The organism is Blautia luti (assembly GCF_013304735.1).
Classification (GTDB): domain Bacteria; phylum Bacillota; class Clostridia; order Lachnospirales; family Lachnospiraceae; genus Blautia_A.
In genome coordinates this window covers 1-57,671 of the sequence record NZ_JAAITI010000021.1, presented here as the reverse complement: position 1 = coordinate 57,671, position 57,671 = coordinate 1, and the positions used below count along the sequence as shown (strand labels likewise).

Annotated in this window: 50 protein-coding genes, 1 pseudogene and 1 riboswitch (1 of these 52 running past the window's edge); of the genes and pseudogenes, 5 read left to right on the top strand and 46 right to left on the bottom strand. The window is 45.6% G+C overall.

Annotated features, from left to right (window positions below; genetic code table 11):
* The 39 genes from G5B06_RS12035 to argC all read right to left on the bottom strand — a co-directional run.
* Nucleotides 1-692, bottom strand: partial view of a DUF5685 family protein gene (locus tag G5B06_RS12035; RefSeq protein ID WP_173772159.1) — the 5' portion only. 157 nt of this gene lie to the left of the window's left edge; the window shows 692 of its 849 coding nt (coding positions 1-692); its start codon is at nucleotides 690-692; the stop codon falls past the left edge of the window.
* A gap of 1 nt (nucleotide 693) precedes the next feature.
* The gene (locus G5B06_RS12030) at nucleotides 694-1,107 is read right to left on the bottom strand and encodes a hypothetical protein (RefSeq protein ID WP_173772158.1); all 414 of its coding nucleotides are present in this window, start codon (nucleotides 1,105-1,107) and stop codon (nucleotides 694-696) included.
* A 69-nt stretch (nucleotides 1,108-1,176) separates the two neighbouring features.
* Nucleotides 1,177-2,379, bottom strand: coding sequence for a class I SAM-dependent rRNA methyltransferase (locus tag G5B06_RS12025; RefSeq protein WP_173772157.1), 1,203 nt, complete (start codon nucleotides 2,377-2,379; stop codon nucleotides 1,177-1,179).
* Between the two features lie 237 nt (nucleotides 2,380-2,616).
* On the bottom strand, nucleotides 2,617-4,290 hold the full coding sequence (locus G5B06_RS12020; RefSeq protein ID WP_173772156.1) for a DUF1002 domain-containing protein: 1,674 nt from the start codon (nucleotides 4,288-4,290) through the stop codon (nucleotides 2,617-2,619).
* Between the two features lie 111 nt (nucleotides 4,291-4,401).
* On the bottom strand, nucleotides 4,402-5,502 hold the full coding sequence (locus G5B06_RS12015; protein WP_173762631.1) for an ATP-binding cassette domain-containing protein: 1,101 nt from the start codon (nucleotides 5,500-5,502) through the stop codon (nucleotides 4,402-4,404).
* Nucleotides 5,503-5,505: 3 nt separating this feature from the next.
* The gene (locus tag G5B06_RS12010; protein ID WP_173762632.1) at nucleotides 5,506-6,525 is read right to left on the bottom strand and encodes a FecCD family ABC transporter permease; all 1,020 of its coding nucleotides are present in this window, start codon (nucleotides 6,523-6,525) and stop codon (nucleotides 5,506-5,508) included.
* Between the two features lie 55 nt (nucleotides 6,526-6,580).
* Nucleotides 6,581-7,726 carry an ABC transporter substrate-binding protein gene (locus G5B06_RS12005; RefSeq protein ID WP_173762633.1) on the bottom strand — a complete coding sequence of 382 codons (1,146 nt, stop codon included), beginning with the start codon at nucleotides 7,724-7,726 and terminating at the stop codon, nucleotides 6,581-6,583.
* Nucleotides 7,723-8,736, bottom strand: coding sequence for a hypothetical protein (locus tag G5B06_RS12000; protein WP_148448443.1), 1,014 nt, complete (start codon nucleotides 8,734-8,736; stop codon nucleotides 7,723-7,725). Before G5B06_RS12000 ends, G5B06_RS12005 begins: the two co-directional genes overlap by 4 nt.
* Before the next feature lie 121 nt (nucleotides 8,737-8,857).
* Nucleotides 8,858-10,162, bottom strand: coding sequence for a sirohydrochlorin cobaltochelatase (locus G5B06_RS11995; protein WP_021977503.1), 1,305 nt, complete (start codon nucleotides 10,160-10,162; stop codon nucleotides 8,858-8,860).
* A 155-nt stretch (nucleotides 10,163-10,317) separates the two neighbouring features.
* A riboswitch (cobalamin riboswitch) is annotated at nucleotides 10,318-10,494 on the bottom strand.
* Nucleotides 10,495-10,746: 252 nt separating this feature from the next.
* Nucleotides 10,747-12,126, bottom strand: coding sequence for an NAD(P)/FAD-dependent oxidoreductase (locus tag G5B06_RS11990; protein WP_021977504.1), 1,380 nt, complete (start codon nucleotides 12,124-12,126; stop codon nucleotides 10,747-10,749).
* A gap of 122 nt (nucleotides 12,127-12,248) precedes the next feature.
* Nucleotides 12,249-14,534, bottom strand: a complete 2,286-nt coding sequence (locus tag G5B06_RS11985; RefSeq protein WP_244094561.1) for a DNA internalization-related competence protein ComEC/Rec2 — start codon at nucleotides 14,532-14,534, stop codon at nucleotides 12,249-12,251.
* Nucleotides 14,535-14,570: 36 nt separating this feature from the next.
* Nucleotides 14,571-15,527, bottom strand: coding sequence for a GerMN domain-containing protein (locus tag G5B06_RS11980; RefSeq protein WP_173772155.1), 957 nt, complete (start codon nucleotides 15,525-15,527; stop codon nucleotides 14,571-14,573).
* A 10-nt stretch (nucleotides 15,528-15,537) separates the two neighbouring features.
* Complete coding sequence (locus G5B06_RS11975; RefSeq protein WP_021977507.1) at nucleotides 15,538-16,968, bottom strand: sensor histidine kinase; 1,431 nt, start codon at nucleotides 16,966-16,968, stop codon at nucleotides 15,538-15,540.
* Nucleotides 16,969-16,971: 3 nt separating this feature from the next.
* Complete coding sequence (locus G5B06_RS11970) at nucleotides 16,972-17,661, bottom strand: response regulator transcription factor (protein ID WP_021977508.1); 690 nt, start codon at nucleotides 17,659-17,661, stop codon at nucleotides 16,972-16,974.
* Nucleotides 17,662-17,671: 10 nt separating this feature from the next.
* Nucleotides 17,672-18,448 carry a ComEA family DNA-binding protein gene (locus G5B06_RS11965; RefSeq protein WP_173772154.1) on the bottom strand — a complete coding sequence of 259 codons (777 nt, stop codon included), beginning with the start codon at nucleotides 18,446-18,448 and terminating at the stop codon, nucleotides 17,672-17,674.
* Nucleotides 18,449-18,558: 110 nt separating this feature from the next.
* Nucleotides 18,559-18,990 carry a DMT family transporter gene (locus G5B06_RS11960; RefSeq protein WP_021977510.1) on the bottom strand — a complete coding sequence of 144 codons (432 nt, stop codon included), beginning with the start codon at nucleotides 18,988-18,990 and terminating at the stop codon, nucleotides 18,559-18,561.
* 91 nt (nucleotides 18,991-19,081) lie between these two features.
* On the bottom strand, nucleotides 19,082-20,308 hold the full coding sequence (locus tag G5B06_RS11955) for a nitrogenase component 1 (RefSeq protein ID WP_148448453.1): 1,227 nt from the start codon (nucleotides 20,306-20,308) through the stop codon (nucleotides 19,082-19,084).
* Nucleotides 20,305-21,660: a nitrogenase component 1 gene (locus tag G5B06_RS11950; protein WP_173772153.1), complete on the bottom strand. Its 1,356-nt coding sequence runs from the start codon at nucleotides 21,658-21,660 to the stop codon at nucleotides 20,305-20,307. The genes G5B06_RS11955 and G5B06_RS11950 overlap by 4 nt, the downstream gene beginning before the upstream one ends.
* On the bottom strand, nucleotides 21,654-22,421 hold the full coding sequence (locus G5B06_RS11945; RefSeq protein WP_173772152.1) for a nitrogenase iron protein NifH: 768 nt from the start codon (nucleotides 22,419-22,421) through the stop codon (nucleotides 21,654-21,656). The genes G5B06_RS11950 and G5B06_RS11945 overlap by 7 nt, the downstream gene beginning before the upstream one ends.
* On the bottom strand, nucleotides 22,418-22,687 hold the full coding sequence (locus G5B06_RS11940) for a TM1266 family iron-only hydrogenase system putative regulator (RefSeq protein ID WP_021977514.1): 270 nt from the start codon (nucleotides 22,685-22,687) through the stop codon (nucleotides 22,418-22,420). Before G5B06_RS11940 ends, G5B06_RS11945 begins: the two co-directional genes overlap by 4 nt.
* 37 nt (nucleotides 22,688-22,724) lie before the next feature.
* Nucleotides 22,725-23,732: a hydrogenase expression/formation protein HypE gene (gene hypE, locus G5B06_RS11935; RefSeq protein WP_173772150.1), complete on the bottom strand. Its 1,008-nt coding sequence runs from the start codon at nucleotides 23,730-23,732 to the stop codon at nucleotides 22,725-22,727.
* A gap of 46 nt (nucleotides 23,733-23,778) precedes the next feature.
* The gene (gene hypD, locus G5B06_RS11930; RefSeq protein WP_021977516.1) at nucleotides 23,779-24,822 is read right to left on the bottom strand and encodes a hydrogenase formation protein HypD; all 1,044 of its coding nucleotides are present in this window, start codon (nucleotides 24,820-24,822) and stop codon (nucleotides 23,779-23,781) included.
* A complete protein-coding gene (locus G5B06_RS11925; protein WP_022426401.1) occupies nucleotides 24,822-25,031 on the bottom strand; it encodes a HypC/HybG/HupF family hydrogenase formation chaperone in 210 nt (69 codons plus the stop codon). The genes hypD and G5B06_RS11925 overlap by 1 nt, the downstream gene beginning before the upstream one ends.
* 3 nt (nucleotides 25,032-25,034) lie before the next feature.
* On the bottom strand, nucleotides 25,035-27,434 hold the full coding sequence (gene hypF / locus G5B06_RS11920; RefSeq protein WP_118062702.1) for a carbamoyltransferase HypF: 2,400 nt from the start codon (nucleotides 27,432-27,434) through the stop codon (nucleotides 25,035-25,037).
* Nucleotides 27,435-27,511: 77 nt separating this feature from the next.
* Nucleotides 27,512-28,549: a nitrogenase component 1 gene (locus tag G5B06_RS11915; RefSeq protein WP_173772148.1), complete on the bottom strand. Its 1,038-nt coding sequence runs from the start codon at nucleotides 28,547-28,549 to the stop codon at nucleotides 27,512-27,514.
* Nucleotides 28,546-29,859 carry a nitrogenase component 1 gene (locus tag G5B06_RS11910; protein WP_173772146.1) on the bottom strand — a complete coding sequence of 438 codons (1,314 nt, stop codon included), beginning with the start codon at nucleotides 29,857-29,859 and terminating at the stop codon, nucleotides 28,546-28,548. The genes G5B06_RS11915 and G5B06_RS11910 overlap by 4 nt, the downstream gene beginning before the upstream one ends.
* Nucleotides 29,856-30,629, bottom strand: coding sequence for an AAA family ATPase (locus G5B06_RS11905; RefSeq protein ID WP_173772144.1), 774 nt, complete (start codon nucleotides 30,627-30,629; stop codon nucleotides 29,856-29,858). Before G5B06_RS11905 ends, G5B06_RS11910 begins: the two co-directional genes overlap by 4 nt.
* A gap of 410 nt (nucleotides 30,630-31,039) precedes the next feature.
* Nucleotides 31,040-31,396, bottom strand: a complete 357-nt coding sequence (locus G5B06_RS11900; RefSeq protein WP_021651583.1) for a heavy-metal-associated domain-containing protein — start codon at nucleotides 31,394-31,396, stop codon at nucleotides 31,040-31,042.
* Nucleotides 31,397-31,413: 17 nt separating this feature from the next.
* Nucleotides 31,414-31,611, bottom strand: a complete 198-nt coding sequence (locus G5B06_RS11895) for a FeoB-associated Cys-rich membrane protein (RefSeq protein WP_021977522.1) — start codon at nucleotides 31,609-31,611, stop codon at nucleotides 31,414-31,416.
* A 222-nt stretch (nucleotides 31,612-31,833) separates the two neighbouring features.
* Nucleotides 31,834-34,017 (bottom strand): ferrous iron transport protein B, encoded by a 2,184-nt coding sequence (gene feoB, locus G5B06_RS11890; protein WP_173762643.1) that lies wholly within the window; start codon nucleotides 34,015-34,017, stop codon nucleotides 31,834-31,836.
* Between the two features lie 55 nt (nucleotides 34,018-34,072).
* On the bottom strand, nucleotides 34,073-34,297 hold the full coding sequence (locus G5B06_RS11885; protein ID WP_118062707.1) for a FeoA family protein: 225 nt from the start codon (nucleotides 34,295-34,297) through the stop codon (nucleotides 34,073-34,075).
* Entirely contained in the window at nucleotides 34,294-34,434 is a 141-nt protein-coding gene (locus G5B06_RS11880) for a hypothetical protein (RefSeq protein ID WP_173762644.1), read from the bottom strand. The genes G5B06_RS11885 and G5B06_RS11880 overlap by 4 nt, the downstream gene beginning before the upstream one ends.
* A gap of 115 nt (nucleotides 34,435-34,549) precedes the next feature.
* Nucleotides 34,550-34,762 carry a FeoA family protein gene (locus G5B06_RS11875; RefSeq protein ID WP_118169814.1) on the bottom strand — a complete coding sequence of 71 codons (213 nt, stop codon included), beginning with the start codon at nucleotides 34,760-34,762 and terminating at the stop codon, nucleotides 34,550-34,552.
* 239 nt (nucleotides 34,763-35,001) lie between these two features.
* Nucleotides 35,002-36,006, bottom strand: a complete 1,005-nt coding sequence (locus G5B06_RS11870) for an AAA family ATPase (RefSeq protein ID WP_148448466.1) — start codon at nucleotides 36,004-36,006, stop codon at nucleotides 35,002-35,004.
* Between the two features lie 15 nt (nucleotides 36,007-36,021).
* The gene (locus tag G5B06_RS11865; RefSeq protein WP_173762645.1) at nucleotides 36,022-37,461 is read right to left on the bottom strand and encodes a sodium:proton antiporter; all 1,440 of its coding nucleotides are present in this window, start codon (nucleotides 37,459-37,461) and stop codon (nucleotides 36,022-36,024) included.
* A 447-nt stretch (nucleotides 37,462-37,908) separates the two neighbouring features.
* Entirely contained in the window at nucleotides 37,909-39,099 is a 1,191-nt protein-coding gene (locus G5B06_RS11860) for an aspartate aminotransferase family protein (RefSeq protein WP_119247803.1), read from the bottom strand.
* Nucleotides 39,086-39,982 carry an acetylglutamate kinase gene (gene argB / locus G5B06_RS11855; protein ID WP_118062712.1) on the bottom strand — a complete coding sequence of 299 codons (897 nt, stop codon included), beginning with the start codon at nucleotides 39,980-39,982 and terminating at the stop codon, nucleotides 39,086-39,088. The genes G5B06_RS11860 and argB overlap by 14 nt, the downstream gene beginning before the upstream one ends.
* Before the next feature lie 550 nt (nucleotides 39,983-40,532).
* Nucleotides 40,533-41,756, bottom strand: coding sequence for a bifunctional glutamate N-acetyltransferase/amino-acid acetyltransferase ArgJ (gene argJ, locus G5B06_RS11850; RefSeq protein WP_173772142.1), 1,224 nt, complete (start codon nucleotides 41,754-41,756; stop codon nucleotides 40,533-40,535).
* Nucleotides 41,757-41,792: 36 nt separating this feature from the next.
* Nucleotides 41,793-42,833, bottom strand: a complete 1,041-nt coding sequence (gene argC / locus G5B06_RS11845) for an N-acetyl-gamma-glutamyl-phosphate reductase (RefSeq protein WP_021976394.1) — start codon at nucleotides 42,831-42,833, stop codon at nucleotides 41,793-41,795.
* A gap of 429 nt (nucleotides 42,834-43,262) precedes the next feature.
* Between argC and G5B06_RS11840 the strand changes: the two genes are divergently transcribed.
* On the top strand, nucleotides 43,263-44,495 hold the full coding sequence (locus G5B06_RS11840) for an argininosuccinate synthase (protein ID WP_021976393.1): 1,233 nt from the start codon (nucleotides 43,263-43,265) through the stop codon (nucleotides 44,493-44,495).
* A gap of 119 nt (nucleotides 44,496-44,614) precedes the next feature.
* A complete protein-coding gene (locus tag G5B06_RS11835) occupies nucleotides 44,615-45,544 on the top strand; it encodes a DMT family transporter (protein ID WP_173762647.1) in 930 nt (309 codons plus the stop codon).
* A 111-nt stretch (nucleotides 45,545-45,655) separates the two neighbouring features.
* Here the strand turns inward: G5B06_RS11835 and G5B06_RS11830 are convergent, their stop codons facing one another.
* Nucleotides 45,656-46,048, bottom strand: a complete 393-nt coding sequence (locus G5B06_RS11830) for a metal-dependent transcriptional regulator (protein ID WP_021976391.1) — start codon at nucleotides 46,046-46,048, stop codon at nucleotides 45,656-45,658.
* Between the two features lie 266 nt (nucleotides 46,049-46,314).
* On the opposite strand from G5B06_RS11830, the gene G5B06_RS11825 reads away from it, so the two are divergent.
* The 3 genes from G5B06_RS11825 to G5B06_RS11815 all read left to right on the top strand — a co-directional run bounded on the left by G5B06_RS11825 (nucleotide 46,315) and on the right by G5B06_RS11815 (nucleotide 51,158).
* Entirely contained in the window at nucleotides 46,315-48,066 is a 1,752-nt protein-coding gene (locus tag G5B06_RS11825) for an ABC transporter ATP-binding protein (protein WP_021976390.1), read from the top strand.
* Between the two features lie 11 nt (nucleotides 48,067-48,077).
* On the top strand, nucleotides 48,078-49,964 hold the full coding sequence (locus G5B06_RS11820; protein ID WP_173772161.1) for an ABC transporter ATP-binding protein: 1,887 nt from the start codon (nucleotides 48,078-48,080) through the stop codon (nucleotides 49,962-49,964).
* Nucleotides 49,965-50,111: 147 nt separating this feature from the next.
* Nucleotides 50,112-51,158 (top strand): transglutaminase domain-containing protein, encoded by a 1,047-nt coding sequence (locus G5B06_RS11815; RefSeq protein ID WP_173772140.1) that lies wholly within the window; start codon nucleotides 50,112-50,114, stop codon nucleotides 51,156-51,158.
* 77 nt (nucleotides 51,159-51,235) lie between these two features.
* Here G5B06_RS11815 and G5B06_RS11810 read toward each other — a convergent pair whose 3' ends face one another.
* From G5B06_RS11810 to G5B06_RS11790, 6 genes and pseudogenes are all read right to left on the bottom strand, one after another.
* Nucleotides 51,236-52,741, bottom strand: coding sequence for a recombinase family protein (locus G5B06_RS11810; protein WP_173772138.1), 1,506 nt, complete (start codon nucleotides 52,739-52,741; stop codon nucleotides 51,236-51,238).
* Nucleotides 52,742-52,756: 15 nt separating this feature from the next.
* Nucleotides 52,757-53,155, bottom strand: coding sequence for a hypothetical protein (locus tag G5B06_RS18785; protein ID WP_202030857.1), 399 nt, complete (start codon nucleotides 53,153-53,155; stop codon nucleotides 52,757-52,759).
* Between the two features lie 45 nt (nucleotides 53,156-53,200).
* Nucleotides 53,201-53,590 carry a hypothetical protein gene (locus G5B06_RS18780; RefSeq protein WP_202030856.1) on the bottom strand — a complete coding sequence of 130 codons (390 nt, stop codon included), beginning with the start codon at nucleotides 53,588-53,590 and terminating at the stop codon, nucleotides 53,201-53,203.
* Nucleotides 53,591-53,592: 2 nt separating this feature from the next.
* A complete protein-coding gene (locus tag G5B06_RS11800; protein ID WP_173772136.1) occupies nucleotides 53,593-53,949 on the bottom strand; it encodes a helix-turn-helix domain-containing protein in 357 nt (118 codons plus the stop codon).
* Between the two features lie 462 nt (nucleotides 53,950-54,411).
* The gene (locus G5B06_RS19410) at nucleotides 54,412-57,438 is read right to left on the bottom strand and encodes a metallophosphoesterase (protein ID WP_173772134.1); all 3,027 of its coding nucleotides are present in this window, start codon (nucleotides 57,436-57,438) and stop codon (nucleotides 54,412-54,414) included.
* Between the two features lie 7 nt (nucleotides 57,439-57,445).
* Nucleotides 57,446-57,616: pseudogene (locus G5B06_RS11790) on the bottom strand (XRE family transcriptional regulator); the annotation flags it as partial.
* Nucleotides 57,617-57,671: the final 55 nt, after the last annotated feature.

The following is a 57,671-nucleotide window of genomic DNA, read 5'->3' as shown; positions in this document are numbered from 1 at the left end:
ATAAGCATCCGGCGTATCTCTTCTTCGAACCCTTCCATCTTATATTTCTCAAGAAATGGATTGTAATTTCCGTTTTCCGCGTCTTTTTCCACGTCATCATAGGCATCCAGGATATAAATGAACTTCCCGAGATAAAATCCCATCCGCCGCAGCGAAGCTTCCCACACATCCTTACGGAACGCAAAAACCTCTTCCATAATCTGTCCGGAACATCCTGCCACCCGGTCCACATCTGTCTCGCCCTGTTTTTCGAGACGTGAAAGCTTAAGAAGGGCATCCTGAATTTTCCGGATTTTTTCCGGATAACCGGCCATGCGTTTCTTTCCGCCTGCATTCAGAAGTCTGGCATAGGCATACCGCAGAGGTTTTCTCTCATCCTGCCAGTCATCCATGCATTTATAATATGAAAGAATTACATTCATATCCGCGCAGTATGTGGTTATCTCATTGCGGCGTACCGGCTGAGGCTTCAGCGGATGAACCGCGCACCGGGAAGTTCCTTTCTGCGTAGGCGGCTCGTACAGCCCGCTGAGCAGAAGCACAACAAATGTCATATCGTACGTCAGCGAAATCTGCCCCGGTATTCCATATCTCTCACGGAGTTCTCTGCAAAGCCCACAGTAAAAAGAACGGTACATGTCAAAATCTTTGAATTTAATTTCCGGTTTGTTAACTGTCACATATCCGAACATGTCAGCTCCTCTTTACAAATTTGGTGTGGCACTTCGGACATTCAATCTCAATCTTTCCTTTTCCCCTGGGGATACGGATCTTCTGTCCACAGCCCGGGCAGCTGTAGATATGGTGAGTTTTTCTCTGTTTCATCAGATTTTTTTCTTTATTGAAACGAAGACGGAATTTCGATGTCACCTGAAGATATTTCTGATTTTCTGCATAACGCTGCTGAATATTTCTGGAAAAAATGCGGAAATACGCATATACAATCGCCGCAATTCCAAGGAAATCCAGAATACTGCCAACATTTCTGTTAAACATGGTAACAACCATGGTCAGTATAATCAGAGTCAGCGCAACTCCCATAATAAATCTGGAAAAATCATCCACTCCGTAGCGTCCCTGCATAAATTTATTGAATTTGTCTCTCATAAAATCTGTTTCTCCTTTTCACTGCCGCCATAACTGTCCAGGCTCTCCAAAGAGATTCACGGACATTTCCTAGCGGTCATTACATACCTGGAAAATGTAGAATTTCAGATAATAGGACTCATCTGCCGACCAGAGAATCGGATGATCCGGAGCCTGTGTGCGGTATTCCACCTGGCGCAGTCTCTTGTGAACATTCTTCGCAGCCTGACCAATTGTCTGTGTAAACAGTTCGTAGGTCATGAAATGAGAACAGGAACAGGTTGCAAGAAAACCTCCGTCTTTTACAAGGCGCATAGCCCGGAGATTGATTTCACGGTATCCTTTTATGGCATTTTTGACAGAACTTCTGGACTTGGTAAATGCCGGTGGATCAAGGATTACCACATCAAATTTCTCACCTTTTTCCTCAAGTTCCGGAAGAAGTTCAAACACATCCTCGCAGAGGAATTTCACTTTTCCTTCCAGCCCGTTAAGTTCTGCATTCCTTCTTGCCTGATTTACGGCAGTCTCAGATGCATCCACACCAAGAACACTTTCTGCCCCTGCAAATCCCGCATTCAGGGCAAAAGAGCCGGTATGTGTGAAGCAGTCCAGAACCTTTGCATCTTTACAGAGTCTCTGAATTGCCAGACGGTTGTATTTCTGATCCAGGAAAAATCCTGTTTTCTGTCCGTCTTTGATGTCTACTTCGTATTTCACGCCGTTTTCTTCAATCTGGACAAGGGTAGGAAACTCTTCTCCGATAAATCCCTTGGTAAGTTCCATTCCTTCCTGGCGGCGGACTTTGGCATCGCTTCGCTCATAGACACCACGAATCTGAATTCCGTCTTCTGCAAGAATCTCCTTCAGTGCATCAATGATGGTTCCCTTAAGGCGGTCAATTCCAAGTGCCAGAGACTGTACTACCAGCACATCGGAAAACTTATCCACAACAAGTCCCGGAAGAAAATCTGCTTCTCCGAAAATCACACGACAGCTTCCTGTATCCACAATCTTCTTGCGGTACTCCCATGCGTCACGGACACGCTGTCTCAAAAACTCTTCGTTGATCTCCTTATGTTCATCTCTGGTAAGCATACGTACCGTGATCTTGGAATTGGTGTTGATAAATCCTCTTCCCATCGGATATCCGTCAAAATCATGAACCAGAACGATATCTCCGTTTACAAAACTTCCCATAATGGTTGCGATTTCATTATCATATACCCAGAGGCCTCCTGATTTCAGGAATCTGCCTTCGCCTTTTTTTAATGTTACTACTGCCAGGCTCATAAATTCTACCTTTTCCCTTTCTCATTTCCCTGTGACGGTTTACAGTGTATGAATTCCATAAAACCGATTTATGGTCAATTCTATCACAGAAAAAATCATTTTTCCAGTGCTTACCCGAATCCTTAAGATAAATCACAGAATTTTCATGATCTTTTTATTTCCCGTTCACACAAAAAAGCCACCAGAGAAACCGGAGCTCTGTCATTTTCCGGTTTCTCTGATGGCAATGATATATTTTTATTCTGCTGCTGACTCCTCTGTGGCGTCTGTATTTTCTCCATAGAGACCTGCAAGGAATTTCATGGTATCCTTATACAGTGTCTGTTTGTCTTCTTCCGGTACATCCGCAAGAAGAACTGCAGTTTCGTCGGTAACGTCTATGTTTTCTTCCGTAGCATCAATGCCGAACAGTTTTTTCAGCTTCTGATCCATCATATTCAGCTCTGCACTGACATATGTTTCTGTTCCATCTGCCACATAAGATGCCGCACCGTCCTTCAGAACGTCGTAATAATCCTTCTCAACGGTATCTGCAAGGCTCTTTCCGGTCTGCTCATCCAGCACAACTGTGGCTGTGGATTCTGTATTCTCAGTTGCCGCAAGAAGAGAGTCTGCATCCCCTTCGTATTCTCCCTTCGCAAAGAGGGCAAATCTGTCATAGTTGTTCTTTGCCTCATCGCCAAGAACCGAAGTGTCAACTTCTGTGTTGTCTGTTTCTGCTGATGTGGTTTCTCCGGCTGCTTCTGTTTCCTCAGAACTGTCTGTATCCCCTGTTGCTTCCGGAATTCCTGTTTCATCCTGGTCAGTTTCTTCTGAAGTGCTTTCATCTGCATTGGACTCATCAGCTGTACTCTCATCTACAGTAACTGTATCATCGGTACTCTCATCCGTACTGTCTTCACCGACATAAGTTCCATCATCTGTTGCTTCCGGAATTCCGGTCTCATTACTGCTGTCTGCGGAATCTCCGGTCTCCTTTTCAAGATCCGGATCTTCTGTGGAACTCTGAATTACATCTCCGCCAAGAGCACTTTCATCTACGTTATTCATGATATCGTCATCATCATCTGTCGCTTCATTGGGATCTACTGTTTCGTCTGTATTCTCACCGTCCAGGGAATCGTCAGTAGTAGTCTTGCCTGTGGTGTTGGCATCTACCTGCTCCAGTGTATCCTTCACATCGTCGTAATCATACCCCTGCTCTGCAATTTTTTCCAGAAGAGATACGATCTTGTCAATCTCCTCCTGGCTTACAGAGACATTGTTCTCCTGTGCCACATTGACAACAATGTTCTGAATTTCCTGTGTATTCTGTACATTGTTCTGGATGACATCAATCTTGGACTGGTTTACAACAGTTGTTGCCTCATTTTTTCCGACCTTGTCTGCCAGCTCACCGGTTGTGACAATTTCTTCATTGGCAAGCTTGGTCTTAGTCTCATCCAGCTTCTGTCCGCTGGCTTTTTCATAGGCCATCTGAATACCTGTGAGGGCACCTGTTCCGGATACTTCCATCGGGCATGCCGCTACAACTTCACAGTTCTTTACTCCGGATGTGGAAAGTGAACTGGCAATCATATTTCCGGTTACCCAGTTCAGATTGGCTGTACGAACCTTGATTCCACCGGACTGTGTAGGTTTTACGTAAGCACAGCTTAAGGTTCTGGAACCGATCTGTGACTGCGGTGCGATATTATCCAGATGATTATGTTCATCCTGATTGGTGATGGTCATAATCTGCACCTGATCCGCACTTACATTAAAATATTTCATCATGGTCTGCTTCTGGGCATCTGTGAGGTCCGCACCCAGTGTTACTACTTTTGATGCATCCGCAAATACAGGATTTACACTCCCTGCCACAAGGCATGCACTGCAGAGAATTGCTGCAATCAGATTTCTTTTCTTCATGAAATTTCCCTCCATATATAAATTCCGGACTGCCGTTTTTTCTGTTTCATATTATAACACAGATATACGGGAATTTGTAATTTATGTTCTCTTATTTTCCTGCAGATATTTTCACAGTTTTTGTAATTTTCCCATCTGTTCTGCTTTTTTTATTAATTCCCGGTTTTTCTCATTTACAGGGCCAAAGTCCTTCAGAGGACAGTAAACTTCCCGGCATTTTTCCATAACCTCCAGTGCTTTTCTGTAATTTTCTTCAGAAATACACTGAAACGGCTTCTCTGTAATAGTCTCTGCAGCCAGCTCTTTTGCTACCTGATAATCAGCATCGTTGGTATGAAGAATTCCCGTTGCAAAGGGGATTCCCTGTCGCTGCAGTTTCCGGTACACTGGAATTCCGCTTCCGTTTCCTCCAATTACAAACACCTGAGGTTCCCCTGTCGGTGGTTCCATTTCCACACAGCCGAACTCTGCGTTGTAACTTCCACGGGTAATTCCATAAAGTCTGCGGATATAATCCGAGGTAAAAATTTCTTCCGGCGCTCCGTATTTTTCAATGTGGTCTCCATGCACACAGATCACCTGGTCAGAAATCTTCTGAGCAAGATCCAGCTCATGAAGGGACATGATCACAGTCATCTGTTTTTCCAGCACCATTTTTTTCAGAATGGCAAGCAGTTCCAGTTTATGACGGATATCCAGAAAAGATGTCGGTTCATCCAGGATGATAATCTCCGGTTCCTGGCAGATGGCGCGCGCCAGAAGAATCCGCTGGCGCTGTCCGTCACTGATCGCTGTGAAATCCCGGTCTTTCAGATCCCAGGCATGTACCATCTCCATGGCATTTTTAACTTTTTCCTTATCCTCCGCAGAAAGAATTCCGAGAGTTCCGGTATATGGATAACGTCCGGTAGACACCACATCCTCACAGGTCATAAGTTCCGGACGCATACGCTCGGTGAGCACTACGGCCAGTTTCCTGGAAACCTCTTTGTTCGTCATGCGGCTCATCTGTTCCTGTTCCAGATATACAGTTCCTCCAATCAGGGAAAGCTGCCTTGTGATACTCTTCAGAATGGTAGATTTGCCGGCACCGTTGGGACCGATCAGAGTCAGGATCTCTCCTTTGTTCAGCTGAATATTAATCTCTTTGATCAGCGGTTTTCCGTCATAGCCTACGGTCAGCTGATCCGTATAAAAAAAATATGATTTCATCGTTTATATCCTCTGCTGTCTGCGAATCATGATATAGATAACTACCGGTGCTCCGAAAACTGCCGTCACAGAACTGATGCTCAGCTCCGTCGGTGCAAATACGGTTCTTGCGATCAGGTCACAGAACAGGCAGAACACCGCACCACCCAGGAAGCAGGCCGGAATCACAAGCAGTGGCTTTGCAGTCTTTAAGAGACTTTTTGCAATGTGAGGTACGGCAATTCCCACGAAGGAGATCGGTCCGGCAAATGCAGTGACACAGGCAGAAAGAATACTGGAAAGCAGGATCAAAAGTATGCGGAATACTTTGATATTGACGCCCATATTCTGTGCGTAAGTCTCACCCAGCTGATAGGCACTGATGGGTTTTGACATAAAAAATACGATCACCATGGTAAGTAATACCACCACAGCCATAGTCCGCACATTCCCCCAGGTCATACCGGAGAAACTTCCCAGTGACCAGTTGTGAAGATTCACGATGTTGGAATCATCCGCAAACGTCACCACAAAGTCCGTGATGGCCGAGCAGATATAGCCGATCATAACACCACTGATGACCAGCATGGACATGTTGTGGACTTTTTTTGCCACAAGAAGCACAAAGCCCATGGAGATCATGGAACCGGCAAAAGCAGCTAGGATCATGGCTCCGGAACCGATGGATACCGATCTGCTCAAAAGAAAGATCATCAGAAAAGCCACAATCAGCTTGGCTCCGGAAGAAATTCCCAACACGAAAGGTCCCGCGATAGGGTTATTAAAAAAGGTCTGCAGCAGAAATCCGGAAACAGAAAGTGCTCCGCCGAGGATGATAACTGCCAGAATTCTTGGAAGACGGATCTCCCAGACAATATTATAAGAAGTTTCATCTCCCTGATGCCGGAATATGATATTCAGGATCTCCTGCACAGAGAGGTGGATACTTCCGGAATTTACATTCCATATAAATAAAAAGATCAAAAGTACCGCAAGGATCACAAAAGAGATCCCATATCGGACCGCTCGTTTTCTGTCATTCATTTTTTCTGGTACACTCCTCTTCTGTGGTGTAATTCGTGTAAAGCCGTATTTTCGTTTATTTCAGTTTGTGCATGTAAGTCAGGTTATCTAGGGAATCATCATCCGTGGTCAGCATGGTGTGGATATCCTCGATCATGGTTCCAAGTCCTGTGGTCTCCTGGAAAAGGTTTTTGCCTGTGCACCAGACATTTCCACTCTTCACTGCCTTGAAATCCGCAAGAAGTTCGCTTTTGGAAAGAAGTTCATCGATGGTCTGAAGCTCTCCGTCAATGGTACTGTTGTAGATGATATAATCCGCATCTTTTGCCTTGGCATAGAATTCTTCCATCTGCATGTTCATGGTGGAAAGGGCATTGTCACTCTCTCCCGTATCTTCCGGAACGTAATTTCCACCTGCAAGGGAGATCATCTCTGAAACATAGTCGCCGCTTTTTCTTACATTTACCGCGCCTACGGAGTTGATATAAAAGAACGCTACGGTCTTATCTGTTTTATCTGCTGTAAGCACGTTATCCAGTTTGTCTGTCTGCTCTTTGAAAACTTTTTCTGCCACATCTTCTTTTCCAAGAAGGACTGCGTAAAGTTTCATCCACTCAGTTCTTCCAAGGGGATGGCTTTCATAGCTGGAACGTTCCACCATTACAGGGATCCCGAACTGTTCCAGTTTCTCCTGGACTTCCGGATTGTGATGGATCATGGTGGATTCAATGGCAAGGTCACAGCCTTCGTTCAGAATCAGCTCATAATCCGGCGCACTGTACTTGCCGGCATAGATCATCTTTTTCTGCTCCATGGCGTCTTTGGCTTCCTGGATATACCATCCATCTTCCTTGGTTCCGGAAAGTTTGATACTGTCGATCCCGTCAATGGCCCGGAAAAGATCCATGGCTGAGGTTGCAACCAGATAAATGTTATTTAACGGCTGTTTTAAGACCACAATATCAGAGTCCAGCCCTTCCGGAGCTTCTTTTCCCTCGGGGACTACAAGAAACTGTCCCTCCTGATCGATGGTGATCAGCGCATAGCCATCGTTGTAATAATCCACATTGAATTCCTTCGCATAGGATAGTTCCATGCTGTGGTCGAAAGTAAGGCCCGGAATATCCGCAGGCTTATGTTCTGTCTCCGCTGCCTGCACGGCAAACGCGCAGCCCAGAACAAGCGTCAATGTCAGAAATATGTATGAAATTATTTTTTTCATTTTTCTGCCTTTTTCATGCTTGAAGAATCAAAATTTAATGTGTAGTCGATCTCATGAGGTGTACTCATGGCTACGGTATCTGCTGTCACTTCCATCTCTGTGTCAAAAACAGTCACCGGAATCTCAAATGTGGAATTTCCGTCTTTGTTCACCGGCTCATATTTTTCGCCATCCACGATCATGTAATCGTAATTCGGGCTGCTCCAGATGATGGTTGCTGTAGCTTCTTTGTCTTTGATCTCTACTTTGGCCGGAGATTCTACCGTTGCTCTTCCGGTTCCGCCTGTGAGGGTTACATCAAATTCGTAAGTTCCGTCTTCCAGTTTCAGATCTTCCAGCTTTTTTCCCTCAGATTTCTTGTCATCGGAAGTTTTCTCATCTTTGGAAACATCTGCTTTTTCTGCGTTCTCCTTGTCGGAGGAGTCTTCTTTTTTGTCTGTATCATCAGTTGTTTCTTCCACATCACCTGTCTTTACAGGATTTTTGACGCTGACTTTATGGTCATACCATTTACCTTTTTCTCCCAGAAGTGCCACATCAAATTCCTCATCAATGGCAGGTACCGGGATATCAAACCCGTAAACTTCCTCTGTATAACCGTCGCTGTATTTTACTGTATCTGTGGTAGGTTCAATGATCTCGGCGCCATCCTTCTGTGCATCTTCTGCAGTTCCTGCAAACAGATTTACGATCTTCTTGGAAACCAGGCTTACATGGATGGTCATCTTGCCATCTTTGACCGTAAGCTCTCCTTTTTCGTCATTGGCCTCATTTACATGGAACATACTGCTGTCTGTGTCAAACTCTGCTGTATAAACACCATCTTCTAGGGTATCTGTCTTGGCTGCGTCTGCCTCTTTCTCATTGGAAGCTTCTGCATCCTCTTTGGAATCGTTTTTGGCAGATTCGGTTTTTGCGGAATCTGTTGCAGCCATTGCAGGCACAGAGCCAAGGGCCATGGCTGATGCACTTACCATTGCAAGGATTAAGTTTACATAACGTTTTTTCATAATAATCTTCTCCCTTCCATAGATACAGCAATCTGCCCGGAAGACAGTCTTCCTGATCTTTCCGGGCAGTTACATGGATTTCTTATAGGTATCTGAGCTCACTCAGATCGTTTCATATTTATTATTCTGCGGAATCCTCAGCGGAATCAGCCTCTGTATCTGCTGCTGCGTCAGAATCTGCGGACTCATCTGTGCTTCCGATGGAGTCGATAGCTGCTTTTGTATGATCTACATAAAGCTGCTCAACAGCCTCGATACGTCCAAGACCTGCGATCTGTGTATCAACATTCTCGAAGTTTCCGGATGCTACAAACTGGCTCTTCCAGGAATCCTCATCATCACCGGCCATATCGTTGTTTGCATGGTCTCCGGCAACAACCATCAGCGGACGAAGAACAACGTTCTTGTATCCTGCCTCTTTTACCTTCTCGATAACCTTGTCGCAGGCTGTATCTTCCGGTTTACCCTCTACAGTACCGATGAATGCGTTCTTGAATCCAAGGTTTTCCATCTGTGTCTGCATCTGATCGTATGTAATGTTAGCTGTATGAGATGTTCCATGTCCCATGAATACGAATGCTGTGCCAGCCTCAGCTGCTGCATCCATGCTGTCAAATCCGGCTTCTTTGCAAGCCTCATCTGTGATTGCCTGAGCAACGGCTTTCTTGTCATCGTTGATCACGGTTGCATCGTCTCCAACCTCACCGAGCATTGGCTCTGCGATAGCTACAGACTCGAATTTATCTTTATAGCCATTGATCGCTTCTGTCATCTCATCGTACTCAGCACCATGCATCAGATGAGTAGGCTGTACAACCAGATTCTTAACACCATTCTCTACTGCACGGTCAAGAGCCTGCTGCATGTTATCAATCACTTCATCATCTCTTGCCTCTACATGGTTGATGATGATCTGTGCTGTAAATGCTCTTCTTACAGACCAGTCCGGATAAGCTTCTGCAAGAGCATCCTCGATTCCTTTGACATCCTCTGCACGGCTGTCATTGAAGGAAGTACCAAAGCTTACAACAAGAAGTTCATTCTCACCGATCTCATCCTGGTTACGCGGATCGTCCTTGGAAGCATCTCCTGTGTCACGTCCGAAGTAATCCGGATCAGCGTTCTCGCCCTCTACCAGTTCTTTCTGAGCGTCTGTCAGAGCATCCCATGCTTCTTTGGCTGCCTTGCAGTCCTCATCTGTTGTGTCAGTTCTCTCCTGAACATAGATCTTGTCGATCAGAGCTGCTACATTGTCAGCTGCTTTCTGGTCTTCATCAGAAGCCTCTGTGGTATCAGCTGCCTCAGTACTCTCATCTGCGCTCTCTTCTGTAGCGGAATCATCTGCTGCCATTGCTGTTGTAGCTGCACCCATAGAGCATGTCATGGAAACTGCGAGCATCAGAGCTAACATTGTTTTTCTTTTCATTTCTTATCGTCCTCTTTTCATGTATTTCCAGAATACTGATATGTACAAAAAAACGGCTGCTTTCTGCGGCCGCCTGCTCACACACGATTCTCTCGCAATACACATAAAAAGAAGTTCTGTATTGTTATTGAGAATACAGATTCGTAGACCGCGAATCCTGGATCTCACAATAAGGCAGTTCTCCTGACTTGGTTCCACACTGCTTTCCCTTCCCGGTTTCCCAGTGGTATTTAAAAACAGCTCCCCGTTCACAGTGACGGTATCGTTCCGGATTCTCACCGGATTCTCTTTTGCACATCCGACTGGACGCAACCTTATTGCCATAACATTTGTACATATTCGATTTTACCTGGTTACTTATTCTTTTACCACAAAATCACAAAATTGTCAAGATTGCTGTCGGACGAATTATGGTGCTTCCCCTGCATCTGTCAGTTATTTTCAACATACTCCTTTCAATATTCATGCACATTATGCATGGTTTTATATGATTTATGTTTTTTATTTATGGTACAGTGATTTCCTACAACATAAAAGCTGCCCCTTTCCGCCATCACTGTGACAGCAGAAAAGGGCCGCTCATATTATTTACTGAAGTACTCCTGCTCCAGGTATCTGGCTACATAGATACCGCTGGCGGATGCATGGGAAAGAGAATGTGTCACACCGCTGCAGTCTCCGATAACAAAGAGACCTTTGTGGCAGGTTTCCAGATTCTCATCGATCTCAACTTCCATGTTGTAGAATTTAACCTCAACACCATAAAGCAGAGTATCGTCATCTGCTGTTCCAGGTGCGATCTTATCCAGAGCATAGATCATCTCGATGATTCCATCCAAGATACGCTTCGGCATAACAAGGCTTAAGTCTCCCGGTGTTGCGGAAAGAGTCGGTGTTACGAAGCTTTCCTCAATACGTGCTTTTGTGCTTCGTCTTCCACGGATCAGATCTCCGAAACGCTGTACCATAACACCACCGCCAAGCATGTTGGAAAGTCTTGCGATGCTCTCACCATATCCGTTGCTGTCATGGAACGGCTCTGAGAAATGTTTGGATACCAGAAGCGCAAAGTTTGTATTGTTGGTGTGTTTTGCAGGATCTTCATAGCTGTGGCCGTTTACTGTGATGATTCCATTGGTGTTCTCATTAACCACAACACCTCTCGGGTTCATACAGAAAGTACGGACCATATCCTCAAACTTCTCGGTTCTGTAAACGATCTTGCTCTCGTAAAGCTCATCGGTCAGACGGCTGAACACCTCTGCCGGAAGCTCCACACGGACACCGATATCCACACGGTTGGAAAGTGTGGGGATCTTAAGATCTGTACATACAGTCTCCATCCATTTACTTCCGCTTCGTCCCGCGGAGATGATGCAGTAAGTTCCCTCGTAACGCTCATCACCTACAACAACTGCATAGCCGTCTTCTGTTTTCTCCACTTTGTCAACGGACGCGTCAAAATAGAAATCTACATGGGCTTTCATCTTGTCATAGAGATTCTGAAGTACTACATAGTTGATATCCGTTCCCAGGTGGCGGACAGATGCATCCAGAAGATGCAGGCCGTTCTGAAGACAGAGCTTACGGATCTCACTGTTTGTGGTGGAATAAAGCTTGGTTCCCTCTCCACCATGCATCAGATTCAGTTTATCTACATATTCCATCAGTTCTGTGGCTGTATCCTTGCCGATATGCTGATACAGCGTTCCGCCAAACTGATTGGTGATATTATATTTTCCATCGGAGAAAGCGCCTGCACCGCCAAATCCTTTCATGATCGCACATGTTTTACAGTGGATACAGGATTTTACTTTCTTTCCGTCAATAGGACATTTTCTTTTTTCCAGAGGATGGCCGGCTTCAAAAACCGCGATCTTTTTCTCCGGATCATTATTCATCAGCTCATAGGCTGCAAAGATTCCTCCAGGACCTGCTCCTACGATCAGTACGTCATATTTCATAAATAAAAACTCCTTATCTTGTGTTGCCTGTTTTCAATGTTTCGTTTTCGCACAAACCCTGACTATTCTACAACAAGTGTGTACAAAAGTCACCTGTTTTTTCCGGTTTTTGAAAAAATTTTTCAGTCCCTCCGAAACCTATATATCTTAAGCTTTTTTCCATCGGTTTCCACAGTAATGGCACCGTTTTTCATGGTATATTCCACCTGGCTTCCGGCCGCTTCCAGACGCTCTACGGTTTCCGGCGACGGATGCCCGTAAGTGTTGGTGGAAGAACAGGAAATGATCGCCAGTTCCGGCTTTATTTTTTCAAGAAACGCTTCCGTGGTAGAATAACGGGAACCATGATGTCCCACTTTCAGACAGTCCACATCCTTTAATATCCCGGACGCCAGAAGCTTTTTCTCCGTGTCTGCTCCGATATCCCCGGTAAAAAGCATCTGAAATTCTCCAAACGAGAGTTCCATCACCATTGCCTCCTCATTCACATCTTTTCCTGTGGCGTTTTTCTCCGGCCACAAGATGGAAAAAGATACCAGACCACAATGCAGCTCATCTCCCTTTTTTCCTGTCACAATTTTTATTCCGGCTTTTTGTGCCGCATCCGAGAGTTCCTCCCAGGCCTCCGGCCTTTCCGCCCATGAAGGAAGCACCAGATATCCTGCCCGGATGGTCGTGAGTCCATTTCCCATATATTCCAGAAGTTCCTTCGCCCCGCTGATATGATCCTTGTCTGTATGGGAAATAAAAAGCCCGTCCAAATAAGAAATCCCCTGACTTTTCAGAGCCGGCAGAAGGCAGTATCTTCCAAGGTCCGACTGGCTGCTGCTTCCTCCGTCAATAAGAAAATGGTGATTATCCGGAGTCTCTACAAGGATGCCATCTCCCTGCCCCACATCCAGGCAGGTCACTTTCAGGTCTCCTGCCGGATGAAACCCGAGGATCAGAATTCCTGTTATCATCAATGCGCCGGCTGCTGCCCGGACTGTCCGGAGTTTCCTTTGGATCTTTCCCGGGATTCTTTTATCCCGGCTGGATAACTCTGATTTCATACCCGCTTCCTGTTCCCGCCTCATCGGTTCTTTTATATACTGTCCCATAAACAGGATTGTAATCAAAAAAACATAATATACCAGAATCTGCCAGATTTCCGGTTCCCCTCCGATCCAGGTGCTCCACCTTAATTTTCCTGCAAGGCTACATAGATATTCATAAAAAAGCAGCAATCCTCTTGCCGGCAAAATTGCCAGTTTTGCAGCAGGAATACAGAAAATCCCAAGCAACAGTGCCGCCATTCCTCCTGTCAACACAAAGCCCACGCTGGGAAGCACCAGAAGATTCAGAAAAAATCCGGCAAGGGATACTTCTCCAAAAAATTTCAACATCACGGGCAGTGTCACCAGCTGAAGGGCTATGGAACTTACCAGTGCCTTCGTCCATTTTTTCTCCGCACCTGCAAGAGCACAGATTTTTTCCGCTGCAACACCGATTCCAAGAACACAGCCAAAGGACAGAAGAAAACCGCTGTCCAGAAGATACGCCGGGGATTCCAGAAGAATCATCATAGCTGTTACCGAAAGCGCAGTCATCATGTCATAAATCCGTCCAGTGATCCTGGCGCCCATGGCAATGAGAAACATGGTCACCGCCCGCATGGTGGAAATACTCCCTCCGGTCATGATCCCGTACTGCAGCATTACCCCCAGCGAAAAAATTCCCGCAGGCCAGATTCCAAGACCGATTTTTTTCAGAAGGTTATAAAGCCCCATTCCCAGAATGCTGATGTGAAGCCCGCTGATGGCAAGAATATGTACAATCCCGGCCAGCTGATATCGCATCCGCATTTCCGGATCCAGATCCTGTTTGTCCCCAAGCACCATCGCGCAGAAAAGTGGCGCGTCTTCTCCTGCCGATTCCGTAAGAATCTGCCTGCATTTTTCTTTTACCTTAAAAAGCTGCTGTCTGTATCCGGAATAGGATTCTGTTTTTTTCCGGACCACAGCTTTCTTCATAAAATAATAGATATGACGGCAGGCATAGTAATGCTGACTGTCAAAGCCACCGGGATTTGAGGGTTCCTCCACTCTTTTTAAGGTTCCTTTTACCAGAATTTTCATTCCCGGTTTCAGGTCTTCTTCTTTTTTCAGAAACACTCTTACATTTTCAATGGAAAATTTTTTTGACTGATAAATCAGATATGTTTTTTTCAGATAAACAGACTGGGAGAATTCTGTATTTTCATACTGCTCCACCTCCCCGCAGATCACAGAGCCAGGATGTGCTTCGATCCAGTCCTGTACCGTTACAGGAAGGGGATTCCCCCCAAGAAGAGGAATCCCCGTAAAATTCATAATACTTAAACCTAGCACCATAAGAAAACACAGAAAACATAATGGCCGTTTTGTCATACATGTTCTCCCGTTTATATAGATATTCTGTTAAGATCAGTTCTGTTCTTTTTTTGCTTTTGCGCTGGCCAGCAGGCTGTCATTCCATTCATAGAACTTATAAAGCTGCATATTCTGGCCAAATGTCACTTCTTTGTTTCCCTCAATGGAAATCTCCACTTTATCCACATCCGTTGCCGCAATCAGTGTATTTACAACAGAATAAATCGGGATCTGCTCGGAAACATTTAACGCATAATCCTGAAATACAGAATTGTAATCTACATAGCAGATTCCGTTGGCTTTTGTCAGAGAAAGCACTTCGGAATTTTCCGGAATGGTCGGATAATGATCTTTTTCCAGAGGTCCCCTTGCCAGCTGTTCCAGTACTACGGTTGCCTTTGGAAGATTCCGCCTGTAACGGACACTTCTCTGTTCTTCTACCAGCTTGTCACCGTTCTTATTTGTAAAATACAGGGTAAAAGTGTCATAGCTGTAGACGTCCCCGTCAGATCCGGAAAACTCCACAAAAGTGTCACTGTTCATAGCTCCGACTTCTTCTCCTTTGGAATTCGTAAGAGGTTTTTTTTCCACATAGATTTCCACAGAATCAATTCCCGGAATCTGGATAAAGATTTTCACCACGCCGGTACGGACCAGAAGTTCCCTGGTGCGGGACATCTTACTGTAGGCCTCGTTAAATTCCAGACGCAGAATTCCATCCTTTATAGAATAGGAAGAAATTTTTACGTCTTCCGGAAACAGTGAAATTCCATCTTCCCTTGTCTCGCGGTTGTTCAGGCTCTCCGAAAAATCCCGGAGCATCACCTCTGCAGTTTCTTTTTCCGGTGTATACTTCTCTTCTTTCAGTTTTGTTTCTTCACTGTTGATATAATAAAAGCTGTACTTCTGTTCTGTATTTTTCTCTTTTCTTCCCGCAAAACTGATGTAGGCAATCAGCCCAAGAAAGATACAGGCAGCAGTCACGCAGATAATCTTTATCGTTTTTTTCATGCTGTACCTCCTAGGACGGAATATAGGACAGAGGAATCTTCACGGTAAATGTGGTTCCCTCTCCTTCTTTGCTGGATACTTTTATGATACCGTGATGCATGGCTATGGAACTTCTGGTAATGGCAAGCCCAAGACCGGTTCCTCCGATTTCCCTGGAATGGGATTTGTCTACACGGTAAAAACGCTCAAAAATCCGTTCAATAGATTCTTCAGGAATTCCAAGTCCGGAATCTTCAACGGTTACAAAGAAATCTTTGTGATCCGCATCCAGTGTTACACGAACCCAGCCTTCATCTACGTTATATTTGATTCCGTTCTCCACCAGATTGCTGATGGCAAGCGTAAACTTCACTTCGTCCACATCTGCATTGACCGGGCGGAATGAATCCAGAATCAGGGAAATGCTTCTCTGATCTGCAATCGGCCGAAGCCGTTTCAGGATATTTTCCAGCAGTTCATTGATATTCATATTGGTAATATTCATATCTGCCGCTTTTTTGTCCATCTTTACAAGGGAAAGAAGATCTGTGATAATCTTGTTCTCTCTGTCGATCTCTTCTGTAATATCCGAAAGGAATTCCTGATACAGTTCCTCCGGAACTCCCTGCTGTCCTACAAGGGAATCTGCCAGAACTTTCATGGAAGTCATCGGTGTTTTCAGCTCATGAGACACGTTGGATACAAACTCCTGTCTGGATTCATCCAGGGTTTTCATTCTGGAAAGCATCTTATTAAATGCATCCGTAATCAGCGCTGTCTCTGTATAATCCGGTACGGAAATTTCTTCGTTCTGATATCCGTCTGTCAGATCTTCGATGGCTTTTGTTACCCTGGCAAAAGGTTTTACCAGTACTGTGGAAAGAATATATCCCAGGAATATGGCCAGAACCACAATAATTCCAATGATCAGAATTCCCTTCTGCTCCAGTTCCCGGATGGTTGACGTCACTTCACTGGAAGAAGCCATAATCATCATGGCACCCTGCACCTGATTTACTTCCGGGCTTTTTACCGGAACAGCCAGGATCAGCTTCTGGCTGTCGGAATCATATCGGTAGGCATCTTCCCCTTTAAAACAGTTTACTACTTTCTGGGATACCAGAGTTTTTCCCTCATCCACGCCATAGGTATCCTTAATAATCCTGAAATCCCTGTCTACAATGAGAATTCTTCCTCCATAGATATTAGACAACAACTCCAGCTTGCTGTTTACTGTCTGCGAGCTGGAGTCATTCAGATAATTCTCTTTGATAAGCAGGTCGCACATGATGTCACAGATATTTTCCATGCTCTGCACACGGTTGGCAATGGCACGGTCTTCATAGTTGGCAATGACCATTTCCGTTACAATGACACTTGGTACGATTCCCAGTATGATCAGGATGATCAGAATACGAAAGCGGAGACTTTTAAAAAACTTGCCGCTTTTTTTGATCTTCACAGCTTATGCCTGGAAATAGTAGCCCACACCCCATTTGGTGTGTACATATTTCGGCTCACTGGGATTGGCCTCAATTTTTTCTCTTAAACGACGGATATGTACGTCTACTGTACGGACATCTCCCGGATACTCATATCCCCATACGATATTCAGAAGATTTTCTCTGCTGTATACCTTGTTCGGGTTGAATACCAGAAGTTCCAGCACATCAAATTCCTTGGCTGTAAGGTTAATCTCTTTTCCGGAAATAAATACACGGCGTCCTTCGCAGTCCAGCTTCAGTTCTCCGACTTCCACGGTCTTGGCTTTCTCCTGTTTGTTCTGGTTGCTGCCTGCACGGCGGATGATCGCCTTGATACGGGCCTTGACTTCCAGAATATTAAACGGTTTGGTCACATAATCGTCTGCTCCGTATTCCAGGCCCAGAATCTTATCCATATCCTCACCTTTTGCTGTAAGCATGATAATCGGGACATTGGAAAATTCACGGATCTGCTGGCATACCTCAAGACCATCCATCTTTGGAAGCATCAGGTCCAGAAGAATTATATCGTACTCTCCTGCCTTGGCTTTTTCCAGAGCTTCCTCTCCGTCATAGGCACAGTCCACTTCCATTCCATCCTGCTCCAGACTGAAACGAAGTCCCTTGACAATCAGTTTCTCATCATCTACTACCAATACTTTCCTGCTCATTTAACGCTCCTTACTTTATTGCTATTTTATCCTTTATCTTCTCATAGGTTCCTTCCTTGATACCAGGCACGCTCATAATGTCTTCTGTGGAAGTAAAAGGGCCGTTTTCTTCCCTGTAAGCGATGATCGCCAGGGCTTTGGACTCCCCTACACCTGTGAGAGTGGTAAGCTGGGATACATCAGCGGTGTTCAGATTGATTTTCTGGTCTGTACTGGTATTTTCTCCGGCAGATTCCTCTCCGTTGTTATTTCCGGGGACGGTTTCTGATGTGGCTTCCTGTCCATTCTCAGTAACCTGGATCATCTGGCTGTCCACTTCTGCCTGGGTGGGCACATAGATCTGCTGTCCGTCGGAAAGTCCCTTCGCACGGTTGAGATAACTTGCCGCAGCTTCCGGAAGATATCCGCCGGCTTTCTCAATAGCTTGGAAAACACGGCTGCCGGATGGAAGTTCATAGACTCCGGGGCTGGTTACCGCTCCGCAGATGTCTACGTAGATTGTTTCTGGAATCTCTGAAGTCTCCGGCTGCTGTTTCGCAGCTGCCGTTTCCTGTCCTGTATCCACTTGCATCTGTGCAGACTTCTTCTCAGATACTCCATTTTCCGTGTCCGTAGGATCTTCTTGTTCCGCATCCCTCCCGGATGTCTCCACACTTTCTTCCTGCACCAGTTCTTTTTCCAGAAACTCTGCTCCATCATCCTTACAGCCTGTCAGTCCTGCAAAGATCAGGAATATAAATATGGAAAAAATAAGCTGAACACTTCTGATATGTGATTTTATTTTCATGGGTCAGGGGTTCACTCCTTTTTGCCGATGTGATGGCAGGTGCCCCGTTACTCATACAAAACCATACCTTATTTTAACGAAGTATTACAAATATTACAATACTTTTATTTCTATTTCCATTTGAAAATGACCACACCTGCAATGCAGATCAGCATTCCAAACAGCTTTCTCCACTGAAAATCCGCTCTTTCCACTCCAAAAAGTCCCATCAGTTCTATGAGATAAGCCACTGCAAGCTGGGAGATCACAATGAGCATAACTGACCGCGCTGGCCCCAAACTGCCCATACTCTGGATCACGGTAATGGTAATGAACGCACCGATCACGCCTCCAAGCAGCGTATATTTATTCTCCACCTGCCACAGTGCACCGATACTTTCCCTACCTGTAAAAAGCCATGCAGCCACACAGACCAGAAATGCGGAAAACTGCACCCATCCGGTGGAAACCCACAGACTTGTCTGTTTTGTTACATTTGTGTTAAATACTCCCTGAATGCTCATCAGTGCGCCCGAAATCAGCGCCGACAGAAATCCCCACATAAAAATCCCTCCATATAAGATCCGTTCACCAGTTTTACCGCCATAAAAAGGCGCTGCATATTTCTGCAACGCCTTTCCGGTTTCTTATAGTTTATGTGGTTTTTCTGAAATTATACAAATTTTTGAGATAGATTCTTCCGGAGAATGCAATATGCGGCATCTCATAAAAAGTGGCACTTTCCGGGCAGATTGGGCGGTAGAGGGGATCTGCCACGATGATTCTGGCAGTTTTCAGTTTTTCTTCCATGGCTTCTTCACCGCGGATGACTTCATCTTCCTGGCGGAGGAGTCCCTCTGTGATCTCCAGAGAGCAGAGAAGCTGAACTTTTTTTCTATATTTCTGCTCTATGACAGCTGCCAGAGAGCCCATGGTAACCGGTTCACCGATGAGGGTGATGTCCGGAGTGGGGATAAATCCTGACAATGGGCTGTCTTTTTTTCTCAGATAGATCACCTGATCCGGAGTTACTTTCCACAACTCTTCCTGTTCACCGGAAATCTGCGCTCCACTTTTTTCCGCGGAGTTTTCTTTTTTATCCTCAAACGCTTCGCAAGGGCTCTCCGCTGCCTTCTCAAGTGCGTCCGAAATCTCTCCCTCATAGCCTTCCACCGGAGTTCCCACAAGAAATGGTGTCCCGAATTTCTCTCTCAGAACATTGGCAGCCGGGATTCCCACGGAAGATACCACAAGGTTTACCTCCGCCTCACCGGCATGGGACAGATCTTCCAGCGTATCGCCCATAGCCCAGGTGGAAAGGATCTCCCACCCATATTTTTCCAGACGTCTTTTCATGGCATCTACCATCGGCTGGGGGCCAAAATCCAGGGGTGTTACTCCAAGAAGATTTAATTTCCGTTTTCTCTTCTCTGCAGCGCCGGTAAAATGTCTGGCAATCTCAGAGAGTGCCAGCCCTGCTCCATACACATAATCATGCATACCACTGGTTGAAACCGAAAACGCCGGAATCCCTGTCTCGGCCGTAAGTGCACGGGCAAGTCCAGGAAAATCTGTTCCGTTCATAAAGGGAATCGGGGAACTTGCAAGAGCAATAAATTTCGGTTTCAGTTCCTCCGCCACATCTTCGATATCCCGGAGAAATTTCTCATCATTTCCCATGATCGCATCGATATCCGTAAGGCCTGAGATAAAAATCAGGCTGTCCTGGTCATACCAACGGATCTCATCGTGGGTATTATAGGTAGAATTACAGCCAGAAGGATCATGCATCACCGTCATTCCTCCAAGCTCATACAAAGCGGAACAGACACCGGACACGTCTGCCGTATAAATCGGTATAATTCGATATGCCTGTCTCATATGCAGCTTTCGCACCCCCATCCTTTTCGAACGATCAGATCTTCCGGATCTTTTTCTTCATGAAATGCTTCCACCATCAGCTGCGCGGTATGTCTGATTCCGTCGAATCCCCAGAGCCCGCCGCCCTGTACCATATTGACAAAATTTCGGCTTCCGGTAAACCAGGCTGCTTTCTGGCCGATAGCAAGGATTTTTTCGGACTGCTGCCGTGTCCGCACCCTCATCTCCGGACGGATGGTAGAGATCAGTTTCAGCTCCGGATAATTTTCCTTCAGCCAGAAAAATACCTCTTTTTCTTCCGGACTGATACTGTCCAGAAAAACGGACTGTACCTGAAATTTATGAGTAAGAAGAAGCTTTGTAAGTCCCAGGGGCCTTGGATGAAAAAGATAATCCACTGCTATGGGAGTGTCACCGATGATCTGGTGTGCATAGGAAAGAGCCTCCTCACATTCCCGGATCTCTTTTTCGATATCCAGGCCCTTGATTTCCCCTGTTTTCCTGTTGTTTTGCTGTTCCAACATTCCCAGCAGCTTCTCTTCCTGTTCCTGTATCTCCTCATAATCAAAACTTCCCGGCAGATACAAAAACGGTCTTCCAAGTCTTTCGGCCTGTTTTTCTGCCCCGAATTTTCCGGCAGGGTAACAGTTCAGAATCAGACTTCCCTCTCCCAGGTTCTGATAATCCTCCCAGGTTTCACAGGTCGGTATCTCTCGGAGCAGGATTTCGTTTTTCTTCAGGATCCGGCAGATATCCGAACCTTCATCCAGCGCAAAATCACTGCCCAGAACCGTCACGCATTTTGGATCTGCCTTTCTCTCCTGCACGGCATCATACATGGCCAGGCGAAGCTTCTGATCCGGTGTGGGGCCTGTTTTCTGCATGATGGGATCCATGAAGCACCGCATAAAAAAGATCTCCGGAAATCTTTTTTCCAATTCTCCGTAGATCCGGTCCAGATCGCTTCCCAGAAAATGGTGAAGACATACCGTAAAAAGCAGCACTGCTTTTGGTTTCTTATCCAGGCGGTTCAGAACGTCCGTTACCCCTTCGATGGTCACATCCTCCAGGTTTCCTCCAAGAAGATCTTTTTCCTCCACGATCACAAAGGAAAAACGGTCTGCCGCATTCATTTCCGCCGCAGTCAGAACAACACCACGCATGCAATTGTCCGCACAGACATATATCTGATGTGCTTCCGGGACCAGCATTCCCGTATGTACGATATTCCAGTTTCCGTGGGCCGGGGAATTAAATTCCAGCCCCGGCTGAAAGGGCACCGGAAAAGAAGCTTCTTTTATAAATACTTCTGTTTTTCCCGGAAACTCCCGATCGCCAACTCTTTTTAACATGTGCCATCCTCCCTGCATGCATTCAGGATCTGTTCTGCCAGCGTCCGGTATTCTCCTGCCATCTCGCTTTCCGGATAAGTTTCCAGAAGCGTTTTTCCCTGCTCCTCTGCCGCAAGAACCAGGTCACTTCTGGAAAGAGTTCCTACTACCTGGGTGTGAAAATCCTCTGCCAGCTCCCGGACTTTTTCTTCTTCTCTTGGCACATTCCGCCGGTTCAGGATCAGACCTCCCAGAGATGCGTAGCCTCTGCTTCTGAAGTTTTCCACCGCCATGGCAATGTTCGCTCCTGCATGGATGGCCATGTTTTCCCCGGAAGTGATGATAAATACTTTATCTGCATACCCTTTTCGCATGGGCATGGAAAAACCGCCGCAGACAACATCTCCCAGTACATCGTAGAGAACAATGTCCGGTTTATAGGTCTCATAGGCTCCGGTTTCTTTCAGTTTTTCCAGTGCAGTGATGATACCTCTTCCCGCACATCCAAGTCCAGGTGTAGGGCCGCCGGCTTCTACACAGACTACACCGCCGTATCCGATCTGCACCATATCTGCAAGTTTCAGGTCCTGGCGCTTTTCGTTGTAAAGATCCAGCACTGTGGGGACTTTTTTTCCATGCCGGAGAAGAATGGTGGAATCCGCCTTGGGGTCACAGCCGATCTGCATCACTTTCATTCCTTTTTCCGCAAGGGCAGCTGCCACATTGGAAACTGTGGTGGATTTTCCGATGCCGCCCTTTCCGTATACCGCAACTCTTATCATTTTCTGTCCTCCACTTTTGTGATCACATTGGAATATGCCGTTTTTGCGGAAACTCCCTTGAGGCGGCCTATCTTTCCGGATAAGGAGCTGATCACATCCTGTGGCGCATCAATGGCAATACTGATAATGTTAATTCCTTTTTCCCGGTAGGGGATTCCCATTCTCCCGATAATATATTTTCCCGCTTCGTGAAGAAAACGGTTGATGTCATCGATCACGTCATTGTTTTCCACAATGATCGAGATCAGTGCCACTCTTGTATCCATAACGTCAGACTCTCCTTTCCGGTATGATTCATTGCTGTCAGCAGATTCTCGGCAAAAGTTCCCCGCCTGGCTGCGGAAGTAATGCCTGAGTTCCAATTTCCGTAGTCATGACAACTTTTCCTGGCTGGTCTTCGGTCACTTCGCCGATAATGGCAGCGTCTTTGGAGTACGGACATTTACGCAGTGCTTCCACGATCTTTTCCGCCTCTTCCTTCGGTGCCATGATGACCATACGGCCCTCACATGCCAGATAAAGCGGCTCCAGTCCAAGCATGCCGCAGACACCTTTTACTTCCGGCGCTACCGGAACAGATGGTGCATCCAGACGGATTCCCACGTTACTCTGGCCTGCAATCTCATAGAGAACCGTTCCAACGCCGCCTCTTGTTGCATCACGGATCACATGAATGTTATGAGTTGCATCCATCACTTCTTTTACAGTTCCCCACAGTGGCGCACAGTCGCTTGTCACATCTGCGTCAATGCCAAAATCCTCTCTTGCCAGAAGAATGGTGCATCCATGTCTTCCCACATCACCGGTCACAATGATGGCATCTCCCGGTTTTGCCAGCTCGCCGCCTACCTTCACGCCATCCTGAATCTCGCCCATTCCGGTTGTTGTGATGAACACGCCGTCAACCTGGCCTTTTCCTGCTACCTTGGTATCGCCGGAAACAATACGCACACCGACTTCTTTCGCTGTTTTTTCCATGGCTGCGGCGATTTCTTCCAGCTTCTCCATGGGAAAACCTTCTTCGATCACAAAAGCGCAGGTGAGATACATCGGTTTCGCTCCCATACAGGCAAGGTCATTGACCGTTCCACAGATAGAAAGCTTACCGATATTTCCTCCCGGGAAAAACGCCGGGGAAACGATAAATCCATCGGTGGATACCGCCATTTTTCCTGTCGGCGGAACCAGCACTGCCGCATCATCAGCTGTGAGATCCGGGTTTGCAAAATGTGCTTTAAATACTTCATCAATCAGTTCTGAGGTCTGGCGGCCTCCGGCACCGTGTGCCATGGTTACTGTTTTATTATCCATAATATTCATCTTCTTTCTGTTAATTACAGTCCATTAAACCGGACAGTTAATTTCCATACATAAAATATGCGGAACAGGCTCCTTCATTGGATACCATACAGGCTCCTACCGGATGCTGCGGGGTACAGACTTTTCCAAATACCCTGCAGTCCGACGGTTTGCATTTTCCCTGAAGCACATCGCCACAGCGACAGGCCGGATTTGGTTTGCCTTTGATCGGCGGCACCGCATATTTTTTTCTGGCATCAAAAGCTTCCCATTCTTTCCGGAGCACCAGGCCGGATCCCGGGATCACACCCAGTCCACGCCATTCGGAATCGCAGGGTTCCATCAGTTCCTCGATCAGTGTCTGTGCCTCCGGGCTTCCTTCGCTTTTTACCACGCGCGGATAACAGTTTACAAAGAACGGCTTTCCCTCCTGGAAACGTACCAGTGCAACTGCCAGTGCGGTAAGCAGCTCCTTCGCTGTAAATCCTGCCACCACACCACTGACACCTTCCTCTGCCAGATGTTCACAGAGCGCCGTTCCTGTGATGGCATTGACATGGCCAGGGTAAAGGAACACATCCGCGCTGCCTTTTAATGCCTGATAAGCCTGCGGCATGGTCTTGTTCGCCACGAGAAGGGAATAGTTTAAAAGGCCGTCCTCTCTGGCTTTTTTTACAGAAAGGCATCCTGCAGGTGTGGTGGTCTCAAAACCAACGGAAAGGAATACCACCTGTTCCTCCGGATGTTCTTTCGCATATTTTTCCGCATCTGCCGGTGAATAGACGATACGTATCCTGGCTCCTTCTGCCCTGGCATCTGCAAGGCTTTTCTTTGTCCCCGGTACACGGACAAGGTCACCGAAGGTACAGATAGTCGCCTGTTTTTCCAGAGCCAGATAAACCGCCTCGTCAATAAAGCCTACCGGTGTTACACAGACCGGGCAGCCCGGGCCTGAAATCAGCTCCACCTGCGGTGGCAGAAGCTTGCGGATCCCCAGACGGAAAATCTCGTGAGTATGGGTTCCGCAGACTTCCATGATCCGCACCGGCGGCCCCTGATATCCTTCTATGATCTCTCTTGCTGTTTTTTTCTTCTCTTCCATCACAGCAGTTCCTCCATCAGCTGGTCTGTCTCTTCCTCGTCATCGTCAGTGATCTTTGCAATGGCAACACCAGCATGTACCATCACATAATCTCCCGGCTCCAGATCTCCCAGAAGCTGGGCGGAAACTTCTCTCTTTGCGCCGCCTGCGTCTACCACTGCGGTTCCGTCACTGATCTTTACTACTTTTGCTGATAATCCTACACACATACTCTATTTCCTCCTGTTCACATAAGCCATTCCATAGGCCGCCTGTCCAAGTGCGATTCCTCCGTCATTTGGCGGGATCAGGCTGTGTTTCAGAACTTCAAAACCTCTTTCTGCAAGTCCGTCATCTACCAGTTCCAGAAGCAGCCGGTTCTGGAATACGCCACCGCTTAATGCCACTTTTTTAATTCCGGTCTCCTGCTCTGCTGCCTCACAGGCTGCAAGGATCTGTTCTGCCAGTGCCCGATGGAATTCATAAGCCAGCTTCCCGGAATCTTCCCCTGCCAGTTTTTCCTGAACCAGATGTGCAACGATGTCACCTGTATTTAAAACAAATTTCCGTTCCTCTGTGGATGATGCTGAGGTGCCTGGATTTTCCGGAATATCTTTTTTTTCTGTCATCCACATTTTCAGGCTTTTCACTCTTATATCCACATTTTTCTTCTGTATCTCCTGCGCTCTCCACGCTTCCGCCGCAAACTCCAGCGCTGTGGAAGCTTCCCCCTCAAACGTGGACGCTCTCCGGATCCCCAAGATCGCGCTGACTCCGTCAAAGAGCCTTCCTGCACTGGTGGAAGTCACTGCATTGAGCTTTCTCTGTGCCATCGTCACCAGTACTTTTGCTTCCTGCTCTGTGCAAAGTCCCAGTTTTTGGACAGTATCAAGAGTTTTCTCCATATTTCCTGTATTCTGCCAGATCAGGGAAACTGCGATCCGCCAGCCTTCTTTTGCGGAAACATCTCCTCCCACCTGCACAAAAGGTTCGATACTTCCAATCCTTGTAAATCCCTGATGATCTGCCATCAGGATCTCACCGCCCCAGATCGTCCCGTCTGTTCCATATCCTGTTCCGTCAAAGGAAACACCGATCACTTTTTCCTCGCAGTCGTTTTCTGCCATGCAGGATAAAATGTGGGCGTAATGATGCTGCACTTTCAAAACGGGAAGTCCCAGTTCCTCTGCAACCACTGTGGAATTATATTTGGGATGAAGGTCACAGACCACCACTTCCGGCTGCACTTCCAGAAGTGTTTCCAGCCGCCCTATAGTTTCTTTGAGGGCTTTTACCGTTCGAAGATCCTCCAGATCACCTACATAAGGGGACGGATAAAAACGGTTATCCACACCAATGCAGAATGTATTCTTAAGCTCTCCACCTGCCGCGATCACCTGTCCCTTCCAGGGTGTGGAAACCATAAAGGGCAGAGGTGCATATCCACGGGAACGCCGGATCATATATGGCTCTCCCTTATAAAAATCCATCACCGAATCATCGGCCCGGATCCGGATCTTCCTGTCATGGGAAAGGATGCAGTCACATAAATAAGAAAGTTCTTCCACAGCCTCATGATCGTCTCTGCAGATCGGCGCCCCGGATGTGTTTCCGCTGGTCATCACCAGAAGCTTCGGCATCTCAATTCCATCGTCATAATGAAAAAGAAGGAGCTGCACCGGTGCGTAGGGAAGCATCACACCGACTTTTGGATTACCGGGAGCGATGCTCTCACAGAGTTTTCCCTCAGTTTCCTGCTTATTTGGCTGATTTATCAGCTTATCCAGCAAAAGGATCGGCTTCTGATGCCCGGTAAGGATCTTCTCCTGCTCCTCACTGACCTGACAGACTTCTTTCACAGTTTCCAGATCCTGTGCCATCACCGCAAAAGGTTTCACCGGACGCCGTTTCAGTTTCCGGAGCCGCTGTACAGCCCCCTCACTGGTGGCATCACAGCAGAGGTGAAAACCACCGATTCCCTTGATGGCCACGATCCCGCCGGAAGCAATGGTCTTCCTCGTATAAGTGATGGCCTCCCGGCCCCGTTCTTCTCTTCCGATGAGATAAACCTCCGGCCCGCAGTCATTGCAGCACACCGGCTGAGCATCATAGCGCCTGGTGTCCGAATTATGGTACTCATCCGCGCAGGACGGACACATGGGAAATTCTTTCATGCTGGTCCGTTCCCGGTCGTAAGGAAGGGAATCCAGGATGGTAAGCCTTGGGCCACAGCAGGTACAGTTGATAAAGGGATGCAGATACCGCCTGTTTTTCGGATCAAACATCTCCTCCTTACATTCGTCGCAGATGGCAATATCCGGAGAAACAAAGATCTCGCCCTTTGTCTTCTCGCTTTCAATGATATCAAACTGCGTAAATTCCTCCGGCTCCTCCACCGGTTCCACCAGAAGCTTCAGGATGGCCGCACGCTTCGGCGGCCTGTTCTCAATATCTCCGATAAAACCGTCCACATCCTGCTGCCTGCCCTGGGCAAAAATCTCCACATAGGGTCCTTTATTGGACACACTGCCACGGATTCCCCTTGCCATGGCATGACGGCTGACCGTAGGGCGGAACCCCACCCCCTGTACGATTCCGTAAACACGGATCATTTTTGTAATTTCGCACTCCATATGTTCTCCATTCCCTGTAACCAGCTCCCCCTGATCCGGTTACAGTATGTATGTAACTTTATGCCCTGCTCTTAAGTCTACCTGCACTTTCCGGATACCGCAAAATGCACCGCATCCACAAACACGCCTGAAAAATCTTTCGTCATCCGCCTCATACAGGGATCTGCAAAGATCACATCATATCTGCCTTTTTCCACCAGCTCCATGTAATCTTCCTCATCTTTTAATGACACATCCCCCTCTTCCAGGAGATCTTTTTCCATGGAAAACCAGCTTGCCACTGTGATCTTTCCGTCACCGCCACGTTTCCGAAGTTCCGCTCTTATGGAACCTGCCATCACCTGCTGCTGCACAATGAGGATTTTTTTTCCCGCATACTCCATATCCGGCACCAGTTCCTCCACCAGCGGATATCCCACCTCATAAGGCGTTCCGAAAGTTTTCTCAAGATATCTGGCACATTCCAGTGCCGCCGGAGAAACCACGATATTTTTTTCCACAGAGGAGGCTTTTTTTACTTCATCAAGCCCATCTCCCATTCCGTAGCAGACTGCCTGGTGCCCCTGAGACTTAAATTTTTCCCGGAGCTTATCTGCCGCCTTCAGGTCACTGACATCCTGTGGCGTCATTCCAAGGATGCCCACCCTGCCCGTCTCCACCGGCAGTTTTTCCCGGGCAAAAACTTTAAAAAGTTCCAGATAAGCCTTCCGTTCTCCCCCGTCATAAAGCTCCATTCCATCGGTATTTACCGCAAGTACCGGAAGGTCTGTTTTTTTCTCGCACATCCGCTTCAGTGCCTGATAATCCGTTCCGATCACGGCGGGCACCGGCGTTCCGATCACTGCCGCAAAACCTGCCTCCACCTTTTCTGCTGCATCCACAAGTTTGGCAACCAGGCGGTCATCCCGTCCCAGGATGGCATCCATGTCCCGAAGTCCCGCACTGAACACGGCGCTTTTGCGCTCAAACCATCTTGGCTCATCAAAACCGCAGACATTTCCCGTGCATCCGCCGGCATCACAGATCACGATGATCCCGCCAAGCTCATACAAAACCGATACAGCGCCTGACTGATCCGGGGCAAAGGGTGTCAGATATTTCCGAAGTCCTCTCATGCTCTTTCCCCCTTTCGCTCATCCTGCTCCACAGTCTCAAGGAGCGCCTCAAACAATCTCCGGACCCCGGCATATCCATAAGGCTGACGGTCCTGATTCCAGACTACGTTGGGCTGATCCGGATGATAATATCCAGCATCCTTACCGATGGTAAAATTCACACCACTCTCTGCCGGATCATAATACAGCATGGTAGGTTCCATATTGGAAAAAATCTTTGTCTCCGGGCTCAACGCGGCCAGATGCCGTATGTATACAAAATTCTCAGAAGAGATGGTTCCATAGATCTCCGGCACCTGAAATCCATACCGCACCAGTGCAAGTGCCAGCTCAAATGGATCTCCGTTCATGCACTCCCCTACTGCAAAAGAGGCATCCGGACAGACTTCCCGGAAATGTTCCACAGCTGCCTCCGCCTCTTTCTTACAGGATTCCTGGTCAAAAGAAACGCCAAGAACCTGTCCAAGGGCACGGTACTGATTTTCGATCTTATCCATCTGATAAAGCCTTCGAAGCTCAATAAACGGGATCTTCAGCCGATTATGAAAATCCTCTGCCGCAAACCTTGCTTCCGGATGGAGCACCAGATTAAAATTGGCCTGTGACATGGTCTGATATTCTTCGTAATCCTTACATCTGGAAATCTCATGAATGGTTTTTACGCCTGCCTGATGCAGCAGCTCATAGATCTCACAGTCATCCACCAGCGGTGAAAAAAATCCCAGAAGATTGACCACATTTCCTTTTTTCTTCTGAGGCTTAAGAAGAGAATATAAGGACTGGCGCACATGGACCATGGGCGGCTTCCTGCCCTCACGTGTCAGCGCATACATGTAACAGGGACGCACCGGAATGTCCACTTTTTCCTCTGCTTTCCGACAGACACGTTTCATATCCGTTCCCAGAAGCGCATCCACACAGGTGATGCAGATCATCACCACCGACGGCTTCTTCTCACAGCAGTCGCAGATCTCTTTTACCGCTTTGGGGATCTTTTTCAGATGACGGCCTGTGACAATATCTGTCTCGTCCATCATCAGGTAAAAAAAACGGTCATTATACTCCGGCATGGAACTGATAAGAGAAGTATTTCTTCCACAGCATCCGGGCGCCACGATCAGCATAATGGAATCCGGCACTGCAAGCCCCGCACGTTTTACCCCGAAGCCTTCCGCTCCCGGAGAATTAAATGCCAGCGTTGCCGGAGAACTGTAGATCAGATGTTTCCCGGAGATCATCTGCGGCGGGATCGCTTCCGGTCCAAGCCGTTCCAGTTCTTCTGCAGTTGCAAAATACGCTTCCTTTTTCATACGCCCTCCATCTCCGTTCCTTCACTCTCCAGCAGCTTCCTGGCCAGAGCAAAAAATTTCTCACTGATCTCAGAATTCTCATCACCCTCGATCACCGTTTTCCCCTGATCTTCCCAGCGGATAATCTCATCGCTTCTCGGGATCTCACCAACAATAGGGATATTGCTTTTTTCCGCAAAAGCCTGCACCTTCTCGGTCTCATTCTCCACATTCCTGTGGTTCAGCACGATTCCAAAGATCCTCGCATAGCTGCGGTCCTCAAAATTCCGAACAGCACTGGAAATATTGTTGGCTGCATAGAGTGCCATCTTCTCCCCGGATGTGACAATGAGGACTTTTTCCGCATAGCCCTCCCGGATCGGCGCCGCAAAACCACCGCACACCACATCACCAAGCACATCGTAAAGTACCACATCCGGCTTCCAGGTTTCAAAAAGTTTCAGATCCTCCAGAAGCTGAAATGTGGCGATAATCCCTCGTCCCGCACATCCAAGTCCCGGCGTCGGGCCTCCTGTCTCAATACAGAGAACACCGCCAAAACCCTCCTTCGATATATCTTCCAGTTTCTCCGGTTCCTCATCTTCTTCCCTCATATAATTCATCACCGGCCGGAGGGGTTCTCCACCAAGAAGATTGATGGTGGAATCCGCTTTTGGATCGCACCCGATCTGGATCACTCTTTTTCCCATAGCCGCAAAAACCGCCGCCAGGTTGGAAGTCACTGTGGACTTTCCGATACCGCCCTTTCCGTATACTGCTACCTTCAGCATAAAATCCTCCCTTACTGAATGCACCTGCTCCTGCAGGCATTTACATAAAAAAAGCTCCTTCACCACACAAGGTGAAAGAGTCCCGTATTCCGCTCATAAAGCAGTTAAAGCCACGCTAAATGAACAACAATTCCCGCTCGGATCATACCTTGCCGTCAAAGTCTGTTACCTCTCTATTTGGCTTTCATAACACATCATTCGGATAGAAAAAAATTTATAATAACATTCATTCCGTCTGAATTTTTCTGTTTTTATTATACAATGGCAGTCATTAGTGAGTCAATTGTAACTCTGGCTTCTTACACAAAAAAAGACTTCTTATCGAAATATTTTTAAGCATTTCGACGAGAAGTCTTTTCTCTGCTCTGCCGGATGGGAAGCTCCGGCAAACGTATTATTCTGATGGATCCTTACTGAATAGAAACTACGTGATATCCACGATCTTCAACAACTTTTTTCAGTTCTTCGTTGGAAATCTCTCTGTCATAGGAAACCACTGCCTCACCTTTTTTCAGGCTGACTTTGGCTGCCGCTCCGTCAATACGGTTGATGGCTCTAGTGACGCTGGCTACACAGTTCTCACAGTGCATTCCTGTGATCTTCATAGTTTTCTCACCAAGCTTCGTTCCGTCCAGTTTCTTCTTCGGGATTTCCGGTTTGCTGCCGCCTCCACAGCAGGCACCCTCACCTTTCAGATGTTTATATGCGCCTTTTCCGGCAAACAACATAATGATGATAACAACGATGACAACGATTGCATTTGCCATAATGATCTACCTCCTGGTTACTTCTGCATTCCGCTGCAGCCTGAGCATCCGGAGCAATGACCGGAGCATCCGCCGCCACAGCCGTTGGTACGTGTATTACCGGCACAGCCAACACAGCTGAGCCCCTGTTTCTTTCTTGAATAAAGATAACTGATCACAAATATACCATATGCGATCACAAGCGCCAGTACAATAATATCCGCTACTATACTCATATCTGTCACCCTTTCTTTCGCTGCACAGCAGTTAAGACGCTGTCAGCTTCCGATGAATAATTTTGTAAAAAATTCCTATGTTTCTTCAGGCTTATTATAACACAGAAGACCAGGTATTTACATACCCGGCCTCCTTATGTTTCTTATCATTTCCGCTGTTTTCACAGCATCATTTCAAAGTTATCATATGTACCGGATCTTAACTGTATGACCGGTTTACGATTACTCTGCTGCCTGAACAGATCTCTTTGTAACATCGTTCTGGTTCTTGTACGGATCTGGTCTGAACAGAAGGAAGAGAATGATTGCCACAAGGATCAGAGCAACGATCGTTCCAATTCCGAAGGATCCGGCACCTGTAACAACAAGACCAATCTGGTATACACAAAGTGTTACAACATAAGCAAAGATGTTCTGGAAGAGAATTGCAAACCAGAACCATTTTCTGGACTGCATCTCATGTGCCATTGTAGAAATAGCTGCAAGACACGGAGAGTCAAGCAGGTTGAACAGCAGGAAGGAGAATGCTGCTACTGCTGACGGGAACCATGCTTTGATCGCTGCACCAACGATCATGGTATCTTCTGCATCATCACCAGCTACGTTTGCAAGAACACCCATTGTACTAACGATGGACTCTTTTGCGGAGAATCCGGAGATGGATGCTGCAACCGGCTGCCATTTACCGAATCCAAGAGGAGCAAAGATCGGAGCAAGGATACCACCAAGGATAGCCATGATACTGTCGTTGCTGTCCTCAACAAATCCGATTCCGCTTCCTGTGCTGCCAATGCTGGAAAGAACCCACATGATAACAGTTGCAAGGAAAAGAATTGTTCCGGCTTTGATGATGAAGCCTTTCAGTCTCTCCCAAACGTGAAGCAGAACTGTCTTTGCAGACGGAATATGGTACTGTGGAAGCTCCATTACAAACGGAGCAGGTTTACCGGAGAACGGTTTTGTTTTCTTCAGGATGATGGCAGATACAAGAACTGCTACAACACCGATGAAGTACATCAGTGGTGTGATGAAACCAGCTGCTACATAGTCACCAGTTACATATGCTGTCATGATACCACCCATAAGAGCGATAACAGGAAGCTTAGCACCACAAGGAATAAATGTTGCTGTCATGATTGTTAATCGACGGTCGTTATCAGCCTCGATTGTTTTGGAAGCCATGATTCCAGGGATTCCACAACCAGAGGAGATAAGGAGCGGGATAAAGCTCTTTCCGGAAAGTCCGAAATGACGGAATACACGGTCCATGACGAATGCGATACGAACCATGTAACCGCAGTCCTCAAGGATGGAAAGGAACAGGAACAGGATCGCCATCTGCGGAACGAATCCAAGTACTGCACCAAGACCACCGATGATACCATCAGATACAAGGCTTATCAGCCAGTCAGCAACGCCGGCATTACCAAGCCCATCCGATACGACACCCTGAATACCTCCAACAAAGCTGTCGTTTGTCCAGTCTGTTACCATAGTACCAACTGTTGTTACAGATACATAATAAACGATGAACATGGTGAGGATAAAGATCGGAAGACCAAGAATACGGTTTGTTACGATACGGTCGATCTTATCGGAAACTGTCATCTTATTTCCGCTTCTCTTAACGTTTGCGGAAACAACTTTCTGGATGTACTGATATCTTCCATCTGTTACGATACTCTCTGTATCATCATCTTCTGCCTTCTCAAGGTTGGAAGCGATCTCCTCGATCTTGGACTGAGCAGAAGCCGGAAGGTTAAGACCTTCTTTTACCTTGCTGTCTCTCTCGAGAAGTTTTACTGCATACCATCTCTTGTTCTCCTCAGAGATGTTTGCAGGAACAAGGCTCTCGATCTCGTTTACAGCTTTCTCAACTGCCTTCGGGAACTCCATCTGTTTGGATGGTACTCTGTGCTGGTTTGCACATTTGATTGCCTCATCAACAACCTCTTTAAGTCCTGTTCCCTTAAGGGCGGATGTCTCAACGATCGGGCATCCAAGTGCGGAGCTTAAACCTTTTACATTGATGTGGATGTTGTTCTTCTTCAGAAGATCCACCATGTTAAGAGCGATAACAACCGGGATACCGATCTCAAGAAGCTGTGTTGCAAGATACAGGTTTCTCTCGATGTTTGTTGCATCCACAAGGTCGATAATCACATCCGGTTTTTCTTTCAGAAGGTAATCACGGCTGACAACCTCCTCAAGTGTATACGGGGAAAGTGAATAGATACCTGGAAGGTCTGTTACAGTTACATCCTTCTGGTTTTTCAGTTTACCCTCTTTTTTCTCTACAGTAACACCTGGCCAGTTACCAACGTACTGATTAGCGCCTGTAAGAGCATTGAACATTGTAGTCTTACCACAGTTCGGGTTTCCGGCAAGAGCTATTGTTACAGACATTTTTCATCCTCCTTTTTTCAGATCAGAGCCTTATGCTCTGTCATTTTTTCGAAGTTTATTTCTGCTTTACTTCCACACATGCTGCGTCATGCTTACGCAGGGAAAGCTCATAACCTCTGATGGTGATCTCAACCGGATCTCCAAGAGGAGCTACCTTGCGGATATAAACCTCGCTGCCTTTTGTGATTCCCATGTCCATGATACGGCGCTTGTAAGCCGGGTCGCCGGTGATCTTGGAAACAACTACTGTAGAACCTACTGCTGCATCACGTAAAGTCATTTCTCTTTTCCTCCCTGTTTATATTCCAAATCCATATGATGATCTCCGTCTGCTTTCGCTTCCAGAGACCATAAAAACTGCTCATCTCCCGGAGCAGTTACAGTAAAACAGGCCCCTCCGGTCTGTCTGCTGTTCATTTTACGGAACGTGCCGCGTTCATCTTACGGCACTTCACATCCATAATCTATCCTCAACTGTACTTCATACAGTCTTGGGCAAATCTATTACCGGGCGCTGCCGCACACAGTCCGGTTACACCATTATGTGTCTGGCCATTTCCTTATTAACCGCAACTCTGGAATCCTTGATATTTACGATCAGATTGCCGTCAAACTGGGAAATAACGGTTACTTCCGCGTTCTCAACAAAGCCAAGACCTGCAAGAAATCTTCTTGTGTCTTCCGCTCCGGAAATACGCTTGATTGTACCGGTATCGCCTGACTGCAAAAATAAAATCGGCTGCATGGAATCCCCTCCGTTTCCTTCTATTAATTAACTCAGTCTAATTAGTTAACCCTAACTCATAGGTTAGTGTATACTAAGTTTTTTCGAATGTCAATCCCCAAAATGAAAAAAGTTAATCAAGATTAAATTTTTTATAAAAAAAGCATAAAAAGAATTCCTGTATTTTGAGATATTTCTACCTGCCGGACAGGCACTTCTCTTTTTACAGGAATTCTTTTATAATTTTCTGATATTATCTTTTAATGGATCTGATCATCCAGCAGCTTCAGGATCAGATTTTCTGTCTCATTGATTCCATAACTTGCACTGTTGATACACAGGTCATAGTTATCCGGCTTGCCCCAGTGGGCTCCACCATAGAAGTTATAATACTTTCTGTGCTGGCTGTCCATCTTCTTTAGGAAGCGGACCGCCTGCTTCATATTCATCTTTCTTACATCCATGACATGCTGGACACGGATGGCAAAAGGCGCCGTGATAAACAGGCTGATATGTGGAATGTGATTGTTCTTCAGGATCGCATCCGCACATCGTCCCATGATGATGCAGTCCTCTTTTGATGCCAGGTCACAGATCAGGTCACTCATGTTAAAGAATACCGCATCCTGTTTCGGAAGACCGTGATAACGGTTAAATTCCCGGAACCAGCCCTTGGGGTCAAATTTATGCTTCTTCTCATATTTATTGAAGTCTGCAAAATATTCCGCATCGTTGACTGCACCTTTTTCCGCCTCAAGACGTCTTAATACCTGGTCAAAGATCTCCACATCATAATAGTTGATTCGAAGTTTATCTGCCAGACCGAAACCGATATCATTGCCGGCGCTTCCCTGTGTACGGCTGATACAGATGACCAGATGATCGTCCTCGGAAATTTTTTCCCTGCGCTTGATCATATGATTCAGCGCCACACGTTCCTTATCCATGATATCCGTAGCAACAAAGGTCTCCGGCAGCGTAAGGATCTCCTGAAAGATCTCATCATATTTCTTCATCAGACGGCTTTTTTCGTCTTTATCCTTGATGGTTCTGGCCATGTTACTGATCAGGGCCATCTCGCTTCGAAGAAGATGCCCGTCCGGTTTGGTATACATCAGGGCACTTAAGTTACGGATGGTACCTTCTCTGTCACCGGTAAAGGTACGTCCAAGGGAAGATCCTACGCTTTTATAAACCTCGCCATCCAGTTCATAAAGTCTGGTAGCAAGTTCTCTGCATTTCTCTCGAATGTTATTATCCTGCATATTGATCCTCCTCCCTTATAAAAAGAATACCAGCATATCGATGATGAACACCGGTACCAGGAAACAAATGGACCATCCCATGTATCCAAAGAAGGACGGCATGTTGATACCATTTTCGTCAGAAAGTGTCTTGACCATAAAGTTCGGAGCATTGCCGATATATGTATTGGCACCCATAAATACGGCACCACAGGAAATCGCGGAAAGAAGTTTTACAGGAACCGTTCCCAGTGTGGTTGCGATTCCACTTGTAAATCCAAGGGTTCCCGCTGTAGTCAGAAATACCAGATAGGTCGGTGTATTATCCAGGAAACTGGACAGTGCTCCTGTCGCCCAGAACATCTGGTACGGCTCGGTAATTCCAAGATTCGGTCCCACTGCTTTCAGAAGCATCAGGGCAGGCTGCATGGTGATAAAGATTCCGATAAAAAGTACCGCAACTTCTTTGATCGCACCCCAGGTAAAATGGTTTCGCACACGGATCTTTTTGTCCGTTGTCTTAAAGGACAGAAATGCTGCTGCCAGGATCAGGATGATCTCAATGATTGACGGGAAGCTTAATGTAACCTCACCGAAAATATGGATTCCTCTTACATTGCCTGCTGCATCCTGAAATGCCGGCATACTCGGAAGCATACCACTTAAGATAACGCCTACAACGATCATTACAAGGAAAATGATGTTGTGAAGTCCATCGATCTTGAACTCTGTTCCCGGTTTGCTGATGTCCGGTTTACGTCCCTCTGCGATATCTCTCTTGTAAGAGCGCATGTCCAGATGATAGAACACAAACAGAAGGATCACCATATTAAAGAGCAGTACCGGAAGAAGGTGCAGGCTCCAGAAGAAAGGAACTCCCCGCATGAATCCCATCAGAAGGGGCGGGTCACCGATCGGTGTCAGGCAGCCACCCATGTTTGACACCATAAAAATGAAAAAGATCATAATGTGGCCTTTTCTCTTTCTCCAGGAATTCATTTTGATCACCGGACGCACCATCAGCATACTGGCTCCGGTGGTTCCAATACAGCTGGAAAGCAGAGTTCCCAGTGCAAGAAGTCCTACATTTACTCTTGGCGAACCCGCAAAATCGCCCTCAACCGTAATGTTACCGGATACACAGAACAATCCGAATAACAGGATGATAAATGTAAGATAGTCATTAATTACGCACTCAAGTACTGTTTCCGCAGTTTTTCCGGCGCCGTATACAAATAAGAACGGAATAACCATAAGAACGATCCAGAACGCAACCACGATCGGCTGATGTGACTCCCACCACTCACCTTTTACCAGCGGCATCACTGCAACACACAGAAGAAGGCCCGCAAAAGGAATACAAAGCCACACCGGCACGCTTGATACTGTCTCACCGTTTCCAGCCGCCCATACACCCACAGGGCATGACAGGATTACTGTCAGAAAAGTACACATGACGGTTAATAATTTTTTCAAAATATTCACCCCTCACATAAATTTTTTAACCAGTGAAATTATAACATATGGCGTTTTAAAATCAACTGTGTGGATGTGCAATTTATACTCAGATCTGCTCATTTTTTTGTGCATTTTGTTGGTGTGTCGTGACGACTTTTGTTTATTTTTTAACACACAACCAGATTTTTGAATACTGTTTGATATGTCTGTTATATATTATATATATATTGATGCTGTGATGTGTTTACGTTTCGGCAGGCATGACTCCTCATATCCAAAATCCTGTTTTTACTGCAGGACACCATTTTCTGTGGAACAAAAAAACAGCAGTATCTTTCCCTGGCCGGTTATCTGCCAACCAAAAAATACTGCTGTCCTGTATCAGGATTTCCCTGAACTATGATCTTTCGTTTTTCTGCTCCTGAAGCCTGCTTTGGGCTTCCCTCGCCAGAAGATCTCTGTTATTTATTCCATGCACTCGTCAAGGATCTCGGCCATTTTGTCAATATCCTCTTTTGTGATCACAAGGGGAGGAACAAGACGGAGAACGTCGCTTCCTGCTGAGATCACGAGGAGACCTTTTGCAAGAGCTTTTTTCACAACATCTCCTACCGGGCGTCCTTTGATCACGATACCCTGCATGAAGCCTTTGCCTCTTCTTACTTCCGCACATTCATGTTTTGCAACCAGTTCGTCCAGTTTTTCCTCCAGATACGGGGTCAGGCCCTGTACATGAGAAAGGATCTGGTCTTTTTCGAAGATATCAAATACCTTGCTGACCGCCGCGCATACAAACGGATTTCCACCGTAAGTGGTTCCATGATCGCCTGGCTTCAGGGATGCTGCCGCTGCTTTCTTATTCAGAACAAAAGCACCTACCGGAACACCGCAGCCAAGAGCTTTGGCACAGGTCATGATATCCGGCTGTACGCCGTATGCCTGCCATGCGAAATAATGTCCTGTACGTCCCATACCACACTGGATCTCGTCCAGGATCAGGATGATATCTTTCTCATCACAGAGCTTACGCAAGCCTTCCAGGAACTCTTTGGTAGCCGGGTAAATACCTCCCTCGCCCTGTACAGTCTCGGCGATGATGGCACAGGTCTTGTCTGTAACCTGAGCTTTTACGCTCTCAAGGTCATTGAAATCCGCAAATTTTACGCCACCCATCAAAGGCTCAAAAGGCTCTCTGTAGTGTGCAGTACCTGTCACGGAAAGTGCACCGATGCTGCGGCCGTGGAAAGAATGGTTCATGGCAATGATCTCATGATCTGCATGGCCATCTCTCTCGTAGGCATATTTCTTGGCAGCTTTCAGAGCACCCTCGATAGCCTCTGTACCACTGTTTGTGAAGAATGCTTTTTCCATATGACTTGCCTGTACAAGTTTGGCACCTGCATCAATGATCGGCTCATTGTAATACAGGTTGGAAATGTGCATCAGTTTGTCGATCTGGGCTTTCAATGCTTCGTCATAGCCCGGGTAATGATACCCCAGTGCATTTACAGCGATACCTGCTGCAAAATCCAGATATTCCTTTCCTTCGGAATCATAGAGGTGGCAGCCCTCGCCTTTTTCAAAAACTACCGGAAAACGGTTATATGTATGAAGAATACTGGCTTCTGATTCTTCCATCAGTTCATTCATGCTCATTGTAATATTTCTCCCCATCATCTTTTAAAATTGCGGTACCAATACCTTTGTTTGTAAAGATCTCAAGCAGTAAGCTGTGCGGGATCCTTCCATCAAGGATATGGACTCTGTTTACACCATGCTCGATGGCATCGATGCAGTTTTTCAGTTTCGGGATCATTCCGCCGCCGACAGTACCATCGGAGATCAGGTTCTCAGCCTCATCTACACGAAGTTCGGAGATCAGAGTGGACGGATCGGAAGCGTCTCTGTATACACCTTCAATATCGGAAAGGAAGGCAAGTTTCTCTGCATTGACCGCCTCTGCAATAGCGCAGGCTGCATCATCTGCGTTAATGTTGTAGGAATCAAAATTCTCGTCAAAACCGATTGGGAATACGATCGGAAGGAAGTCTCTTTCCAGAAGGTCCTGGAGGATCTTTGGATTGACTTTTGTGACTTCACCTACGTAGCCGATGTCCTCGCCTTTGGAAAGTTTCTTTTTGCACTGGAGAAGACCACCGTCTTTACCGCTGACACCTACAGCCTGAACGCCGAGAGATTCTACTAAAGTAACAAGTTCTTTGTTGACTTTTGCGAGAACCATCTCTGCGATCTCCATGGTGTCTTTGTCTGTTACACGGAGACCGTTTACGAAACGAGGCTCCATGCCAACTTTGCCCACCCAGCGGCTGATTTCCTTGCCGCCGCCATGGACGATGATCGGTTTGAAGCCAACCAGCTTCAGGAGGACTGCGTCCTTGATGACGTTACGTTTTAATTCTTCATCAAGCATAGCGCTTCCGCCGTATTTGATGACTACAATTTTGCGGTTAAACCGCTGAATGTATGGCAGGGCTTCTATGAGAACCTCTGCTTTGTCAAGATATTTCTGATTCACCATATGGGTATCTCCTTTTTTTGAAAAATGATATGGGTTGAAAAAGGTTTTTTTGTTGTATGTTGGACGTTTTTTCTTTATAAATTATAGTTTTGTCTCAGCTGATAGCTGTGGGATTTGCGAGGAGGGGAAGCACTCGGAGTTCCGAAGGCCGTTTCCCCTCCTCGCGCTCCTCCCCTCCGGCCACGGAGAACGGGCTGTTGCCCGCACCGCGGGCAAAGCGCCTGCTGCGGATAGGCTGCCGCAGGCAGCCACCTCCGACGCGCTTTCGCCGAAGGCGAACAGCCCGTCAGTCTGCCTTTGGCGACTGACGTTTAACATGGCTCAACTTCCAAGCTCCCGCCCTGAAGTTTCTCATGTTCGTCACTCAGTCTTCGTCAACTAACGTTCAACACACCACAACCAAGCGTGCCCAACGGAGGGGGTTCTTAGGGGGAGCGTGCGGGCTTCGCAACTCCGAGCTCGCTCCCCCTAAGGGTTTTCTCAGCTTACAAACTGAAACAAAATTACATATAAAATCCACCATAAAAAACCGTTCTACAGAGCTCTTACATCAAGAACGATAATCCGCATTGATTTTTACATAATCATAAGTAAGGTCGCATCCCCATGCGGTTGCACTGGCCTCGCCCATCTTCATATCAGCAATGGCTGTCACAGCGTCTTCAGAGAGGATCTTTGTAGCTTCCTCTTCACTGTATCCTGTAGAAACTCCATTTTCAATGATCTTTATTTTTCCTGCTTTGCTCTCAAAGTAGAGATCCACTTTTTCTGGGTCGAACTGGACTCCGGAGTAGCCGAGGGCGCAGAGGATTCTGCCCCAGTTTGCGTCGTGGCCGTAGATGGCTGCTTTTGTTAAGGAAGAGGTTACTACGGATTTACTTAAGGTTACGGCTTCTGCCTTGGTGGCTGCGCCGATGACTTTGACCTCGAAGAGCGCGGTTGCGCCTTCTCCGTCCCCTGCGATCTTTTTGGCGAGGGTTGTGTTTACGTAGTTGAGGGCTTTTTTGAACTCTTCATAATCTGCGTTTTTCTCTGTGATCTTCGGATTGCCGGCCTGACCATTTGCCAGGAGGAGAACCGTGTCGTTTGTGGAGGTGTCTCCGTCAACAGATACCATGTTGTAGGTATCTTTGATGTCCTCGCTGAGTGCTTCCTGAAGAAGTTCCTTGGAGATGTCCACATCACTGGTGATGAATCCAAGCATTGTGCACATATTCGGGTGGATCATTCCGGAACCTTTGCACATACCGCCTACGGTTACGGTTTTTCCGCCGATCTCGATCTCTACAGCTGCCTCTTTCTTCTCGGTGTCGGTTGTCATGATGGCTTTTGCTGCCTCAAGGCCTGCCTCGCGGCTTCCCTCAAGCTTCGGCGCCATGGCTTTTACTCCGTTTGCGATACGGTCGATCGGAAGCTGCATTCCGATGACACCTGTGGATGCTACCAGCACGCTGTCTTCCGGGATTCCAAGGCTTTCGGATGCTGCCTTGGCTGTTTCTCTGCAGTAACCGAATCCTTCCTCACCGGTACATGCGTTGGCGATTCCGCTGTTGCAGATCACGGCTCTTGCGCCCTGATGATTGTATACAATGTCCTGATCCCATCTTACAGGAGCTGCTTTTACCACATTGGTCGTGAATGTTCCTGCAGCCACACAGGGAACTTCACTGAATACCATGGCCATATCGGTACGGCCTTTATATTTGATCTCTGCTGCAGTTGACGCTGCCTCAAAACCTTTTGCGGCTGTAACGCCGCCATCGATGATCTTCATATTCTATGTCTCCTCTCGTCTGAAATCCTCTGTGTTTTACGGGCACATCGGGATCTGTTTCAGTCCTTCGTTCTCGTCGAATCCAAACATCAGGTTCATGTTCTGAACGGCCTGTCCTGCGGCACCTTTTACCAGGTTGTCGATGGCGCCCATCATGATAACTCTCTTAGTTCTCGGATCGATCTTGAAGTTTACATCTACAAAGTTGCTGCCTTCCACGTTTCTTGTCTGCGGGCATACATCTTTGTTCAGCACACGTACAAAGAACTCATCTTTATAATATTTGTCATAGGCCGCTTTTACTTCCTCATAGGTAACATCCTTTGTCAGGGAAGCATATGCAGTTACCAGGATTCCTCTGTTCATCGGAACAAGATGCGGGGTAAAGTTGATCAGCACTTCCTGTCCGCATGCGTATCCAAGCTGGTCCTCAATCTCCGGTGTATGTCTGTGTGTGGCAACGCCGTAAGCTTTAATACTCTCGTTTACCTCACAGTAAAGATTCGGAACTTTAGCTCCTCTTCCTGCTCCGGATGTTCCGGACTTTGCATCAATGATAATAGTGTTCGGATCAATGAGGCCTTCTTTTAACAGCGGATAAATAGACAGTGTGGAGCATGTCGGATAGCATCCCGGGTTGGCGATCAGCCGTGCCTTTTTGATATCCTCACGGTTGATCTCGCAGAGACCGTAAACTGCTTCATCAATAAACTGCGGTGCTTTGTGCTCGATTCCGTACCATTTTTCATATTTCTTCACATCTTTAATACGGAAGTCCGCGCTTAAGTCGATCACCTTACATTTGGAAAGGATTTCTTCATTAATAAGGGATGCACAAAGGCCCTGCGGGGTTGCGGTAAAGATCACGTCCACCTCATCTGCAAGTGCCGCCATATTGTCATCCATACATTTGGCATCCACCAGTTTGAAAAAGTTCTGATAAATATCTGCATACTGCTGATCTATGTAGCTTCGGGAACCGAACCATTTGATCTCAACGTCCTTGTGTCCAAGAAGAAGTCTTACGATCTCATTTCCTGCGTATCCTGTCGCACCGATAATTCCTGCTTTAATCATCTTTCACATTCCTCCTCTGCCGTATCTCTTACGGCTTAAGTAAAAAGGCGTTCCTCATATGTCCGCCTTGTCAATGGATAGATTATACATCTTCTCTGCATATTATGCAATAGTCATTTTCTTTGATTTTTCACGGTCTTTTCTGTTTTTTATGTATTTTCTTATAATATTGCCCGTTTTTCGATGCATTTTTATGCAAAAAATTTTTCATATTTTTCAAATTATCTCTTGCATATTTATAAAATCTGGTGTATATTAAGCCATGTCGACAGGACAGCCGAAAATTTTGTTTTGTCACGCATGAATATTTATTCACTCTGGTAAAGTTATAAAACAGCATAATTTTTCCAGATAACGTAAAAAAATTCACCGTCCCGGAAATGTCCGGAGCGATACAAAATTTCAAAAAATCCCAGGAGGACATATATTATGAAAGAAAAAGTTGTTTTAGCGTATTCCGGTGGTCTTGATACCACAGCCCTGATCCCGTGGCTGAAAGAAACATTTGATTATGACGTTGTCTGCTGCTGTGTAAACTGCGGACAGGGAAATGAGCTGGACGGTCTTGAAGAGAGAGCAAAAATGTCCGGTGCTTCCAAATTATATATTGAAGATATTGTTGATGAGTTCTGCGATGATTTCATCATGCCATGTGTAGAGGCCGGTGCTGTATATGAGCATTCCTATCTTCTCGGAACTTCCATGGCTCGTCCGGTTATCGCCAAGAAACTGGTTGAGATCGCACGTAAAGAAGGCGCTGTTGCAATCTGCCACGGTGCTACAGGTAAAGGAAATGACCAGATCCGTTTCGAACTTGGTATCAAAGCTCTTGCTCCGGACATCAAAATCATCGCTCCATGGCGTATGACAGATCTGTGGACCATGCAGTCCCGTGAAGATGAGATCGAGTTCTGTAAAGCTCACGGCATCACTCTTCCGTTCGATGCAAGCCACAGCTACAGCCGTGACAGAAACCTCTGGCACATCAGCCACGAGGGACTGGAACTTGAGGATCCTTCCCAGGCTCCGAACTACGATGACATGCTTGTATTAAGCGTAACACCGGAGAAAGCTCCTGATAAAGAAACAGAAGTTACCATGACATTTGAGCAGGGTGTTCCGAAAACTCTCAACGGAAAGGCAATGAAAGTTTCCGAGATCATCACTGAGCTGAACAAACTTGGCGGCGAGAACGGTATCGGTATCGTTGACATCGTTGAGAACCGTGTTGTTGGTATGAAATCCCGTGGTGTTTATGAGACTCCTGGCGGAACAATCCTGATGGCAGCTCATGACCAGCTTGAGGAGCTGATCCTTGACCGTGAGACAATGGAAGCCAAGAAGAAACTGGGCAGCCAGTTTGCACAGGTTGTTTACGAGGGAAAATGGTACACACCACTCCGTGAGGCTATCCAGGCATTTGTTGAATCCACTCAGAAATATGTTACCGGTGAAGTTAAATTCAAACTTTACAAAGGAAACATCATCAAGAATGGTACAACTTCTCCATACAGCCTTTACAATGAGTCCCTTGCTTCCTTCACAACCGGTGATATGTATGACCACCACGACGCTGACGGATTCATCACTCTGTTCGGTCTGCCGCTGAAAGTTCGTGCTATGAAGCTTGCAGAAGTTAAGAACAACCAGAATCAGAACTAATTTTGCCGGACACGGTTCCGACAGATCATAAAAATGCCCCGGGAAGCTATCTGAAGTTCCCCGGGGTCTTTTCTTATATATCGCTTTGACCACATAATACGCGAAAGGATTCTTTTATCATGAACACACAGAAAATGCCTCTGAAAAATTCTCTCTGCCTGCTTCTGGCCGCTACCATCTGGGGAATCGCCTTTGTCGCCCAGAGTGTAGGCATGGAATATGTAGGTCCTTTTACTTTTAACGGCGTCCGTTCCCTGATCGGTGCTGCTGTTCTGGTGCCGGTGATCTTTCTCTTAAACCGCTCCAAAGATACAGCTTCTGCAGCGGCAGATCCCTCAACATCAACAACCACATCTTCTCCATACAAAACCCGCGATCTCTGGATCGGCGGTATCGCCTGCGGCATAGCACTTTTTGCAGCCAGCAACTTCCAGCAGTTCGGCATCAAATATACAACGGTGGGAAAAGCCGGTTTTATCACTGCCTGCTATATTGTCATTGTCCCGATTATCGGACTTTTCCTGAAAAAGAAATGCAGTCCCTTTATCTGGGCAGCCGTTGTCATGGCTCTGATCGGTCTTTATCTTCTCTGCATCACGGATGGTTTTTCCATTGGTCGCGGAGATATTCTGGTGCTGGTGTGTGCGTTTCTTTTTTCTCTGCACATTCTGGTCATTGACTATTTTTCCCCGAAAACGGACGGGGTAAAACTCTCCTGCATCCAGTTTCTGATCTGCGGGATCCTGTCCATGATCCCGGCCCTTATCCTTGAACATCCGCAGATTTCCTCCATCCTCACCGCATGGCTTCCCATCCTATATGCCGGAATCATGTCCTGCGGCGTTGCCTACACTCTGCAGATCGTAGGCCAGAAAAATGTCAATCCAACGGTAGCTTCTCTGATTCTTTCCCTGGAATCCTGTATCTCCGTACTTGCAGGCTGGGTCATCCTTGGACAGAAGCTTTCCGCAAAAGAGCTTCTTGGATGCGTCATCATGTTCGCGGCTATCATCCTGGCACAGCTGCCGGAGAAATCTTCTGCGAAATAGGCAGATAAACAATAAAGTGCATGAAAAGTTATCACGCTTCTCATGCACTTCTTTTTTATCTTTCATTGGCTTTCACTGCCGCCCCGTGTGGATACTGGCCGGTCACTTCATTTACTCCGCTGCTGCTTCGTCTCTCTTAATAAAGTTATTATAATGCGCCTTGATCTTCTCAAAGCTCTCCTGGCTGATATCGTGCTCCATCTTGCAGGCATCTTCCAGTGCAATCTCTGCCGGAACTCCAAGTCCCTCCAGCATCTTGGCAAGTACGGTGTGTCTCTCATAGATCTGGTTGGCGATCTCTGCGCCCTTCTCCAGAAGTGTCACAGTACCGTAACGGTCCATGGCAATATATCCGTCCTCACGGAGAAGCTTCATCGCATGGCTGACACTTGGCTTGGAAACGCCAAGTCTGGTAGCAATATCAATGGAACGAACCCCGCCGCCCTTCTTCGATAAAACCAGAATTGATTCCAGGTAATCCTCTGCTGACTGTCTGATTTCCATATAAAATCCTCCCTACAAAAATTAAACTCTATATAGACCCTCTAAAGGGATCTGAATTGCATTCTCGCCCCTATTTCACAGGTGAATATTAACTTTTAATATACCGCTTAAATGATGTTATGTCAAGTATTTCACACATATTTGTCTTGACATTAAAAATATTTTACCTGATAATAGTATCTGAACAATACATCTGTTCTGTAGCAGCCCGGAACTTTTTTCCAGGGGTGCTATCTTTTTGAACAGTAAAAGAAAGGAGATTTTTTATGCTCAAAACCCTTCTGGCCCAGGTCAGGGAGTTTAAAAAGGCCTCGTTTCTCACGCCTTTTTTCATGATCCTGGAAGTTCTCTTTGAGACTCTGATCCCCCTGGCCATGGCTTCCATCATTGATAAGGGTGTGGAAGCCGGAAATATCGGCCATATCTATCGGATGGGTGGAGTTATGGTAGTTCTTGCCCTGTGCGGACTCTGGTCCGGCGTCATGGGCGGAAAATACGGAGCACTGGCCTCCACAGGCTTTGCCAGAAACCTCCGAAAAGCCATGTACACCAACATCCAGACCTTTTCTTTTTCCAACATCGACAAATACAGCACTGCCGGCCTGATCACCCGTCTTACCACAGATGTGACCAACCTGCAGAATGCCTATCAGATGATCCTGCGTATGTGTACCCGTGCACCGGCCAGCCTGATCTGTGCCATGGTCATGGCATTTCTCATCAACGCCAAACTTGCAAGCATTTATCTGATCGCGGTGATCTTCCTCGGTGCCTGTCTGATCTTTATCATGCGGAAAGCAACGAAATATTTCCAGACTGTGTTCCGCAAATACGATGACCTGAACGCAAGTGTCCAGGAAAATATCGGTGCCGTCCGTGTTGTCAAAGCCTATGTCCGTGAAGACTACGAGATCAGCAAATTTCAGAAAGCCTGTAACAAAGTATACGAAATGTTCTTAAGTGCCGAGAAGATCGTTGTTATGAACATGCCTCTGATGCAGTTTACCGTTTACGCCTGCATCCTTGGAATCAGCTGGCTTGGCGCAAAAATGATCGTGGGCAGCACGCTTACTACCGGTGAGCTTATGAGCCTTCTCACTTACTGCATGAACATTCTCATGAGCCTGATGATGCTCTCCATGGTTTTTGTTATGGTGACCATGAGTATTGCCAGTGCCGAGCGTGTTACGGAAGTCATCAACGATACTGCTGATATCACTGACCCGGAGAACCCGGTAACAAAAGTTCCGGACGGAAGCATCGTCTTCGACCACGTAAACTTCAGTTATAAGAAAGACAGCAAAGAACCGGTCTTAAAAGACATCAACCTTTCCATCCGCTCCGGCGAGACCATCGGAATCATCGGCGGTACCGGAAGTGCCAAATCCAGTCTTGTAAACCTGATCAGCCGTCTTTATGACGTAACGGACGGTTCTGTTCTGGTGGGAGGCATCGATGTCCGCAAATACCACCTGGAATCTCTCAGGAACCAGGTTTCCGTTGTCCTTCAGAAGAACGTCCTCTTCTCAGGAACCATTCTGGAAAATCTCCGCTGGGGTGACAAAAACGCCACGGAAGAAGAATGCCGCCGTGCATGCCAGCTTGCCTGCGCCGATGATTTCATCGAAAAAATGCCGGATAAATACAATACTTTCATTGAACAGGGCGGTTCCAACGTTTCCGGAGGTCAGAAACAGCGTCTCTGTATCGCCCGTGCTCTTCTGAAGAAACCGAAGATACTGATCCTGGACGATTCCACCAGTGCGGTAGATACTGCCACAGACGCAAAAATCCGCCGTGCTTTTGCAGAAGAGATCCCGGATACCACCAAGCTGATCATCGCCCAGCGTGTTTCCAGTATCCAGAATGCAGACCGCATCATCGTTATGGACAACGGCGAGATCAACGGATTTGGTACCCATGAGGAACTTCTTAAGACCAACGCCATTTATCAGGATGTATTCAATTCACAGACCGGCGGTGCCGGTGATTTTGACGAGGGAGGTGATCCGGCTTGAAAAAACAGAACATGAAAGGTCCGGGTGGTCCTGGACCAAAAGGCATGGGAGCGCCGGAACAGCCAGGAAAACTTCTGGGACGCCTTTCCCGTTATATTTTTAAGAACTACAGTATCCATATCGTGATCGTGGTGATCTGCATTTTTGTCAGCGTTCTTGCCAATGTACAGGGAACCATGTTCATGAAAACCCTGATTGACCAGTATATCACGCCTCTTCTTAAGGCAGATACACCGGACTTCGGGCCTTTAACTGCTGCAATCGCACGTGTGGCATGTTTTTACGCCATCGGTGTTATTGCCACCTATACTTATAACCGTATCATGATCAATGTTTCCCAGGGAACTTTACGTAACCTCCGAAACGACATGTTTGCAAAAATGGAAACACTTCCCATCAAATATTTTGATACCCACGCACACGGTGATATCATGTCCATCTACACCAACGACATTGATACCCTGCGCCAGATGATCAGCCAGAGTTTCCCACAGCTGCTTTCCAGTGTGATCACCATTGTCAGTGTTCTTGTAAGTATGCTGATCCTCAACGTTCCGCTTACTTTCGTGACTCTGCTTATGGTTGCCATTATGCTGACTGCCAGCCGGAAACTTGCGGGCTTAAGCGGAAAATATTTCCTGGAGCAGCAGACCAACCTTGGTATTGTCAATGGTTATATCGAAGAGATGATGGAGGGTCAGAAGGTTGTCAAGGTCTTCTGCCATGAAGACGAAAGCATCCGGAAATTCGATGAACTGAACGACCAGCTTTTCACCAGCGCAGACAATGCAAACCGTTTTGCCAACATCCTGATGCCTGTGGTCGCACAGCTTGGAAATGTCAGCTATGTAATCTGCGCCATGGTGGGCGGTATCCTTGCTATCAACGGCATCGGCAGCTTCACACTTGGCGGGCTTGCCAGCTTCCTGACCTTCAATAAGAGCTTCAACATGCCTATCAACCAGGTCAGCCAGCAGTTCAATAGTATTGTTATGGCTCTTGCAGGTGCAAAACGTATCTTTGATCTTCTGGATGAAAAACCGGAAGTGGATGAAGGCTACGTTACTCTCGTCAATGCAAAAGAGGAAAACGGTGTTCTTACCGAATCCGACAAACGTACCGGCCGCTGGGCATGGAAGCATTTCCACAAAGCTGAGGGTACCACTGATTATATCGAGCTGAAGGGTGATATGGTCCTGGAGGATGTAGACTTTGGTTATAATTCCAACAAGATCGTTCTCCATGACATCAACATGTATGCACAGCCAGGCCAGAAGATCGCTTTTGTAGGCTCTACCGGCGCCGGGAAAACCACCATCACCAATCTTCTGAACCGTTTTTACGACATTCAGAAGGGTAAGATCCGTTATGACGGCATCAACATCACCAAGATCAAAAAAGATGATCTCAGACGCTCCATGGGCATCGTTCTTCAGGATACCAACCTGTTCACAGCAACCGTTATGGAAAATATCCGCTACGGAAAGCTGGATGCCACAGATGAGGAGGTTATCGCAGCAGCAAAGCTTGCCAACGCCGACGGTTTCATCCGCAGGCTTCCGCAGGGTTATAATACCCTTCTCCGCGGAAACGGTGCAAACTTAAGTCAGGGCCAGCGACAGCTTCTCTCCATTGCCCGTGCAGCTGTTGCAGACCCACCCGTCCTGATCCTGGACGAGGCCACCAGCTCCATTGATACCCGTACCGAAAAGCTTGTACAGGATGGTATGGATAAGCTGATGGAAGGCAGAACGACCTTTGTGATCGCCCACAGACTTTCCACAGTACGCAACAGTGACTGCATCATGGTCCTGGAGCAGGGACACATCATCGAGCGTGGTTCCCACGAGGAGCTGCTTGCACAGAAGGGCCGGTATTATCAGCTGTATAACGGCTGATCCAGGCTCACAGTTATTTTCGATCTAAAATATTCAATACCAAAAACATGCAGGGTGTATCTTTTCTGATAGTCCTGCATGTTTTTTTATGCTATAATCTTTGATTGAAATCTATTTTTCCGGAAAGGAGTCTCCGTATTTTTATATATGAAACAAACTGAAGAATATTACTACGGCAAAATGTCGAAAGATAAACAAAACGTGTACCGTGCAATGCTTCACGGGCTTATGGAGCTTTCCGACGAGTTCCTGATCCCGCAGGTACCAACCACCGATGGAAACTGGCTCTATGATGTATTTTTCCAGCTTCGTCTGGATCACCCGGAGATTTTCTGGGCTGTGGGATTTAAATACCGTTATTACAAGGACTCGCCAAATCTGATACTGATCCCTGAATATATCTTCGACAAAAATAAAATCCGGAAGCATCAGAAAGCCCTGGGAGCCCGCGTAGACAAGCTTGTGCGCACCGCCATGAAGTTTTCCGAGTGGGATAAGGAAAAATATGTCCATGACTTCATCTGCGAAAATATCCGCTACGACAAACTGAAAAAGCCATATTCCCACGAGATCATCGGGCCTCTGGGCCATGGTGTCGGTGTCTGCGAGGGAATCGCCAAATCCGTAAAGGTCCTCTGTGATGCCCTTGGTGTATGGTGTATTATCGCCATCTGCGGGAACAATCCGGAAAAAGGGATCAAATACCGTCATACCTGGAACATCGTCCGGATCAACGGACAGTACTATCATCTGGATGCCACTTTCGATAATACTCTGGGCAAAAACGAAGACGGCTCAACCAGTATCCGTTACGATTATTTTAATCTGGATGACAAAAACATCTTCCGTGACCATGAACCACTGATCGCTCCGGCACCTCCCTGCCCGGATGGAAACCACTTTTATTACCGCGAGAAAAAGCTGTCCTTCACCAAATTGGAAGACGTATACAAACGTGCCCTCCAGGCTGCAAAAAAAGGCCGCGAATTCACCTTCCACTGGCGAGGCGGATATCTCACCCGTGAAGTCCTCGCAGACCTTGTAGATCAGATCCAGGCCGCAGGAAAGACACGGGACAAAAAAGCCATCATCACACTCAACTGGCCTCAGGCTGTACTGCGATTTCATTTTGCGGAACAGCAGGCGGAAGGGAAGGTGTTTATTGAGGAAGTGAATGAAGGGGAGAAACTGTAACGTCATTTAAGAAATTCGATAGCGTCAAAATGCCACATATCATTATGCATATGTGGCATTTTTCTGTGAATATAATTCTAAAAATTAAAAGACTTTCCATAAATCAGATTTATAGAAAGCCTCTTGATCACTGCACCGAGTACGGATAAATCCGAACCCTCAACTTCCGCCAGTGTGATAGTCTTAGAACCGTCCTTATAGTTGAAAGTAAGGATTATCTTGTCCTCATAAAGATACACCGCATTTACAAAACTGTCAATCAGTCTTTGCCGCTGTTCCCGCTTTGTCACATCAAATTTGCGGAAACGGTAAATGAAAAATGCAATCTGTTCTCTTGTAAGCAGGGGCTTGTGCATTTCCTCCTGCAAAATGCTGACTTCAAGTTGGCTTTTGGTTTCCTCCAACTCGTCCAGTCTTTGCTTGGTGGACGGGGTAAAAATTCCTGCTTGAATGGCGTTGAGCATATTGTTAATACCTTTTTCCGTTTCTGCAAGCTGCTTTTTCAAAAGGGGCAGATCGGTGCTTTCTTTCTTCTGCAACTCCATCAGCATATCAATCAGCCGTTCCATGACTGCATCATTCATAATTGCTTTCATGGTATAGTTGACAACCAAATCTTCAATCCAGTCTTTCTTGACTGCTTTCTTGTCGCAGAGCTTCTTTTTCTTGGTATTCACACAGCGATAATAACGGTGTACTTTCATCGTATGGCTTGTGCCGCTTTCTCCCACCATAAAGGAGCCGCATTTCCCACAGTACAGCTTCGTTGTCAAAAGGTAATCGTCCTCGGCTTTGTGACGGGCAGGAGCCTTTTTGTTCTTCGCCAGCCGTTTCTGTACCCGTTCAAATAATTCTTTCGGGACAATCGCTAGAATACCGTCCTCTTTGACTACATCACGATAACTGTACTCGCCCATATAGCGGCGGTTTTTCAACAAATGGTTCATAATATTCAGCGTAATTTTCCCGCCACGAATGGAACGCATACCCCGACTGTTCAATAGATTAACAAGCTCCTGCATGGTTGCCCCCTCGCTGTACTTTGTAAACATTTCCAGTACCACCGGGGCAGTCTTGGGGTCGATTTGATAATACTGCTGTTCGTCAATATAATATCCCATCGGAACAGTACCGCCGTTGTATTTACATTTCAGCGCATTGTCGGTCAGTCCCCGGATAACCTTTTCAGAGAGCTCCGCAGAATAGTATTCCGCATATCCCTCCAACATGGCTTCCAGAATAATTCCCTCGCTGCCCTCGGAGATATTTTCCCTTGCGGAAATGACTTTCACACCGTTCTTTTTCAAAAGATTTTTATATCGTGCGCTGTCGTAACGGTTCCGGGCAAAGCGGTCTAATTTCCATACAAGGACAACATCAAATAAGCCTTTTGCGCTGTCTTTAATCATGTGTTGAAATTCGGGGCGGTTATCTGTTTTTGCTGACAATGCCCTGTCAATATAAGTTCCTAAAATTGTAATATCGTTGCGCTCTGCATACTCCTTACATTCCCGCAACTGTCCCTCAATACTTTCTTCTCTCTGATTGTCGGAAGAATAGCGGGCATAGATAACACCTTTCATTTTGCATCTCTCCAATTATTCTTCTTCCGTTTGGTTTTGCGAATTAGCCTTCTCATTGAAAGGCTTTACGATTTCATCTACAACCTCTCTAATAAATTCAACTGGATGAATTAATGCAATTCCACTATTTTCACTTCGTATTTCTACAACTTGCTGGGTTTGACTATTGATTAAATTTTCTCTATACGGAATATACGAATGAACAATTCCAACTAATACAGATTTATTCAACGATTTCGTACCTTCTATTGAAACTATTTCTGGTCTAGTGACAATTGGGCTTCCCGAATTGCCCGGAAAATTCTGTATATCAGCAAGAATATTATAAGACTCTAGTATTTGTGCAGCACTAATTCTAGCAATACACCCCAAACGACAAATAGGTAAATTAGAATTTATATTTACAAGTCCCATAGGAAACCCCAACATATGTATCAGTGTTCCTTCGTCAACCCCTTCTTATCGTAATTCTTCAGATGTCATTGCATGTTTATCAATATCAAATGCTGCAAATTCTATATTGTTATCTGTTATAAATTTCCCATTTAAAGGAAGAACAGCTATATCGACATTTGCATTTGGATGTTCATAATATAATTTTACTCCATTCTCATAAAGTGCTGCATCTACAATATCTAATGTACTATTGTCTCTTTTTTTCAACCGTAGTACAATACTGCATTTATTTGCCAGTACATGCTTGTTAGTGACAAGCATCGGACGTGCGTTTCCTTCTGCATCAAACACTCTAACTATAAAAAATCCTGTACCTGTCCATGAAATACCAGCACCATTACGTACACCGATTGATGTAACAGAATTTATAAAAAATTCCGGAATTATTGCCATAATTATTTCCTCCTATCATTCATCATTTCAAGAAGCGTCTGTTTTAATTTTTCATTCAGCGGAGATTGCGGATCAAAACACATTTCAATAAACTGCTTCATTTCCTCACTCCCCGGCGCAATCTTCGGACGGTGTTCATATAGCTTGCCTTGCGGATTGTCTGTCCGGGCAAGCAGGTAATCCAATGATACATCAAAATAATCCGCATACCTTACAAGCGTTTCCAAAGAGGGAGCCGACTGCCCCTGCTCATAACGATTGATACTGGACTGCTTCACTCCCAAAAGTTCTGCCATCTTTACCTGCGACAGCTTCACACTTTCCCGCAATCTCCGCAGGCGTTCTCCTAATTCTTTCATGGGCTGTAACCTCCTTGTTTCCTCTATGCGTAGTATATCATTTTTAAGGTTTTATTCCAACCCGTATTGAGCATATTTTTGAGGAATATACTCGTAAAGCGGATAAAGAAAACGGGGAGGGTTACAACAAAATAAGCGGTCAATCCGACTGTGGTTTTACAGCAGATTGTGACCGCTTATTTTTCATTTTGGAGGAAGTGTGGCTACACGCTTCCTCTAAAATAGGGTTTCCAAAGGGTACCCCTTTGGCACACGACTTTGCTTGCAAAGTATAGTGTGTTATACGCTCTGTCGGCGTTGCTGCGAAAATGAGGTTGCCAACCGGGAGGGCAAGAGCATTTGAAGCAGCAAGCACAGGGTTGGGTTCATCAGCAGACAGGGCGTATATGAAGGGAGCTTCGCTTATCCTACTCCCATGATTTACAATCGCATTTTTTCATAAGTCCCAATAAGCAAAACTTTCTATGTAAGTTCAATTTTAGTTCTTTTATGTAGAGTATCTTCATACCAAGAAGTTAATATGTTTGAACTAAGTTTTTGCATCTTCTTTATTTCTCTTGAAGCCTTGTAAATATCCGTATCAAGATATGTCTGTGGTAATACTGTAATATTTGTTTGTTGTTTCAACGCTAATGGATTTTCACTATTACCTTTAAGAAGTTTAACATATTCGCCAAACATTATAGGGCAATTTTTTTCTAATAAGGCAGGAATAGACGGATATACAATTTTGTTAATTATATCTGATGCCCAATACCCTGTTATTGATAAGTCAAATGGATTCACATATATATGATTATAAAAATCAATGTCAACTATGCTACCATGAATTGCGCCAATTCCACCAATTTGTTTTACCATATCTGCAATTCGTTTTTGAAATGAAGTAAACTTGTCCAGCGGCGTTTTTATCGTAGAAATCATGGTATCCATATTATCATAATAATACTGAACATCTTGAATTTCCAATTTTTTCATGGTGCCACCGTTAAGGATAGTAAGACTACCACTTCTTGATTTGTGAATAAAACAGTAATACTCATTCTTTTTTAACATATAGAGTACATTTACTTCTCGTTGGAAAGTCATTGATATATTTTTCCCTCGGTAGAAGTCATTGTACTGCTCACTCGTAATCTCAAATATACCATCCTCATAATCAGAAAAGCAATCATAATCGTTATCAATTAAAAAAGTTTTCAAGTGAGGGGTTTCGATATGGTATCCAACTTGATTGTCTGAATAAACTCTATATTCACCATCGTCATGGAAAAAATTCCTGTGTGTATGTCCACTTACATAAACATAATTTTTATCAGGTTCTGCTTCTCTGCACCAATCTTTTTTGGGTGTATGTGTTAAAATAATTGCATTCTTATTTGCAAGAATAGGGCATAACCGATTATACAAATCTTCAAAAATTTTAGATTCTTTTATTTCAGTAGTCCTGTCCATAGTCATTCGATAAATGCCATTATCAGCATTAAACTCTGTATTATATCCTGAAAAGCCCAATCCGCCGAGAATCACATATCTTGCACTTCGCAAGCGGTCAGCAATTTGCAGTTCATTCATTTTGCACAAATCATGGTATTTAATCAGGTGTATTCCTGTTTTCGGATCAGCAAGCAAACTACAATCTTCTTTGTAAAGAAGATCGTTATGAAGTAAATACATACCATGCTTTTCCAAAATAGTTCGATACTTTGAAACAATCTGCTCTATTTGAAAGCCCGGAAAACTCCATAACTCATGATTTCCAATCGTAAACACAACCTGTGTGTTTCGGCGTAATGTTTTGGAAAGCATCTTTACAAATAACTGGAATATTCCAATATCTGATGACACATCACCGTCAATCAATAATAAGCATCCTGCTTCATTAGCAATAGTATTAACTATTCTTTGAATTACATATATAATATCTTCTTTTGAACGACAGCCTGCATTTTGTATTCTGTGCATAAGATGAAGATCTGAAATATAGTGAACTCTTTGGCATTTGTTATCAAAAGCCCAATCGAAATATGATAAGTCTCGTCCTGCTACTTCCGATACCAAATCTCTCGAAGATTGAAGAACTAAAGCAGTTTCGGATTCATTTTTTTCAATACACTCAAAGGATTCTATAACATTCAAGTTAATTGTATAAGTATCATATTGTAAACCAAACTTTTCACACAAGCTGCTTTTCAGTTTTGCACCTGTAAAGTCAATAAAATCCCACTGATCTAAATTGTCAATTCCATCACAAAAAAGCAAATTTGCATTGGACAGATTTCCTTTAAGAAAAGCAACAAAATCAAAAAAATAGTTAAATGTATGATTATATTCTTTAAGTATACTACCAGATTTATTGAGCCACTTCTGTGTTACATAAAATTTTCTGTTATGATAGTATTTCTTTACAGAATATGTGACATCCATATTTGCATGAATCGGAAGCTTTGTTGTTTCATCAACGATATACTTAGAAAAATCCGCATTACATTCAAGTGCATCTGATAAATCGCAATATGTCAAATCCCCATTTCGATAATTAACAAACTCATCAAATGTTTCAAAATACCTATAAATTGTTGTGATTGGAAAATATGTATTATTCTTTTGATATCCTTTAGTTTTTTCACAATAGTAGTGCGTTTCCTTGTCAAACAATGCTTCTGAATAAAAATCAATTTCTCCCTCTTTCAAGAGATCAATATACTCTTTTAATTTCTTCTTATGCTTATATATTGTTCCCTTTGCTCCTAAAGAATAATTAAACGATTGCATAACATCATCAGGATCATATATTGAACATAAAGCATTTATCATTTTGTATTCAGGATAAGCACCGGAGGACATGTATTCCATAATAATAGAGAATCTTTTTTTATTCTCAACATCTGCAAAAATGTATTGAAAGAAGAAAAAGCTGACATCTACAATGGAAGAAATCTTAGATTTTTTATAATTCTCCACGACTTTTACTAATTCATCATAGCTATTACAATTACTAAATTTTTTGTTCCACTGTTGACATGATTTATGAATTTGTTTGCCTTTCTCATAACCTTCTTGTTCTTTATTCGATAATGACAATGAATAATCATCTATTGTATCTTCGATAAATGCTTTTTTTGCCATTAACTTTTCTGCATCAATTCTTTTAGAAGTAGAGAGCTTCGAAAAAGGACAAAATGTATAGCAAGCATTTTCATAAATATCTCCGTTTAAAAAATCAAAATAAGAATCAAAATCATCAAAGGATAAGAAAATATCTTTCTTTCGTTGTTCACTATCTGTATCAATGTGAATTAAGGTTTCTTCAACAAAAAAGGTATTTGAGATAATATCGAATCCTTTTTTTCCAGTTATGCGCAATCCCGCTTTTCGTTCAAAAGTTACAATCTGAATTTCATTCTCATATTCCTCTGAAACATCAAAAACTCTAATCTCTTTTTTCTTTAATTGCCTGATTATTTTCTTTATTTCTGATTGTGCCACAGCATTTTCACCCTTTCTCTGCCTGTTTAATCATTTTCTTCGCCAACTGCCGGAATTGTTCCGCCGTTTCCTCGTCCATCGGAAGAATCTGCCCAATCTGTCCGGCAATCACAGAAGTTACATCGTCCATAGAAATCAGTTTCTGTTTTGGCTCTGCAAGCGTGTCCCGCATAGTCTGAGTCAAGACCACCCGCTTAGCGGGTGGCTTGCTCTGTCCCTATAAGGGACTATTC

Bases quoted from the DNA above. Each gene is read 5' to 3' on its own strand.
- G5B06_RS12030 (WP_173772158.1), bottom strand. From the start codon at position 1,107: ATGAGAGACAAATTCAATAAATTTATGCAGGGACGCTACGGAGTGGAT.
- G5B06_RS12025 (WP_173772157.1), bottom strand. From the start codon at position 2,379: ATGAGCCTGGCAGTAGTAACATTAAAAAAAGGCGAAGGCAGATTCCTG.
- G5B06_RS12020 (WP_173772156.1), bottom strand. From the start codon at position 4,290: ATGAAGAAAAGAAATCTGATTGCAGCAATTCTCTGCAGTGCATGCCTT.
- G5B06_RS12015 (WP_173762631.1), bottom strand. From the start codon at position 5,502: ATGAAATCATATTTTTTTTATACGGATCAGCTGACCGTAGGCTATGAC.
- G5B06_RS12010 (WP_173762632.1), bottom strand. From the start codon at position 6,525: ATGAATGACAGAAAACGAGCGGTCCGATATGGGATCTCTTTTGTGATC.
- G5B06_RS12005 (WP_173762633.1), bottom strand. From the start codon at position 7,726: ATGAAAAAAATAATTTCATACATATTTCTGACATTGACGCTTGTTCTG.
- G5B06_RS12000 (WP_148448443.1), bottom strand. From the start codon at position 8,736: ATGAAAAAACGTTATGTAAACTTAATCCTTGCAATGGTAAGTGCATCA.
- G5B06_RS11995 (WP_021977503.1), bottom strand. From the start codon at position 10,162: ATGAAAAGAAAAACAATGTTAGCTCTGATGCTCGCAGTTTCCATGACA.
- G5B06_RS11990 (WP_021977504.1), bottom strand. From the start codon at position 12,126: ATGAAATATGACGTACTGATCGTAGGAGCAGGTCCTGGAGGAATCTTT.
- G5B06_RS11985 (WP_244094561.1), bottom strand. From the start codon at position 14,534: ATGACAAAACGGCCATTATGTTTTCTGTGTTTTCTTATGGTGCTAGGT.
- G5B06_RS11980 (WP_173772155.1), bottom strand. From the start codon at position 15,527: ATGAAAAAAACGATAAAGATTATCTGCGTGACTGCTGCCTGTATCTTT.
- G5B06_RS11970 (WP_021977508.1), bottom strand. From the start codon at position 17,661: ATGAGCAGGAAAGTATTGGTAGTAGATGATGAGAAACTGATTGTCAAG.
- G5B06_RS11965 (WP_173772154.1), bottom strand. From the start codon at position 18,448: ATGAAAATAAAATCACATATCAGAAGTGTTCAGCTTATTTTTTCCATA.
- G5B06_RS11960 (WP_021977510.1), bottom strand. From the start codon at position 18,990: ATGTGGGGATTTCTGTCGGCGCTGATTTCGGGCGCACTGATGAGCATT.
- G5B06_RS11955 (WP_148448453.1), bottom strand. From the start codon at position 20,308: ATGAGACAGGCATATCGAATTATACCGATTTATACGGCAGACGTGTCC.
- G5B06_RS11950 (WP_173772153.1), bottom strand. From the start codon at position 21,660: ATGTTAAAAAGAGTTGGCGATCGGGAGTTTCCGGGAAAAACAGAAGTA.
- G5B06_RS11945 (WP_173772152.1), bottom strand. From the start codon at position 22,421: ATGATAAGAGTTGCGGTATACGGAAAGGGCGGCATCGGAAAATCCACC.
- G5B06_RS11940 (WP_021977514.1), bottom strand. From the start codon at position 22,687: ATGGATACAAGAGTGGCACTGATCTCGATCATTGTGGAAAACAATGAC.
- hypE (WP_173772150.1), bottom strand. From the start codon at position 23,732: ATGGATAATAAAACAGTAACCATGGCACACGGTGCCGGAGGCCGCCAG.
- hypD (WP_021977516.1), bottom strand. From the start codon at position 24,822: ATGGAAGAGAAGAAAAAAACAGCAAGAGAGATCATAGAAGGATATCAG.
- G5B06_RS11925 (WP_022426401.1), bottom strand. From the start codon at position 25,031: ATGTGTGTAGGATTATCAGCAAAAGTAGTAAAGATCAGTGACGGAACC.
- hypF (WP_118062702.1), bottom strand. From the start codon at position 27,434: ATGGAGTGCGAAATTACAAAAATGATCCGTGTTTACGGAATCGTACAG.
- G5B06_RS11915 (WP_173772148.1), bottom strand. From the start codon at position 28,549: ATGAGAGGACTTCGGAAATATCTGACACCCTTTGCCCCGGATCAGTCA.
- G5B06_RS11910 (WP_173772146.1), bottom strand. From the start codon at position 29,859: ATGAAAAAGGAAGCGTATTTTGCAACTGCAGAAGAACTGGAACGGCTT.
- G5B06_RS11905 (WP_173772144.1), bottom strand. From the start codon at position 30,629: ATGCTGAAGGTAGCAGTATACGGAAAGGGCGGTATCGGAAAGTCCACA.
- G5B06_RS11900 (WP_021651583.1), bottom strand. From the start codon at position 31,396: ATGGCAAATGCAATCGTTGTCATCGTTGTTATCATCATTATGTTGTTT.
- G5B06_RS11895 (WP_021977522.1), bottom strand. From the start codon at position 31,611: ATGAGTATAGTAGCGGATATTATTGTACTGGCGCTTGTGATCGCATAT.
- feoB (WP_173762643.1), bottom strand. From the start codon at position 34,017: ATGTCTGTAACAATAGCTCTTGCCGGAAACCCGAACTGTGGTAAGACT.
- G5B06_RS11885 (WP_118062707.1), bottom strand. From the start codon at position 34,297: ATGACTTTACGTGATGCAGCAGTAGGTTCTACAGTAGTTGTTTCCAAG.
- G5B06_RS11880 (WP_173762644.1), bottom strand. From the start codon at position 34,434: ATGAACAGCAGACAGACCGGAGGGGCCTGTTTTACTGTAACTGCTCCG.
- G5B06_RS11875 (WP_118169814.1), bottom strand. From the start codon at position 34,762: ATGCAGCCGATTTTATTTTTGCAGTCAGGCGATACCGGTACAATCAAG.
- G5B06_RS11870 (WP_148448466.1), bottom strand. From the start codon at position 36,006: ATGCAGGATAATAACATTCGAGAGAAATGCAGAGAACTTGCTACCAGA.
- G5B06_RS11860 (WP_119247803.1), bottom strand. From the start codon at position 39,099: ATGAGCATGAATGAACTGATGGAAGAATCAGAAGCCAGTATTCTTCAT.
- argB (WP_118062712.1), bottom strand. From the start codon at position 39,982: ATGGTGAATCAGAAATATCTTGACAAAGCAGAGGTTCTCATAGAAGCC.
- argJ (WP_173772142.1), bottom strand. From the start codon at position 41,756: ATGAAGATCATCGATGGCGGCGTTACAGCCGCAAAAGGTTTTGAGGCA.
- argC (WP_021976394.1), bottom strand. From the start codon at position 42,833: ATGATTAAAGCAGGAATTATCGGTGCGACAGGATACGCAGGAAATGAG.
- G5B06_RS11840 (WP_021976393.1), top strand. From the start codon at position 43,263: ATGAAAGAAAAAGTTGTTTTAGCGTATTCCGGTGGTCTTGATACCACA.
- G5B06_RS11835 (WP_173762647.1), top strand. From the start codon at position 44,615: ATGAACACACAGAAAATGCCTCTGAAAAATTCTCTCTGCCTGCTTCTG.
- G5B06_RS11830 (WP_021976391.1), bottom strand. From the start codon at position 46,048: ATGGAAATCAGACAGTCAGCAGAGGATTACCTGGAATCAATTCTGGTT.
- G5B06_RS11825 (WP_021976390.1), top strand. From the start codon at position 46,315: ATGCTCAAAACCCTTCTGGCCCAGGTCAGGGAGTTTAAAAAGGCCTCG.
- G5B06_RS11820 (WP_173772161.1), top strand. From the start codon at position 48,078: ATGAAAGGTCCGGGTGGTCCTGGACCAAAAGGCATGGGAGCGCCGGAA.
- G5B06_RS11815 (WP_173772140.1), top strand. From the start codon at position 50,112: ATGAAACAAACTGAAGAATATTACTACGGCAAAATGTCGAAAGATAAA.
- G5B06_RS11810 (WP_173772138.1), bottom strand. From the start codon at position 52,741: ATGAAAGGTGTTATCTATGCCCGCTATTCTTCCGACAATCAGAGAGAA.
- G5B06_RS18785 (WP_202030857.1), bottom strand. From the start codon at position 53,155: ATGGGACTTGTAAATATAAATTCTAATTTACCTATTTGTCGTTTGGGG.
- G5B06_RS18780 (WP_202030856.1), bottom strand. From the start codon at position 53,590: ATGGCAATAATTCCGGAATTTTTTATAAATTCTGTTACATCAATCGGT.
- G5B06_RS11800 (WP_173772136.1), bottom strand. From the start codon at position 53,949: ATGAAAGAATTAGGAGAACGCCTGCGGAGATTGCGGGAAAGTGTGAAG.